At 46.9% G+C, this 57,671-nt stretch carries 56 protein-coding genes, 1 tRNA gene and 4 pseudogenes (1 of these 61 running past the window's edge); 39 read left to right on the plus strand and 22 right to left on the minus strand.

All coding sequences use genetic code 11. The features are described 5' to 3' along the window. Positions 1-56: 56 nt before the first annotated feature. The 3 genes and pseudogenes from fadB (at position 57) to D791_RS15900 (ending at position 3,733) form a co-directional block, all read left to right on the plus strand. On the plus strand, positions 57-2,207 hold the full coding sequence (fadB, locus tag D791_RS15890; protein WP_036513751.1) for a fatty acid oxidation complex subunit alpha FadB: 2,151 nt from the start codon (positions 57-59) through the stop codon (positions 2,205-2,207). Positions 2,208-2,220: 13 nt separating this feature from the next. Next, positions 2,221-3,395 (plus strand): annotated as a pseudogene (fadA, locus tag D791_RS15895) (acetyl-CoA C-acyltransferase FadA). A 113-nt stretch (positions 3,396-3,508) separates the two neighbouring features. Next, positions 3,509-3,733: an addiction module protein gene (locus D791_RS15900; RefSeq protein ID WP_036513753.1), complete on the plus strand. Its 225-nt coding sequence runs from the start codon at positions 3,509-3,511 to the stop codon at positions 3,731-3,733. A 173-nt stretch (positions 3,734-3,906) separates the two neighbouring features. Here D791_RS15900 and D791_RS15905 read toward each other — a convergent pair whose 3' ends face one another. Beyond that, positions 3,907-4,149, minus strand: coding sequence for a DUF1127 domain-containing protein (locus tag D791_RS15905; protein ID WP_036513755.1), 243 nt, complete (start codon positions 4,147-4,149; stop codon positions 3,907-3,909). A 219-nt stretch (positions 4,150-4,368) separates the two neighbouring features. Between D791_RS15905 and D791_RS15910 the strand changes: the two genes are divergently transcribed. Further along, the gene (locus D791_RS15910; protein WP_036513757.1) at positions 4,369-5,361 is read left to right on the plus strand and encodes a LysR substrate-binding domain-containing protein; all 993 of its coding nucleotides are present in this window, start codon (positions 4,369-4,371) and stop codon (positions 5,359-5,361) included. A 37-nt stretch (positions 5,362-5,398) separates the two neighbouring features. Here the strand turns inward: D791_RS15910 and D791_RS15915 are convergent, their stop codons facing one another. Then, a complete protein-coding gene (locus D791_RS15915; protein WP_036513759.1) occupies positions 5,399-7,840 on the minus strand; it encodes an acetamidase/formamidase family protein in 2,442 nt (813 codons plus the stop codon). A gap of 60 nt (positions 7,841-7,900) precedes the next feature. Beyond that, entirely contained in the window at positions 7,901-9,370 is a 1,470-nt protein-coding gene (locus tag D791_RS15920) for an acetamidase/formamidase family protein (RefSeq protein WP_036513761.1), read from the minus strand. A 160-nt stretch (positions 9,371-9,530) separates the two neighbouring features. Between D791_RS15920 and D791_RS15925 the strand changes: the two genes are divergently transcribed. The 5 genes from D791_RS15925 (at position 9,531) to D791_RS19265 (ending at position 11,925) form a co-directional block, all read left to right on the plus strand. Beyond that, complete coding sequence (locus D791_RS15925) at positions 9,531-9,953, plus strand: NUDIX hydrolase (protein ID WP_036513763.1); 423 nt, start codon at positions 9,531-9,533, stop codon at positions 9,951-9,953. A 189-nt stretch (positions 9,954-10,142) separates the two neighbouring features. Continuing rightward, a complete protein-coding gene (locus tag D791_RS15930) occupies positions 10,143-10,628 on the plus strand; it encodes a thioesterase family protein (protein WP_036513766.1) in 486 nt (161 codons plus the stop codon). Positions 10,629-10,658: 30 nt separating this feature from the next. Continuing rightward, a complete protein-coding gene (locus D791_RS15935; protein WP_036513768.1) occupies positions 10,659-11,351 on the plus strand; it encodes an aspartate/glutamate racemase family protein in 693 nt (230 codons plus the stop codon). 83 nt (positions 11,352-11,434) lie between these two features. After that, a complete protein-coding gene (locus D791_RS15940; protein WP_036513771.1) occupies positions 11,435-11,656 on the plus strand; it encodes a helix-turn-helix domain-containing protein in 222 nt (73 codons plus the stop codon). Positions 11,657-11,658: 2 nt separating this feature from the next. Then, positions 11,659-11,925 (plus strand): HipA domain-containing protein, encoded by a 267-nt coding sequence (locus D791_RS19265; RefSeq protein WP_081763917.1) that lies wholly within the window; start codon positions 11,659-11,661, stop codon positions 11,923-11,925. An 86-nt stretch (positions 11,926-12,011) separates the two neighbouring features. On the opposite strand, the gene D791_RS21190 is transcribed toward D791_RS19265, so the two are convergent. Then, complete coding sequence (locus D791_RS21190) at positions 12,012-12,176, minus strand: phage integrase N-terminal SAM-like domain-containing protein (RefSeq protein WP_337588681.1); 165 nt, start codon at positions 12,174-12,176, stop codon at positions 12,012-12,014. A gap of 127 nt (positions 12,177-12,303) precedes the next feature. Between D791_RS21190 and D791_RS19810 the strand changes: the two genes are divergently transcribed. The 3 genes from D791_RS19810 to D791_RS19275 all read left to right on the plus strand — a co-directional run bounded on the left by D791_RS19810 (position 12,304) and on the right by D791_RS19275 (position 13,946). Next, on the plus strand, positions 12,304-12,654 hold the full coding sequence (locus D791_RS19810; protein ID WP_237748686.1) for a phage integrase N-terminal SAM-like domain-containing protein: 351 nt from the start codon (positions 12,304-12,306) through the stop codon (positions 12,652-12,654). 255 nt (positions 12,655-12,909) lie between these two features. Further along, on the plus strand, positions 12,910-13,590 hold the full coding sequence (locus D791_RS19270; protein ID WP_051514619.1) for a GGDEF domain-containing protein: 681 nt from the start codon (positions 12,910-12,912) through the stop codon (positions 13,588-13,590). Next, the gene (locus D791_RS19275; RefSeq protein ID WP_237748687.1) at positions 13,587-13,946 is read left to right on the plus strand and encodes a diguanylate cyclase domain-containing protein; all 360 of its coding nucleotides are present in this window, start codon (positions 13,587-13,589) and stop codon (positions 13,944-13,946) included. The genes D791_RS19270 and D791_RS19275 overlap by 4 nt, the downstream gene beginning before the upstream one ends. Positions 13,947-14,198: 252 nt before the next feature. Here D791_RS19275 and creC read toward each other — a convergent pair whose 3' ends face one another. Next, the gene (gene creC / locus D791_RS15960) at positions 14,199-15,644 is read right to left on the minus strand and encodes a two-component system sensor histidine kinase CreC (RefSeq protein WP_051514621.1); all 1,446 of its coding nucleotides are present in this window, start codon (positions 15,642-15,644) and stop codon (positions 14,199-14,201) included. Next, positions 15,641-16,309, minus strand: a complete 669-nt coding sequence (gene creB, locus D791_RS15965) for a two-component system response regulator CreB (protein ID WP_036513775.1) — start codon at positions 16,307-16,309, stop codon at positions 15,641-15,643. The genes creC and creB overlap by 4 nt, the downstream gene beginning before the upstream one ends. A gap of 228 nt (positions 16,310-16,537) precedes the next feature. Between creB and D791_RS15970 the strand changes: the two genes are divergently transcribed. The 5 genes from D791_RS15970 (at position 16,538) to D791_RS15990 (ending at position 20,621) form a co-directional block, all read left to right on the plus strand. Then, complete coding sequence (locus D791_RS15970; RefSeq protein WP_051514622.1) at positions 16,538-18,592, plus strand: marine proteobacterial sortase target protein; 2,055 nt, start codon at positions 16,538-16,540, stop codon at positions 18,590-18,592. Beyond that, on the plus strand, positions 18,589-19,440 hold the full coding sequence (locus D791_RS20100) for a class GN sortase (RefSeq protein ID WP_157682410.1): 852 nt from the start codon (positions 18,589-18,591) through the stop codon (positions 19,438-19,440). The genes D791_RS15970 and D791_RS20100 overlap by 4 nt, the downstream gene beginning before the upstream one ends. A 48-nt stretch (positions 19,441-19,488) precedes the next feature. Further along, entirely contained in the window at positions 19,489-19,878 is a 390-nt protein-coding gene (locus tag D791_RS15980; protein ID WP_036513778.1) for a tautomerase family protein, read from the plus strand. A 232-nt stretch (positions 19,879-20,110) separates the two neighbouring features. Beyond that, positions 20,111-20,365, plus strand: a complete 255-nt coding sequence (locus tag D791_RS15985) for a type II toxin-antitoxin system Phd/YefM family antitoxin (RefSeq protein WP_036513780.1) — start codon at positions 20,111-20,113, stop codon at positions 20,363-20,365. Beyond that, positions 20,358-20,621 carry a Txe/YoeB family addiction module toxin gene (locus tag D791_RS15990; RefSeq protein WP_036513782.1) on the plus strand — a complete coding sequence of 88 codons (264 nt, stop codon included), beginning with the start codon at positions 20,358-20,360 and terminating at the stop codon, positions 20,619-20,621. The genes D791_RS15985 and D791_RS15990 overlap by 8 nt, the downstream gene beginning before the upstream one ends. A 107-nt stretch (positions 20,622-20,728) precedes the next feature. Here D791_RS15990 and D791_RS15995 read toward each other — a convergent pair whose 3' ends face one another. The 3 genes from D791_RS15995 to katG form a co-directional block, all read right to left on the minus strand. Then, on the minus strand, positions 20,729-21,760 hold the full coding sequence (locus D791_RS15995; protein WP_036513784.1) for a methionine synthase: 1,032 nt from the start codon (positions 21,758-21,760) through the stop codon (positions 20,729-20,731). Between the two features lie 27 nt (positions 21,761-21,787). Further along, positions 21,788-22,762, minus strand: a complete 975-nt coding sequence (locus D791_RS16000; protein ID WP_036513787.1) for a DUF1852 domain-containing protein — start codon at positions 22,760-22,762, stop codon at positions 21,788-21,790. Positions 22,763-23,200: 438 nt separating this feature from the next. Further along, positions 23,201-25,411 (minus strand): catalase/peroxidase HPI, encoded by a 2,211-nt coding sequence (katG, locus tag D791_RS16005; RefSeq protein WP_081763920.1) that lies wholly within the window; start codon positions 25,409-25,411, stop codon positions 23,201-23,203. 312 nt (positions 25,412-25,723) lie between these two features. On the opposite strand from katG, the gene D791_RS16010 reads away from it, so the two are divergent. Then, complete coding sequence (locus D791_RS16010; RefSeq protein WP_051514623.1) at positions 25,724-26,500, plus strand: thermonuclease family protein; 777 nt, start codon at positions 25,724-25,726, stop codon at positions 26,498-26,500. 46 nt (positions 26,501-26,546) lie between these two features. On the opposite strand, the gene D791_RS16015 is transcribed toward D791_RS16010, so the two are convergent. Next, positions 26,547-26,879, minus strand: a complete 333-nt coding sequence (locus D791_RS16015; RefSeq protein WP_036513790.1) for a hypothetical protein — start codon at positions 26,877-26,879, stop codon at positions 26,547-26,549. A gap of 11 nt (positions 26,880-26,890) precedes the next feature. Beyond that, positions 26,891-28,228: an NAD(P)/FAD-dependent oxidoreductase gene (locus D791_RS16020; RefSeq protein ID WP_036513792.1), complete on the minus strand. Its 1,338-nt coding sequence runs from the start codon at positions 28,226-28,228 to the stop codon at positions 26,891-26,893. Positions 28,229-28,472: 244 nt separating this feature from the next. Between D791_RS16020 and D791_RS16025 the strand changes: the two genes are divergently transcribed. Beyond that, entirely contained in the window at positions 28,473-30,077 is a 1,605-nt protein-coding gene (locus D791_RS16025; RefSeq protein WP_036513796.1) for a response regulator, read from the plus strand. Between the two features lie 12 nt (positions 30,078-30,089). Here the strand turns inward: D791_RS16025 and D791_RS16030 are convergent. The 4 genes from D791_RS16030 to flgA all read right to left on the minus strand — a co-directional run bounded on the left by D791_RS16030 (position 30,090) and on the right by flgA (position 31,856). Then, positions 30,090-30,165, minus strand: a tRNA-Arg gene (locus D791_RS16030). A gap of 68 nt (positions 30,166-30,233) precedes the next feature. After that, entirely contained in the window at positions 30,234-30,719 is a 486-nt protein-coding gene (locus D791_RS19280) for a flagella synthesis protein FlgN (protein ID WP_051514624.1), read from the minus strand. A gap of 5 nt (positions 30,720-30,724) precedes the next feature. Beyond that, positions 30,725-31,036 (minus strand): flagellar biosynthesis anti-sigma factor FlgM, encoded by a 312-nt coding sequence (gene flgM, locus D791_RS19285; protein WP_051514625.1) that lies wholly within the window; start codon positions 31,034-31,036, stop codon positions 30,725-30,727. Between the two features lie 124 nt (positions 31,037-31,160). After that, on the minus strand, positions 31,161-31,856 hold the full coding sequence (flgA, locus tag D791_RS16045; protein ID WP_051514626.1) for a flagellar basal body P-ring formation chaperone FlgA: 696 nt from the start codon (positions 31,854-31,856) through the stop codon (positions 31,161-31,163). A 65-nt stretch (positions 31,857-31,921) separates the two neighbouring features. On the opposite strand from flgA, the gene D791_RS16050 reads away from it, so the two are divergent. The 15 genes and pseudogenes from D791_RS16050 to D791_RS16120 all read left to right on the plus strand — a co-directional run bounded on the left by D791_RS16050 (position 31,922) and on the right by D791_RS16120 (position 47,991). After that, positions 31,922-32,860: a chemotaxis protein CheV gene (locus D791_RS16050; RefSeq protein WP_036513799.1), complete on the plus strand. Its 939-nt coding sequence runs from the start codon at positions 31,922-31,924 to the stop codon at positions 32,858-32,860. Between the two features lie 17 nt (positions 32,861-32,877). Continuing rightward, positions 32,878-33,717, plus strand: a complete 840-nt coding sequence (locus D791_RS16055; protein ID WP_081763923.1) for a CheR family methyltransferase — start codon at positions 32,878-32,880, stop codon at positions 33,715-33,717. Between the two features lie 184 nt (positions 33,718-33,901). Beyond that, on the plus strand, positions 33,902-34,300 hold the full coding sequence (gene flgB / locus D791_RS16060) for a flagellar basal body rod protein FlgB (protein ID WP_036513909.1): 399 nt from the start codon (positions 33,902-33,904) through the stop codon (positions 34,298-34,300). A gap of 2 nt (positions 34,301-34,302) precedes the next feature. After that, complete coding sequence (flgC, locus tag D791_RS16065; RefSeq protein ID WP_036513803.1) at positions 34,303-34,740, plus strand: flagellar basal body rod protein FlgC; 438 nt, start codon at positions 34,303-34,305, stop codon at positions 34,738-34,740. A gap of 18 nt (positions 34,741-34,758) precedes the next feature. Further along, positions 34,759-35,427, plus strand: coding sequence for a flagellar hook assembly protein FlgD (locus tag D791_RS16070; protein WP_036513806.1), 669 nt, complete (start codon positions 34,759-34,761; stop codon positions 35,425-35,427). Positions 35,428-35,442: 15 nt separating this feature from the next. Next, positions 35,443-37,488, plus strand: a complete 2,046-nt coding sequence (locus D791_RS16075; RefSeq protein ID WP_036513809.1) for a flagellar hook-basal body complex protein — start codon at positions 35,443-35,445, stop codon at positions 37,486-37,488. A 167-nt stretch (positions 37,489-37,655) separates the two neighbouring features. Next, the gene (flgF, locus tag D791_RS16080) at positions 37,656-38,399 is read left to right on the plus strand and encodes a flagellar basal-body rod protein FlgF (RefSeq protein WP_036513811.1); all 744 of its coding nucleotides are present in this window, start codon (positions 37,656-37,658) and stop codon (positions 38,397-38,399) included. 18 nt (positions 38,400-38,417) lie between these two features. Then, positions 38,418-39,203 (plus strand): flagellar basal-body rod protein FlgG, encoded by a 786-nt coding sequence (gene flgG, locus D791_RS16085; RefSeq protein ID WP_036513814.1) that lies wholly within the window; start codon positions 38,418-38,420, stop codon positions 39,201-39,203. A 194-nt stretch (positions 39,204-39,397) separates the two neighbouring features. Next, a pseudogene (locus D791_RS16090) lies at positions 39,398-39,909 on the plus strand (flagellar basal body L-ring protein FlgH). Positions 39,910-39,931: 22 nt separating this feature from the next. Beyond that, positions 39,932-41,017: a flagellar basal body P-ring protein FlgI gene (locus D791_RS16095; RefSeq protein ID WP_272944865.1), complete on the plus strand. Its 1,086-nt coding sequence runs from the start codon at positions 39,932-39,934 to the stop codon at positions 41,015-41,017. Between the two features lies 1 nt (position 41,018). Beyond that, positions 41,019-42,089: a flagellar assembly peptidoglycan hydrolase FlgJ gene (gene flgJ / locus D791_RS16100; RefSeq protein WP_036513819.1), complete on the plus strand. Its 1,071-nt coding sequence runs from the start codon at positions 41,019-41,021 to the stop codon at positions 42,087-42,089. 59 nt (positions 42,090-42,148) lie between these two features. After that, positions 42,149-44,155 (plus strand): flagellar hook-associated protein FlgK, encoded by a 2,007-nt coding sequence (flgK, locus tag D791_RS16105; protein ID WP_036513821.1) that lies wholly within the window; start codon positions 42,149-42,151, stop codon positions 44,153-44,155. A gap of 12 nt (positions 44,156-44,167) precedes the next feature. Beyond that, positions 44,168-45,430: a flagellar hook-associated protein FlgL gene (gene flgL / locus D791_RS16110; RefSeq protein WP_036513824.1), complete on the plus strand. Its 1,263-nt coding sequence runs from the start codon at positions 44,168-44,170 to the stop codon at positions 45,428-45,430. Positions 45,431-45,637: 207 nt separating this feature from the next. After that, positions 45,638-46,555 (plus strand): PDC sensor domain-containing protein, encoded by a 918-nt coding sequence (locus D791_RS16115; protein ID WP_157682411.1) that lies wholly within the window; start codon positions 45,638-45,640, stop codon positions 46,553-46,555. Beyond that, positions 46,552-47,991, plus strand: a complete 1,440-nt coding sequence (locus D791_RS16120) for a putative bifunctional diguanylate cyclase/phosphodiesterase (protein WP_051514627.1) — start codon at positions 46,552-46,554, stop codon at positions 47,989-47,991. Before D791_RS16115 ends, D791_RS16120 begins: the two co-directional genes overlap by 4 nt. A gap of 128 nt (positions 47,992-48,119) precedes the next feature. On the opposite strand, the gene D791_RS20105 is transcribed toward D791_RS16120, so the two are convergent. Both D791_RS20105 and D791_RS16125 read right to left on the minus strand, forming a co-directional pair. After that, complete coding sequence (locus D791_RS20105; RefSeq protein WP_157682412.1) at positions 48,120-48,398, minus strand: hypothetical protein; 279 nt, start codon at positions 48,396-48,398, stop codon at positions 48,120-48,122. Between the two features lie 59 nt (positions 48,399-48,457). Further along, positions 48,458-48,940 (minus strand): hemerythrin domain-containing protein, encoded by a 483-nt coding sequence (locus D791_RS16125; protein WP_036513830.1) that lies wholly within the window; start codon positions 48,938-48,940, stop codon positions 48,458-48,460. Between the two features lie 173 nt (positions 48,941-49,113). Here D791_RS16125 and ubiU point away from each other — a divergent pair. Both ubiU and D791_RS16135 read left to right on the plus strand, forming a co-directional pair. Then, a pseudogene (gene ubiU / locus D791_RS16130) lies at positions 49,114-50,099 on the plus strand (ubiquinone anaerobic biosynthesis protein UbiU). Positions 50,100-50,128: 29 nt separating this feature from the next. Further along, the gene (locus tag D791_RS16135) at positions 50,129-51,034 is read left to right on the plus strand and encodes a U32 family peptidase (RefSeq protein ID WP_036513833.1); all 906 of its coding nucleotides are present in this window, start codon (positions 50,129-50,131) and stop codon (positions 51,032-51,034) included. On the opposite strand, the gene ubiT is transcribed toward D791_RS16135, so the two are convergent. Further along, entirely contained in the window at positions 51,031-51,240 is a 210-nt protein-coding gene (ubiT, locus tag D791_RS20110) for a ubiquinone anaerobic biosynthesis accessory factor UbiT (protein WP_051514628.1), read from the minus strand. The genes D791_RS16135 and ubiT overlap by 4 nt on opposite strands. Before the next feature lie 14 nt (positions 51,241-51,254). Further along, positions 51,255-51,536, minus strand: a complete 282-nt coding sequence (locus D791_RS20115) for a hypothetical protein (protein ID WP_051514629.1) — start codon at positions 51,534-51,536, stop codon at positions 51,255-51,257. Positions 51,537-51,686: 150 nt separating this feature from the next. On the opposite strand from D791_RS20115, the pseudogene D791_RS16145 reads away from it, so the two are divergent. From D791_RS16145 to D791_RS16155, 3 genes and pseudogenes are all read left to right on the plus strand, one after another. Continuing rightward, a pseudogene (locus tag D791_RS16145) lies at positions 51,687-53,439 on the plus strand (ribonucleoside triphosphate reductase). A 1-nt stretch (position 53,440) separates the two neighbouring features. Continuing rightward, positions 53,441-53,626 (plus strand): anaerobic ribonucleoside-triphosphate reductase, encoded by a 186-nt coding sequence (nrdD, locus tag D791_RS21580; RefSeq protein WP_036513836.1) that lies wholly within the window; start codon positions 53,441-53,443, stop codon positions 53,624-53,626. Between the two features lie 33 nt (positions 53,627-53,659). Continuing rightward, positions 53,660-54,370: an anaerobic ribonucleoside-triphosphate reductase activating protein gene (locus D791_RS16155; RefSeq protein ID WP_036513839.1), complete on the plus strand. Its 711-nt coding sequence runs from the start codon at positions 53,660-53,662 to the stop codon at positions 54,368-54,370. 45 nt (positions 54,371-54,415) lie between these two features. Here the strand turns inward: D791_RS16155 and D791_RS16160 are convergent, their stop codons facing one another. The 3 genes from D791_RS16160 to D791_RS16170 form a co-directional block, all read right to left on the minus strand. Next, a complete protein-coding gene (locus D791_RS16160) occupies positions 54,416-55,912 on the minus strand; it encodes an MFS transporter (RefSeq protein WP_036513841.1) in 1,497 nt (498 codons plus the stop codon). Between the two features lie 49 nt (positions 55,913-55,961). Beyond that, complete coding sequence (locus tag D791_RS16165) at positions 55,962-56,420, minus strand: universal stress protein (protein WP_036513844.1); 459 nt, start codon at positions 56,418-56,420, stop codon at positions 55,962-55,964. A gap of 63 nt (positions 56,421-56,483) precedes the next feature. Beyond that, on the minus strand, positions 56,484-57,671 hold the 3' portion of the coding sequence (locus D791_RS16170; protein ID WP_036513847.1) for an MFS transporter. The gene runs 426 nt beyond the window's last position; the window shows 1,188 of its 1,614 coding nt (coding positions 427-1,614); the start codon falls outside the window, past its right edge; the stop codon is at positions 56,484-56,486.

A 57,671-nucleotide genomic window follows, 5' to 3' on the forward strand; every position in this document is an offset into this window, starting at 1 on the left:
CCGTTCCCGAGTTAGAAGCAAGTCTTTAAACAGATCTCAAAGACAGGAGAGTGCGAATGATTTTTCAAGGTAAAGCAATACGCGCAAGTGAGATTGAAGGTGGCTTTGTTGAGGTCACATTTGACTTGCAAGGTGACAGTGTTAATAAACTCAACCAAATGACCCTAGCTGAGCTACGTGACGTCGTCACCCAGCTATCACAGATGACTGACGTGAAAGGGGCGTTGTTCAGCAGTGCAAAAGACTGCTTTATTGTCGGGGCCGATATTACTGAATTCAGCCAAATGTTTGATCAAAGTGAAGAGGCCATTGTTGAGCATTTGCTGTCTTTACATGAAATCTTCAACACGATTGAGGACTTGCCATTCCCAACGGTGACGGCAATCAATGGTGTTGCGTTTGGTGGTGGTTTTGAACTGTGTTTATCCACCGATTTCCGTGTGATGGGGCAGGCAGCGAAAGTAGGTCTACCGGAAGTTAAGCTTGGTATTTACCCAGGTTGGGGTGGAACCGTGCGCCTTCCACGCTTGATTGGTGTCGATAACGCCAATGAGTGGATTTGTGGTGGGTCTGATAAGCGTGCCGATGCCGCCTTAAAAGACGGTGCCGTTGATGCCGTCGTTGCTCAAGATGCTGTGCGTGAGGCTGCATTGGATCTTTTGGCTAAAGCAGCCGAAGGCGTGTTTGACTATCAAGCGCGTCGTACTGAAAAAACCACCGCGATCAAGCTCAATGCAATTGAGCAAATGATGGCGTTTGAGTCTGCGAAGGGCTTTATTGGTGGCAAAGCAGGTCCGCATTATCCCGCTCCTTTAGCGGCATTAGGCGCGATTCAGAAAAGTGCCAATATGACCCGCGATAAGGCCATTCAAGTCGAAGCGAAAGGCTTTGCGAAACTGGCAACCAATAGTGTCACACGTGCATTGGTCGGTTTGTTCTTAAAAGATCAGTACATCAAAAAGGTCAGTAAGCAATACGAAAAAGATGCCGCACCTGTAAAAAAAACCGCGGTGCTGGGTGCAGGAATTATGGGCGGGGGCGTTGCGTATCAGTCGGCCTCTAAAGGTGTTCCGATCCTGATGAAGGATATTAATGACAAGGCCTTGCAGCTTGGACTGGATGAAGCGACGAAGCTTCTGAATGGACAGATTAAGCGTGGCAAAATGGATGCCCAGCAAATGGCGAAGGTGTTGACTCAAATTACACCGACGCTGAGCTATGGTGACTTTGATCGTGTTGATCTGGTTGTCGAGGCAGTGGTCGAAAATGCCAAGGTTAAAGCCAGTGTTTTAGCCGATGTTGAAAAAGCAGTATCACCCGACACCATTCTGACGTCTAATACTTCAACCATCTCAATCACTGAATTGGCCAAATCCTTAGAGCGTCCTGAAAACTTCTGTGGGATGCACTTTTTTAATCCGGTGCACAGAATGCCGTTGGTCGAAGTCATTCGTGGCGAGAAATCCTCTGAAGTCGCCATCGCACGGACAGTGGCCTATGCCAAAGCCATGGGTAAGACACCGATTGTCGTCAATGACTGCCCAGGCTTTTTGGTGAATCGTGTCTTGTTCCCGTATTTTGCAGGCTTTAGTTTACTCCTTCGTGATGGCGCAGATTTTGTGCAGGTCGACAAGGTCATGGAACGTTTCGGCTGGCCAATGGGACCTGCCTATTTACTTGATGTTGTAGGCATCGACACAGGGCATCATGCCGACAGTGTGATGGCTCAAGGCTTCCCAGACCGTATGGGGCACGAAGGTGAAAATGCGATCGATCGTCTTTACCAACTGCAACGTTTTGGTCAAAAGAACAACAAAGGCTTTTACCGTTACGAGCTAGACCGTCGTGGTAAGCAAGTGAAAGTGCTGGATGATGAAGTGCCTGCATTATTGGAGGGTGTGGTTGGAGCCTCACGCGAATTTAGTGAAGACGAGATCATTGCCCGTATGATGATCCCCTTGTGCATCGAGACGGTTCGTTGCTTGGAAGATGGGATCGTCGCGACCCCAGCAGAAGCCGATATGGGCTTAATATATGGAATAGGTTTCCCTCCATTCCGTGGTGGTGCTTTGCATTACTTGGATGAAATGGGTTTGCAGGCCTTCGTAGACATGGCCGCTCCCTATGCAGATCTCGGTGCGTTGTATCAACCGACCGAGAAAATGAAGCAGATGGCCGCTAACGGCGAAACCTATTTTGGCAAGTAATGGAGGAAGGATCATGAATTTAAAACCCAATGATGCAGTAATTGTGGATGCGGTTCGTACGCCAATGGGACGCTCCAGAGGCGGCTCCTTCCGTAATGTGCGTGCAGAGTCTTTATCTGCAGCCGTTATGCAGGGCATTTTGGCACGAAACCCAGGTCTGAACCCTGCGGATATCGACGATATTATCTGGGGCTGTGTTAACCAAACCCTAGAGCAAGGTTTTAACATCGGCCGTAATGCGGCGGTGATTGCGGGTATTCCCCACACGGTTGCCGCTCAAACCGTTAACCGTCTATGCGGCTCGTCCATGGCGGCCATGCACACGGCTGCGGCTTCTATCATGGCTGGTGTCGGTGATGTCTATTTAGTGGGTGGTGTTGAGCACATGGGGCATGTCGACATGACCCACGGTGTCGATATCAACCCAGAAGCGTCAAAGCATGTGGCAAAAGCAGCAATGCTGATGGGCGTGACGGCTGAAATGCTCGGTAAAATGAACGGCATTTCTCGCCAGATGCAAGACGAGATGGGCGCTCGCTCGCACCGTTTAGCCTATGAAGCACGTTTGCAGGGGCGTTTCGATAAAGAAATTATCCCCGTTGAAGGCACGATGAAAAAGGTTTTAAGTCCTTACTGACTTATGACGAAGTTATTCGTCCAGAAACCACAGTCGAAACACTGGGTCAACTGAAGCCTGTGTTTGTACCCAAGGTCGGCACAGTGACTGCAGGAACCTCGTCTGCTTACTCAGATGGTGCGTCTGCTATGTTAATGATGTCGGCTGCGAAAGCCGAGGCACTGGGTTTGACACCAAGAGCGCGGATCGTCAGCCTTGCGGTTGCTGGCTGTGATCCTTCAATCATGGGCTTTGGTCCAGTACCTGCAACTCAAAAAGCTTTGAAAACGGCTGGTTTAACAATTGATGATATTGATTATGTCGAACTGAACGAGGCATTTGCTGCGCAAGGCTTGGCCGTACTCAAAAATCTTAAGCTGTTGGATAAGATGGATGATAAAGTAAACCTGAATGGCGGTGCGATTGCCTTAGGCCATCCGCTCGGATGTTCAGGTACGCGCATCAGTACAACGCTATTGAATGTACTGGAAGCAAAACAAGGTCAGTTTGGATTAGCAACCATGTGTATCGGCATGGGGCAGGGCATCTCAACGATCATCGAGCGTATTTAACTATTCGTTTTGAATAGGGTTAAGTAAAAAGAGAGGCGTAGCCTCTCTTTTTTTGTCTAGTGAATCTGGCAAAGTTCGGCTAAATACACCTGACCACAAGCAGAGGTGGAGACATGAACTCAAAGCAATTAATAGATGAAGCAGTGTCACTTCCGGTTGAAGAAAGTGCCTTGGTTGTGGGTTCACTGTTGCGTAATCTAAATCATCCAGAATCTGAGATAGACAAACAATGGTCAATGGAAGCGAAACGGCGTCTTTCTGAACTCAGATCTGGTTATGTTACAGTAATTCTAGGAAATGAAGTATTTAACAAAGTTTGGAGCAAGTTTAAGGAATGAACTTTTCATTATCTGTTAGTCTTGTGCGTGACAGGCTTACAGCAAACTGCTCAAGGGCATTTCCTTCGGTCGTTTGCTGAGACTTTACCATTAGCTCCTTAAGGGGGTGCTTGTAGCAATAAAGAAGGTAAATAGACTCGGACAGCAGAAGCACCCTCATTTACAGTTCATAATCACTTCCATAGCGGTTTGTTGACTTCCTGCTCTACGTCGGCGGCGGTTAGTCCTATGTCTTCCAGTTGCGTTTTATCTAACTGTCTGAGTTTACGTCTGGTACGTGAGTTACGGATGATTTTTTTGAAGATCGCTTTCCATGGTTTTTCGTTTAGATTTTCTAATGTTGATTTGCAGCTGTTGTGTGTATCCAAGTGGCTGCTTTTGATGATGCTCATTTCGTCTGATGTGCATGCTTTCATGGTGTTTCTCCTTTTGTTAGTTTGCTTGATTACGGAGTAAAATCCCTTAATGGCTATAGTGTATTTGGAGGAGTCAGTGCTTTTATCGTTAAGGGATCTAGACCTGACCGCCTTTAGTGATCGTCTTCTTTAGATACATGATCAGCTATTCAATGCTGTGCGACAAACGAGAAATAATGGCTTATAGTTAAGAAAATCTTATTTATAAAGAGGCCGTCTATGTCTTCTGGTCGTGCTTTACCACCGCTTAAATCCTTACAAGCGTTTCGTTATGCAGCCCAGACGTTTAGCTTTAAAAGGGCGGCGGAGTCTCTTTTTGTCACGCAGGCGGCGGTGAGTCAGCAGATTAAAACCTTGGAGCAGGCCTTGGGGGTGGACTTGTTTGAACGGCACACCCGCCAAGTGGTACTGACTGCAGAAGGGCAGTATTTATTTGAGTATGTTGAGAAGGCGTTCGGCTTGTTGGAAGAAGGGGTCAAAGGGATCATGGAAGACCCAAGTCCCAATACCTTGGTAATCAGTACGGTACCGTCGTTTTCCAACCGTTGGCTGGTGTCGCGTTTGGGTGGTTTTCAAGCTCAGGAGCCGGAGATTAATCTTCGGTTGAGCCCAAGCATTGATTTATCAACTTTTGCAGACAGTGATTTGGACTTATGTATTCGTTTAGGTCGAGGCGAGTATGCGGGGCTGACTTCGCAGTTGTTATTCAGAGAGTATTTGGTATTGGTGTGTCATCCATCAATGATTCACATTGACGAGCCAATTAGGGCGCAGTTACTCAATATTCCAATCATTACCGATACAGGGCCGGATGTTCAACATGTGTGGCCTGTGTTGCAGCGATTTTTAGATCTTTACGATATGCCGATGAAGTCGCATTTGCATGTGGAGGATTCGACCTCTTTGATGGAGGCGTTGTTGTCCCGCCAAGGGTTGGCGATGATGCGTTATAGTTTGGTGTATGAACAAATTGAAAAAGGGCAGCTTATTTGCCCGCTGCCCATTTATATGAAGTCCCAGTATGACTTTTACCTTGTCGCACCTGCCCCTCATTTTAAGTATCAAAAGGTGATGGCGTTCAAGCGTTGGATTGAAGATGAAGTGAAGGTCATAGATTCGTCGTGGATGACATATTTAAAGACGCATCCCGATATGGAAGAGGTTAGGCAAGCGAGCGCTGATTGTGCTCGCGCTGTTGTTAAAGGGTGTTAATTTTAACAATTTATCGCCATCGCCATCGCGCTTGCTCCTAACGCTTATAGTCCGGAAAAATCGCTTTTCGGATAATTGCATGAACTCCCAAATTGCCATCGACTACTTGCGTAATGCCAAAGTCGACAGCGACGGAAATCAGTGATATGGCTTCATCTTCACTGAGTTTGTGTTCTTTCATCAAGTAATGACGCGCTTTTCTAAAGGCGTCGCGCATGGCCGCTTCCAGCGATGAATTTTTATATACCTGTGTTTGAGCATTAGGTCCCAGCTCTGCCTGATAATCGGAAAAGCTCATGCCTTGCAATACCCATTCATCCGGTGTTTCCAGAAACGGGTGGCTAAGGTCCTCCATAAAACTGCCGCTTAGGTTTTGCTTTTTATGCAGTACTAACTGAAAAATACCGGTTAACGAGCATTCGATTGCGGTGCCGCAGAGTTCTGAATCACCTTGTGATGCGTGAGGATCACCAACTGAAAACAACGCACCTGGAACAGCGACAGGTAGGAAAAGTTGAGTGCCTTTTCCAGCACGCCAGTTATCCATATTGCCGCCAAAATAGCTGGGTGGAATGGAATCGACTATACCGGATTCACGCGGGGCAACGGCCATAACACCAAAATGGGGTCTGACCGGAATCGTTGCGTTTTCGAGAATACCAAACTGTTTATTAATGCTGGTATGGTCAACGGGCACGCCTGGGTAATCGATTGTCGGGTGTTCTATGCCATAGGGGTCGGTCTGGGGTGTCCACCGAAAATTATAAATTGCCTTAGCGTGAGGTGGATGGCTGTGCTGGTGGACTTCGTACAGGGTCACGACTTCACGTTTTTTGGGTGTAGTCAGTAGGTCGTCGTATTGAAAACCCCACCAAGTAGCGGCATTACTGCCAAAATGTTTTCCTAAGTATAATGGGTTACAGCTGAGGCGAGGTTGAATGTCTAAGATGCGAACCTCTAGGACATCACCGGGTTCTGCATCTGTCACATAGATGGGGCCCGTGCAAATGTGCACGCCAAACCCTTCTCCAGCCCCTCGTCCAAAGATTGATGCATCCATTGGGCCAGCTCCACGTCGATCAACGTTCTTTTTCGTGCGTGTCCAGTGAAAAACACTCTGAGCACCAGGGTCGCCATCAATCATCCGGTCACTGTCATCGGTGGCATGTTGGGACAAGGTTTCAATGGTGACAATATCACCGGATCGGATGTTGAGAACCGGTTTTATTTCATTACTGAAATAGCCCCAGTGAACCGTTTTATCTGATGCGGGCAGGTAGTATTGCCGAGGTGTATGTGTATTGGATTGAGTAGGGGGCGTGTTCTCCATAACGGGAAGACGTTTGGGTGCCAGTTTTAGAGAAAGCACATAGCGTGCATGATCATCCAGAACCTCCTGAAAAGGCTTACGCTGCTGCATAATGGCATTGTCCAGTGGAATATTTTGAGGCTGGGCGTATGCGGATCGAGTTGAAGGTTTGGTTTGCGGACAGCCACGTTGTAGTTGGACCTGAAGATCCTGAGGTGGAGCTGCACGATAATTTTTCGGTGACATGCCCATGATCTGTGAAAAGGTGCGGCTAAAGTTTGCAGCATCATTAAACCCCCATCGGTAGCACAACTGTGCAATGCTGAATTGCGCCAATGTTGGGTTAGCCAAGTCAATGCAGCAATGCTGTATCCGTCTGCTTTTCAGGTATTCACTGAAGGTGGTACCACTGTTTTTGAACAGCTTTTGTAAATACCTGACAGACAAACCTTCTTGTGCTGCGATTTGTTCAATATTCAGTTCTGGGTCATCCAAGTAAGAATCAACTGATCGACATACTCTACGTAAATGTGCCAATTGCACATCGGTGGTATCATCCAATGCATCTGAGTGTTTATGTGATAGACAGGCGACGAGTAGTTCGGCCAGTGTTGTTTCAAGGGCGGGTAATTCGTTGCGATCCAGATGAGCCAATTGATCTGTCAAGGATTGCAGCATATTTAGGCATAACGTACCTATACCTTGTTGTGTACTGATCCGATTTGCTTCTTGCCGTCCTGTGCGGACTAATCTGAGCAGAAAGCTGGAGGACTCCAGCTTGATTAGCATCGTTCTAAAATGGGTTTGCAGTGTTAGGTGCCAAGGTTGGTTAGGATCAAGCAGCATAATATCGCCTGAACGTAACTGAACTTTTTGGTCGGCATCTAGCACCTGTGCAGTGCCATCGAGCAGTGCAAGCACTAATACGGTGCTTGATGAAGGAGGAGCCGATTGGCTTGCAAGGGCTGTTAGGGTTTGCGGTGCTGCCGTAAGATGCACAAATACCGAGTTGCGTGCCGACACTGACAGGGCTATATAGCCACTGTCATGGGTTGTGTCTGGGCGTGTAGCATCGCTAGATAAGCCGAGCCTGGCGAGTATGTCATTCCAGGCCCATTGGCGTAGCTCTGCTGGTATGGCACTGGCAGAAAAACGTTTTAGGTCAGTCACAGCAATCTTTCGATCCTTAATGAGTGAGTTTTTTATCTCGCAACTGTTGTGCCAGAAGGGTCAGCTTCTGCCGCGTGCCGGAAACATCGACTTTTTCAGTATCGCATGTACGCCCCAGTTGCCATCAACCACTTGGGTAATACCAAAGTCGACGGCCACTGACATCAGTGAGATAGCTTCATCTTCGTCGAGCTGCTGAGTCGTCATTAAAAAGTGACGCATCTTTCTATAGGCATCCCGCAGGGCCTTATCAACCGATGACTTACTGTAGATGTCTTCTTGGGCATTAGGTCCAAGCTCGGCTAGATAATTAGCATAGCTAAATCCGTGCAACACCCAGTCATCTTGAGTTTCCAGTAAGGGGTAGTTTAGCTCTGCCAGAGCGGTTCCTAGCAAATCTGCTTTTTTATGCAAGATAAACTGAAAAGTACCGGTTAATGAGCACTCAATAGCCGTGCCGCAGAGTTCCGAGTCACCCTGAGAGGCATGAGGGTCACCCACGGAGAACATGGCACCTTCCACGGCCACGGGGAAATAGAGCTTTGCCCCCTTACCGATGCGCCAGTTATCGATATTACCACCGGTATAACTTGGCGGAATGGAGTTCACTATATCGGCTTCTGCCGGTGCGACGCCAATCGTGCCAAAGTGTGGTCGGATAGGAATGCGAATATCACGTAGAATATTGTCTCGTTTGCTGATCGTGCGGTGATCCACGGGTACACCGGGATAGTCGATGGTGGGATGAACCACTCCAAATGGATCGGTTTGCGGTGTCCACCGGTAGTTATATACAGCTTTGGCCCAATTGCGTTCCCCTCTGGCATCGACCTCATAAATGGTGACGACTTCACGCTTTTTCGGCTCGGTCAGCATATCGCCATAGTGAAATCCCCACCAAGCTGCTGCATTACTGCCAAAGCTTTTGCCTTTGAAATCAGGGTTGCCGCTGGGTCTTGGGGCCACATCCGCGATACGGACTTCAAGAATATCGCCTGGCTGAGCGCCCTGGATACGAACAGGCCCTGTGCAAATATGCACACCTGCCCCACCGCCAGCCCCAATTGCGGCATCCATAGGACCTGCTCCGCGCCGATCAACCCCTTTGCGCTGGGCATCCCAGTGAAAAATGCTTTCGGCGCCAGGGTCACCTTTTACCATGCGTTCGGCATCATCATTGGCATGATGGGTCAGCGTCTCTATGGTAACAAAATCGCCGGATTCAATTTCCACTACGGGTTTGGCAATCTTGCTAAAGTAGCCCCAAAGAACCGTTTCGGGTGTGGCGGGTATGTAGTAATGCATCGGCCCCGGCGCGTCAGCGTCCACAGTGTTCGATGATGTGCCTGTAGACGCATAGCTCATCGGAGACATGCTTACGCCCATTGCTCCAAGCGATACAGCGCCGCCACCAACAAAGGCATTCCGTATAAATGAACGCCTTGCCGTATCAAACTCTTCGGTAACATCTTTCTTGCTTTCAGCGCTGATGCCGTGAGTACAACTGGAAGTGCAAATGTGTTCTGTCATGATATTTCCCCTAGAGTCTAGAATAATGACACGTGAACTCGTCGATACCGGGCTTGTTCGGCATCGGGTCTCATTATGTTCCAGAAGCTGGATTTTCCTCTTGTCGGCTGGCGCACTAATTCTTGTCGAAGAGGTTAAGCAGATACATCTATTCTAAAAAATGAAAAACATAAGAGCTAAATCTGTATGCGTATTTCGCAGCCAAGGGAAGGTATTGCTTGCCGAAAGCTTTGACCCTGCAAAGAACGAGAGGTATCTATCGCCTATCGGGGGTGGCATTGACTTTGGTGAAAAATCCAGGGATGCGGCTATCCGAGAAGTCAAAGAGGAGCTAGGTGAGGAAGTCGATCAATTAAAACTGCTTGGCGTTATTGAAAACCTCTTTATGTTTAATGGTCAGGAAGGCCATGAAATCGTTTTTATATATGAGGCAAGATTTAAGGACAGTGATATTTATCAAAAACATGTCTTGCCCGGGATTGAGACAAGTGGCCACAGGTTTGAAGCTCGCTGGTATGACTTAAAGCACATCAAGAGTCGTGAGACACCGGTTTACCCACAAGGCATCATTGAAATGCTGTAATGAAACCTGGGCGCTGGCCAGCAAGATAGCAGCAAAACCCTGCGCATCGGAAAAGAGGCCTTCTATAGGCAACTGGAGGTAGGCTCTGGAGTCTGTTTGGCGACAGACATAACTGCTGGTGGCGAATTGTATTCCACTCCGGGTTATGATTCGATCTATGAATACAGATTTTTTTGAGGATTCTGAAACATGTCTGAGCAGCTTCTCTTACTGGGTGAGGGCAAAGTACTGCCCGAGTGGATCGATTATAACCAGCATATGAATGTGGCGTATTATGTACTGGCATTTGATCACGCCACTGATGCGCTGCTGGCACATTTGGGGATGGATGCAGAGTATCCGGCACGAGAGGGTGGATCATCCTTTGCGCTCGAGATGCATGTCACCTATGACCGTGAGTTGCAGTGCGACGAGCCCTATCTGATCTATACGCAACTGCTGGATGCTGACAGCAAGCGCCTGCACTTTTTCCATCAGATGATCCACGCCACTGACGGCTGGCTGGCCGCCACGAATGAGGTGATCACGATGCATGTCGGCATGGCAGAGCGTCGAGCAGCACCTTTCCCGCCAGGGGTTCAGCAGCAGGTTGATCAGCTGTTTGCAGCACACCAGAATCTACCACGACCGGACAAGGCGGGCAGAGTGATTGGTATCCGGCGTAAAGCTGACTGACTCTGCTTATATAAAAAACATGGAGAGACAATGAAAACGATCGGTTTATTGGGCGGCATGAGCTGGGAATCTACCGTCAGTTACTATCAGGCAATCAACCAGGGCGTCAAACAGGCGCTGGGTGGCCTGCACTCAGCCAAGGTGGTGCTTCACAGCGTCGATTTTGCTGAGATCGAAGCACTGCAGCATCGTGGTGAGTGGGATGAAACCGGACGAATTCTGAGTGAAGCAGCGCGCTCGGTTGAGGCAGGAGGCGCTGACTTTCTGCTGATCTGTACCAACACGATGCACAAGGTTGCCGATCAGATCCAGGCGGCTATCGATATCCCGATACTGCATATTGCCGATGCCACCGCCGAAGTGCTCAGGCAGGATGGGATTCAGCGGGTTGGGCTACTGGGCACACGCTTCACGATGGAACAGCCCTTTTACCGCTCCCGACTGGAAGATCATTTCGGTATCGAGGTGCTGGTTCCGGATGAGTCTGAACGTGATGATGTGCATCGCATCATCTACTCCGAATTGTGTCTGGGCAAGATCGAGTCCAGCTCGCGCTCACGTTATCTCGAGATTATCGCCTCACTTCAGCAGCGCGGTGCGCAGGCCGTCATCCTCGGCTGTACTGAAATTGCATTGCTGGTCAGCCCATCGGATACAACAACCCCCCTGTATGACACCACCGCGATTCATGCGGCCCGGGCAGTCAGAGAGGCGCTGTCTTAAGTTTAAGCGCGCATTTGCATCATGCCAAAATGAATACTGTAGTTTCCTTTAAGCGCTATAAGGAACACTATGGTATTCATTCTATGAAAAGTCTGTTATCCCCGGCTGAATTTGCATTGCAGCAGTTAGGCGAACATCTGCTGATTGCACGCAAGAGCTGTCGCTGGACGCAGGCAGAGGTTCAGGCGCGCACAGGATTATCACGCGTCACCATCCGCAGAATGGAACAGGATCTGGTCGCATTGAACTTTGATCTGCCACGCAGAATCCGGCAGAGCCGAAAAGAGTATGATAATGACTTCTGAGCATGTTCCGCAGGATGGTTTTTAATATCCTGGTGGGCAATTCGGATCATCACCTGTGCAATCATGGGCTGCTGAAAAACATATCAGATCACCATTACCGCCTTACACCTGCCTATGATGTCGTGCCTCAGACAGGTCAGTTTCATCTTCAAGCGATAGGGGTGGGGCAGAAGGGGCGCGAAAGCTCACTTGAAAATGCGCTCTCTGCCTCTCATATGCACTTATCCCAAGCCCATTTGCACATTGCGCCCACAAGAAAGATAGGGTAATTTCGATCAGACAACTGAGAAGTACCGACTTGCTGTGATGGAGCACCGGCCGGGCGGTAGCGTGTCTGGCGTTCAGTTAAATCCCTTTATCTCTCCTGGCCCCCATGTTGCGAGGATGGCGTTTGCCATGAAACATGGATGAAGCGCTTGATCCAGAAAGTATAGGTTTTTTCAGTGCGCAGGCTGTAGCCTCGCACGCGGATTTCGGCACGCAGTGATTCGATGAAGGGGCTTCCTGCCTTTGACCACACTTAAATCTCCTCTCACAGTCAGGAGGTTTAAGCCATGACACCCTTACGTCAACAAGTGATCAACTACATGGCCATGCGCGGGCTTTCCGACAAGACCTGCTAGGCCTATCTGTATCAACTGACCGAACTGGCGCGATACTTTCATCGCTCTCCAGACCGGCTCTCGGAGAGTGATGTGCAGGAATACCTGCTGCACGTCATTCGTGATCGTCACTGGTCCCGTGCCAGTTGTCCGCAGGCCGTGTTTGCGGTGCGTTTCCTGTTCAGCAAGGTATTGGGCAAACCGCTCAGCCCGCTGCATGTGCCCTACCCGAAACAGGAGCAGAAGATCCCGGATCTGCTGTACCCGGATGAGGTGCATGCCATTATCCGGCAGTGCACCCACCTCAAGCAGCAGTCGGCCATTGCGCTCTCCTACGCGACCGGGATGCGTATCGGGGAGATCTGTCGGCTGCGGATTAAGGTGGGATGGGAGTAACACGATGTTAGCCAATAATTTTTTGCCACGGGCGCTGTGAGGGTCTAAGCTTTCGTCTGTAAACTGGATAAGTTTGGTCTTCCTTTTTTTGGACTTCGACCGCCAAAAGTGAGAGGTGCTGTGGCATGACTACATACTCCGCCGGACTGGCTGATCTCATCCACATTACAGGCACTTTTATATATACTGCTTTTTATACTTTTCTTTTGGGCCAGCAAGGTACCAAGAACCAACCCCGGTTCTGGTTGGTGAGCCTTGGCTGTACTCTCCGCAGCAACAGCTCGACTGTCGATAGTGGCATTCACGCTGTTTAATGTTTCGTACTCCAGTTCAGTATTGTATGTAGTTCTCGTATTAATTGAAAAGTTGGCACTGGTCGTAGGTGTGTCTAAATTTTTTAGTGTCCCATTGGTTCGTTACTGGGTAGTTGGTGTGAGCACTGTGGCAGTGCTATGGGCCATGGCTCAGCCACTGCTGGTATCTATTCCTTCGCTACATACTTTGGGTATTTGCTTTTTTAATGCGTTAGCTCTCGCCGTTGTATGGGGTATGGTTGTCCGCAGTAAATTAAGCCTACATCCGGCCATTCGCTTTGCTATTCTGACCGCTACCGCATTGCTACTGCTGCATTGGCTGGCTTATGTTCCAGTTTCTCGACTGTTGTATCCCCCATGGCATGTGTACGCATTTGCTTTTGGTACAATCTTGTTGGTGCTGCAATATTTGGCCCTGCTTGCCGCGGTTTTTAGCTTGTTCCACCAGCGTTTGTTGGAGTCGGAGGCCGAGGCGCTCGATTTGGCTTATCGAGATCCGTTGACAGGGCTCAATAATAAACGCTATATGGATGTAATCTTCGATAAGGTACTGTTGCTGGCCAGTCGGCTCATCAGTCTCTGGCGGTTTGCTATATTGACCTTGATAAGTTTAAACCGATAAATGACACAGCAGGACACAAAGTAGGCGATGGGGTGCTTAAAGAAGTTGCCCAGCGGCTGCAAGGGTGTGTGCGCAATACAGACATATGCGTTCGTATCGGTGGGGATGAATTCGTCGTTATCACCACTCAGCTGGAACAAGAAAACCAGGCTGTTGATGTGGCCGAAAAAATGCTTAGGCAATTCAATACACCCATTACAGTGGGAAATCACAGCTTCGATCTCGGTATTAGCATAGGAATTAGTCTTTATCCAAAACATGGTCGTGAATTGGGAACGCTACTGGAGAAAGCCGATTCTGCAATGTACGAAATCAAGCAACAGGGCAGGAACGGCTACCGAATCTACAGTGCTTGAACGATCTGGAACAAGTACGCCTGTCGCTGCCTTCTTCGGCTCTATGCCCATCTTGCTACAGCTACATAACCATCCGCTCTTCACGCGATCTATTTGTGAAACTTACAGGCGGATAATGTGCAGGAAAAACCCTTACATTCATTCCCACTGCAAGCCTAGTAGAAGACTCAGGAGATGGTTCCTGCGGTCAGATATGAGATCACTGAAGAGGGTAAATCTTATTACCAGGGCAATGAGAACATGTGTATTTCATCACTCAACTGGCAGTGTCAGTGAAAACACAGTGGCTGGTGGTTCCGTTTCACGGTGGTAATTCAGCTTTCCGTTATGCAATTGCATGATTTCATGAACAAAACTCAGACCCAGCCCACTGCCTTTGCTGCCATCTGTCCGGGGCAGACAGAAAAAGCGCTGGGTCAGTTTTTCTTCGGCAAAAGGCGGCACCCCAGGCCCGGAATCTTTTACGCTGATGTAAACAGAACCATCGCTTTGTATGGCGCCGATCAGTACAGCTGACTCAGGCGGTGAGAACTCTATGGCGTTCCGGATCAGGTTGCTCAGTGCATCCTGCAGCAGTGTACTGTCGCCGGTGATGGACAGGGAAGGGTCACAGCTGTATTCAAGGCTGACTCTGTGCTGGCTGGCATAGTCTTCAAGGCTCCGGCAGACTGCTGTGATCAGCTCTTTCAGTACGACTTTGTCGTGTCGTTCCAGGCTGCTCTGATATTCAATGGCGGCCAGTTTCAGCAAGCGCTCGATCAGCTCCTGCATCCTTGAACCTTGCTCAATAATATTATTGAGAAACTGATTGCGCCGTGCATCGGACATGGGTTCCTGTAACAGCTCTGCTGCACCACGGATGCCAGCGATCGGGGCTTTCAGTTCGTGCGTCAGGCTCTGCACATAATCTGTCACATAGGATTTGCCATCCAGTGCGGCTTTCATGTTTTCAAGCGCTTTACCTACACGCCCAACTTCATTATGACCAAGCGCAGGCAGAGCGGGGCGTTCGCCTCTGGAAACCCCTTTGGCATACTGTTCAAGGCGGAGCAGGGGCCGTGTAATCCAGAGGGTGATCACCAGACCGGTCAACAGCGTTGCCAGTGCAGCGACCAGTGAAATCCAGAGCAGGTTGGTGCTCAGTTGGCTGATAAAGCGGTTGATGTTGTGGGTGGGCTTTCCGGTGGACACCACACCGATAATATCACCGCGATACAGCACCGGGCTTGCGGCATAGAGCCGTTTGGTATCACTCTGGCCGGGTACATCGTCGCTGCTGCGGGCACCATAATGACCGCGCAGAGTCAGATAGACATCGCGCCACTGGGAATAGTCGCGGCCAGTATCGGTGTAATGAGAATCAAAAATTACGGTGCCTCTGACATCGGTGATATACATTCTCAGATCAACTTCGGTTTTAAGCAGATCATAAATCTGTGCGTTTAGCGGCCTGCCGGCCAGCCCTGCAAAGAGCCGTTCAGCCAGATGTGTGTCGATCACGGTGTCACCGCTTTCGCTGAAGCTGACGCCTTCGTTGGCGATCAGAGTGGCCATCATTTCTGATATATCGACCAGAATCTCCTCCTGAGCTTCCTGATAACGGGGCTCCAGCTCATCGAGTACCCAGTAAACCACACTGCCAAGGCCTGTCAGCACTGAAAACAGAAACACCAGAATCAGGCGTAATCTCAGGCTCATGCGTCCGCCTCAAAGCTGTAGCCAAGACCACGGCGGGTTTTGAGCGGGTCACAGTTTTCGCTGATGTCACGGATTTTGCGCCTGAGGGTTTTGATGTGTGTATCGACAGTGCGGTCGAAGCTGCGTTCAGGCTCTTCCCACACCTGTTGCATTAACTGCTCACGGGAATAGATTCTGCCGGGATGGCTCATCAGTAACAGTAGCAGGCGGTATTCATAGCGGCTCAGATCCAGCAAGACACCATTCAGCGTGATTCTGGCGCCATCTGCATCGTGACTGAAACCGGCAGGGGTGATACTTGCCGCTTCCGGAGGCTGGCGCAGGCGGGCACGGATACGGGCCGTGAGCACCCGGGGACTGAAGGGTTTGGTGATGTAATCATCAGCGCCCAGTTCAAGACCCAGCACCTGGTCGATCTCTTCATGGCGGGAGGTCAGAAACACCACCGGCACCGAGGATGTCTGTCTGATGACCCGACAGACATCAAATCCACTCATATCGGGAAGGCCGATATCCAGCAGAACCAGCTCTATATTACCCTCGCTGAGTGCATCCAGAGCCTGCTGTCCGGTGGTGACCCAGATGTTATCCATGCGCTCGGTTTCCAGCGCATAGCGTATGGTGTCAGCAATAGAGGGCTCATCCTCAACAATCAGTACCGCCATGGTGTTCCCTCTGTCAAAACGCCGGTCCATAAGTGGTGCATATGCTCACATTATCTCTGGCAGATCAGCTAGTGTAAAGCTGTAGACCCTACCACTAGGGTGCGTGCCACCTGTACCTGAGTTTAATCTGGTGTTCTTGTTTCACAGAAAAACAGGACTTCACACTCACTTCATATTTTCCTCAAACAGAAAGCAGATACTCGTCTCATCTTAATGAGGAGAAGAGACATGCGTATATTTTCACACAAAGGAACGCGCCCACTGATTCTGGCCTGTCTGATACTAGGATGTGCACAGAATGTGGTTGCTGATGCTGTTACTCAGGGTACTCTGGTATCCCGTGATGAGCAGGGGAAAAAGCAGGATATGCCGCTGGTCAGCACCCGTGTGGCCATGGAGATTACAGGCTCTGTGCTGCGCGCTCAGGTGACCCAGGTATTCCATAACCCCACAGATAACTGGACAGAGGCACTGTATCTGTTCCCTCTGCCAGGTGAGGCAGCCGTCGATCACCTGAAAATGCAGATAGGAGACCGCATTATCGAGGGTGATATTCAGGAAAAAGAGCAGGCCCGGGCAACCTATGAGCAGGCAAAATCTCAGGGACAGAACGCCGCACTCACCGAGCAGGACCGTCCCAACCTGTTTCACACATCAGTTGCCAATATTCCGCCGGGTGGCGAGGTCACCATCAGTATTGAGTACCAGCAGACTCTGGTCTGGAAAGATGGCCAGTTCAGCGCCGGTTTCCCGTTGGCGATTACCCCACGTTATAATCCGCTACAGCCCGGAGAAGTGCGCCGTGTGGTTGAAGGACAGGCAAGCCTGAGCAGCGGCTGGCAGGTACTGCCGGATGAGCGTAAAACAGTGATGGCCTCAACTGGTCATGACGAAACCGCATTCAGCCATACTCCGGGGCCTGTTGAGATCAGCCTTAATCTGCAACCTGGATTCAGACTCAGCTCCCTGGACAGCCCTTCACATCAGATCAGCCAGCAACAGACAGAAGAGGGTCGCTACATCATCAGCCTGCTGGTGGATGAACCGGATGAGTACCGTGATTTTGTTTTGAACTGGACACCGGTGGAAAGTGACGAGCCCTCGGCTGCGTTTTTCTCTGAGCAGCATGGGGATGAACACTATGGTCTGCTGATGCTGATGCCGCCTCAGGATCTGCACACAGCACGCTACAGCCGGGAAGTGATCTTTGTGATTGATACATCAGGTTCCATGGCGGGTACCTCAATTGTAGCCGCACGCCGAGCGCTGCAGGCCGGTATAGATGGGCTGGCATCTGATGACACGTTTAATGTGATTCAGTTTAACTCTTCAACCGATACGCTCTTTAACCAGCCGGTTATAGCCGATACTCGGCGCCGTCAGCAGGCCGCCAGCTATATCAACTCACTGCAGGCAGGCGGTGGTACCGAAATGGCACCTGCGCTGACTGCTGCACTGACAGGTATACGTAGCCATGATGACACTCCCAGATTGCGCCAGATCGTGTTTATCACCGATGGTAGTGTGTCCAACGAACAGCAACTGTTTGATCTGATCCGCAGCCGTCTCAATAACACCCGCCTGTTCACCGTGGGTATCGGAAGCGCACCCAACAGTTACTTTATGGAAGAGGCTGCAGTCGCCGGGCGAGGCACCTTTACGTATATTGCGTCTCCGTCTGAATCTGAAAGCGCCATGCAAACGCTGTTCAACAAGCTGGAAAAACCGGCAATGACCGATATCCGGATCGAAGGCGAGGGGATTCAAGACCTGATGCCATCGGTAATTCCTGACCTTTACTCGGGTGAGCCGCTGGCTGTTTCGATGAAGCTGGCAAACGGCACAGGCGAAGTCCGTATCAGTGGCCGTACCGGTGATACTGCATGGCAGGAAACACTGACACTGGCACCGGCGGATAATACCCGGGGTATCATGACAGACTGGGCCCAGCGTGCGGTGCAGGACTGGCGCCGTGGGTATCTTAGAGGTGTCAGTGGAGAACAGATCCGTTCTGAAATCATTGCGCTGGGTCTTAAGTATCACCTGGTTACGCCATACACCAGCCTGGTTGCCGTTGATAAAACACCTGTCCGTCCTGAACAGGAAGAGAGCGAAACGCTGGTGGTGCCTGCAGCCAAACCCCACGGCCTTGATCTGGGCATGGCTCAGGGCGCTACCGGGTATCAGCTGACCCTCGCCGGAGGACTTGCGGCACTGCTGGCAGCACTTTCCCTCATGATTGTGGAGCGTCGCAGAAAGTCCGGTTCAAGGTGGTGTGCATGACCCTCAGCATCCGTAACTTCATACTGGCAGCCCTTGTGGCTGCTGGTATGATCCTCACCTCAACGGCCCTGTGGATTCCTGCAAAAGCTCGGCTGGCGCAATGGCTGCTGGCCGATGCCTGGGCTGAAAGTCTGGACAGCGGCACAGCAGTAAAACCCTGGCCCTGGGCTGACCACTGGCCGGTTGCGCGTCTGAGCGTGCCTAATATGGATATAGATCAGATTGTACTGGCTGGAGACAGCGGAAGCTCGCTGGCTTTTGGCCCCGGTGAAAATATGCAGGCACAGGCGATGACCCATGCCGCACGGATTATCACTGGGCACAGAGATACCCACTTCAGCTTCTTGAGGAATATACAACCAGGTCAGACGTTGATGCTCAGCGACCATAACGGAACTGTGATATACCAGGTTGATCAGATTCAGGTGGTGGATTCGGCCGTTACCCGGCTGATGCCCACCGCCTTTCCAAATGGACTGATACTGGTGACCTGTTATCCCTTTGATGCGCTCACCGCAGGGGGAACCCTGCGGCTGGTGGTGATGGCCTCTGCTGTTGAGCCTGTGAAGCCTCTGCACCCTGGGTATAATGTTCACATGGCCATATCACGACCCACAGCAACACGCGCACTTGATGGTCTGGCGGCGAAGGGCTTTATTCAGCGCATAAGTTCCGAACAGGATGGTCGAGAGCAAACCGTTCAGCCGACAGCGGCGGCGGTCGAAATTCATGCGGCTCTTAATGAAGCTAGTGGAGTCGTGACGACAAGAATTAAGCACACCATCGGAGAAGAAGTTTTTGCTGATACGGTGAACAACGTTCGTGGTGTGCGCTCCGCCTTAAAGTGAGTGTTTTTATATCTATATAGTTGCAAAGCTAACTAATGGAAACCAACTATGCCCATTCTCAACGTCAAAGTAAGTGCAAAAAAATCTCCGGAAATGACAAAGTCCATTTCCGGCCTCTTAATGGATCTCACAACCCGCATCCTCAAGAAAAAGCCGGAGGTAACGTCAATCGCAATCGATTACGTTGATCCGGACGACTGGATCATTGGTGGAGTATCTCTAGCAGAACTTGGCAAACAAAGTGTCTACTTTGATATCAAAATCACAGATGAGACAAACACCAAAGCTGAGAAGGTCGAGTATATCCATGCCGCATTTGACGGGTTCAGCAAATTGCTCGGAGATCTGCATGAAGTGAGCTATGTTTACGTTCAAGATGTCCGGGCTACCGCATACGGCTACGCAGGCAAGACCCAAGAGTACCGATACCATTTTTAAAAATCGGTACTACTGAGACGAACCTGAGGGCTCTACCGCGTCAGCCATGGTCCCCTCAGGTTACAATCTGAACCATTAAAGGAAAACTTAGCTGGCTTTTGGTCGCGGCTTCGTTACGTCAACATCACCAGTGCGCTTAGGCTTTAGCTACCACAATGGATATGTCCGTTATATTGTACATGTTAGGCTTTGAGGTTATACTTGTCCGGTAAAATGTACATGTGGAGGTTCTATGAGAATTGTGTCTTTTACTGAAGCAAGAAATAGTCTGAAAGCGGTGCTAGACTCTGTCGTTAATGACGCAGATACAGCTGTGATTACCCGCCGTGATTCGGAAGATGCTGTTGTTATGTCGCTAGATTACTACAACAGTCTAATGGAAACAGTGCACCTGCTGCGCTCCCCAGCAAATGCTGAGCATTTGAATCGCTCAATTGCACAATTTAAAGCCGGTAAAGTAACGAGCAGAGATTTGATAGATGAGTAGTCGTCTACTGTCATGGACTGACGAATCCTGGACGGATTACCTGTATTGGCAAACCCAGGACAAAAAAACGCTTAAACGAATAAATAAGCTGTTAAACGACGTTAGACGATCACCTTTTGAAGGTATTGGTAAACCTGAACCATTAAAGGAAAACTTGGCTGGTTTTTGGTCGCGGCGTATAGATGATACGAATCGATTAGTCTACGCCGTGGATGATACTGCGATTACGATCATTTCGTGTCGTTATCACTATTAGATTCGTTGCGCTCTCAGGACAGCTAATCGGGTAACCGGGAACACCCTTCACACACCGATAATTGCGCAGAGGGCTACCGGCTTAAAGTAACCCTCAGCGTGTGGATCTTATCTGGTCAGCAGTTCATCACGCACAATTTGTGCCCCTGCCGCCAAAGCATTGAGCTTGCCTGTGGCCACCTGGCGGGATAGGGGGGCCATGCCGCAGTTCGTGCAAGGATACAGCTTGTCGGCGTCAACAAACTGCAGGGCCTTTCTCAGTGTTTCTGCAACTTCTTCAGGGGTTTCGATGGTGTCGGTGGCCACGTCGATAGCGCCGACCATCACTTTTTTACCCCGGATCAGTTCCAGTAGCTCAATGGGCACGCGTGAGTTGTGACATTCGAGCGAGATAATATCGATATTGGATTGTTGCAGTTTCGGGAAGATTTCTTCGTATTGCCGCCACTCCGATCCCAGGGTTTTTTTCCAGTCTGTATTGGCTTTGATGCCATAGCCGTAGCAGATATGGACGGCCGTTTCGCATTTCAGTCCTTCGATGGCTCTCTCCAGACAGGCAATGCCCCAGTCATTCACATCATCAAAGAACACATTAAAGGCGGGTTCATCAAACTGGATGATATCCACACCCGCTGCCTCTAGCTCTTTCGCTTCCTGATTGAGTATTTTGGCAAACTCCCAGGCGAGCTTTTCACGGCTTTTGTAGTGGTCGTCATACAGGGTGTCGATCATGGTCATGGGGCCAGGCAATGCCCATTTGATGGGTTGCGTGGTTTGCTGACGTAAAAATTTGGCATCTTCCACAAACACGGGCTTTTGTCGCGAAACCGGGCCCACGATGGTGGGTACGCTGGCATCATAGCGGTTGCGGATTCGGACCGTCTGACGGTTTTCGAAATCAACGCCGCTCAGGTGTTCAATAAAGGTTGTCACAAAGTGTTGGCGGGTTTGTTCGCCGTCACTGACAATATCAACACCTGCTTGCAGTTGCTCTTGCAACGACAGACGTAACGCATCCTGTTTGCCATCAATGAGTTCTTCACCCTGTAATTTCCAGGGTGACCAAAGTGTTTCAGGTTGCGCCAGCCAAGAGGGTTTCGGTAAGCTGCCTGCTGTTGAAGTTGGTAAGAGTGTTTTCATTATAAGTACTTTTATCTGAGTGATTAATTAAGCGTAGTTAGCTGACCATTGATCCAGAATTGCCCGATAGGGTTTGATAAAGTGCTCTTCAGCAAACTTCCCTTGTGCGATAGCTAAGGTGCTGCGCTCTTCCCGGTCATACACGATGTGTGTGATTGAGTGATCCGGGTTTTTTAAGTTCGGTTGATAGTATTTTCCGGCAACAGCATTGGCATTATAAATTTCGGGTCGGTAAATCTTCTGAAAGGTTTCCATGGTGCTGATGGTGCTGATCAGCTCCAAATTGGTGTAATCGTTCAGCAGATCACCAACGAAATAGAAAGCAAAAGGTGCCACGCTGTTGGGAGGCATAAAGTAGCGAACATTCAGTCCCATTTTTTTGAAATACAGCTCGGTCAATGAGGACTCATTGGGCAGGTATTCCACCCCCAGTACCGGATGCTGGTTTTCTGTACGGTGATAGGTCTTGTTATCTGAAACGCTCAAACAGATAACGGGTGGCTTTTTGAAGTGTTGCTTGTATGTCTCTGACGCAACGAAGGTTTGGAAAAGCTTGCCATGCAGATCACCAAAGTTCTCTGGGATGCTGAAGCGTTCTTGCTGTTTGTTATGATCAAGCAACAAGACACTAAAGTCATAATCTCGCACATAGGAGGAAAAGTTGTTGCCAACAATGCCTTCGATACGTTCGTTGGTGGCATGATCAATAATGTTGGTTTTCAACACTTCAATTGAAGGGAAACGGCCACCTTTTCCTTGAATCTCGATGTCCACTGAAATGATTTCCAGCTCGACAGCGTAACGATCTCCTTTGGGATTATCCCAGTGCGCTAACGCATTAAAACGATTATCAATCATCTTTAAAGCATTGCGCAAATTCTGTTGGCGGCACTCACCCCTTGCTAGGTTAGCAAAGTTGGTGGTGATACGTGTACTGTCTGACGGCTGATAATTCTCGTCAAAACGAATACGCTTAATACTAAAAGTGAAATCTGTATTCATCGTCGTCGGGTATCCCATGTACGCATTTTCTGAGATCAAACCTGAATGTGCTGTTTGCCTTGAATACAAGTACGCGTCACATTTCAGGTTTTCCTATCCGGGGTTCTCAATCCAGTGGCCTAGAAAATAGGCCGCTAAACACTATCGAAACACCTTGGCCTTGAAGCATGTGTACTTTATACGCACAACCTTTCATGAATAAAAATGATATTATTTCATTATTTTATGATGTTAATTCATGGTTTGATGGTTTGAGCGTTGGATAGAGAGAGGTGGATGCTGTTGTCGGCCATAGGCTGCATGTAGCAGAGAAGGATACGGATGGGGATAAAGGTGTCGACGGATAAAGCACGGTTGCTCATGGCTAAAAATATAAGAGGGATGAGGTGTTAGCCTCATCCCTCTCGATTGATCACATGTCAGCTTGACGGCAGTGCATTATGCAAGATCAAAGCGATCCGCATTCATGACCTTATTCCAAGCCTTCACAAAGTCCTTAACGAATTTATCCTTGGCATCATTTTGAGCATAGGCCTCTGTTAAGGCGCGCAGTTGCGAGTTAGAGCCAAAGACTAAGTCGACACGTGTTGCTGTCCATTTCACGTTGCCGGTTTGTCTGTCTAGACCTTCGAAGAGATCTTTGTCTTCAGACGTTGGACGCCACACGGTTTCCATATCAACCAGATTCAGGAAGAAGTCGTTCGTTAATTGACCCGGAGTGTGGGTCAAGACACCGTCTGTCTTTCCTGCATAGTTGGCTCCCAGTACACGCAGTCCACCGATAAGGACGGTCATTTCGGGTGCACTTAACCCAAGTAGTTGAGCCTTGTCGATTAACATTTCTTCGTCAGAGACCACAAATTTAGCTTTCGCATAGTTGCGGAAACCGTCGGCTTCGGGTTCTAAGGGCGCGAAGGACTCAGCATCGGTTTGTTCCGCCGTTGCATCGGTACGTCCAGGTGCGAAAGGCACCCCAATATTATGCCCTGCATCACGGGCGGCCTGCTCAATCGCTGCTGCACCGCCTAAAACAATTAAGTCCGCTAGAGAAACCTGCTTGTTTGTTGTCTGTGCAGCATTAAAGTCTGCCTGAATACCTTCCAAAACAGACAGAACCTTGGCCAGTTGCTCAGGTTGATTGGACTCCCAATCTTTTTGTGGGGCTAAACGAATGCGGGCACCGTTTGCACCACCACGCTTATCGGAATCGCGGTAAGTCGAAGCGGATGACCAAGCGGTATAGACCAGTTCTGATACACTTAAACCGGATGCCAAAATGCTGGTTTTGAGCGTTGCGATGTCTTCAGCGTTGATCATTTCGTAATCCGCTGCGGGCACAGGGTCCTGCCAGATAAGGTCTTCGGCCGGTACTTCAGGACCTAAGTAGCGTGCTTTAGGACCCATATCTCGGTGGGTTAATTTGAACCAAGCACGTGCAAAGGCATCGGCAAACTCATCCGGATTTTTATGGAAGTGCTCTGAAATCTTACGGTATTCAGGATCTTCGCGCATGGCCATATCGGCGGTTGTCATCATGATGCCAACCGGAATTGAGGCATCTTCTGCATCGGGGGCATGGTCTTTTTCAGCCAGATCAATAGGGACCCATTGTTGAGCGCCTGCAGGGCTTTTAACCAGCTTCCACTCATAACCAAATAGAACGTCAAAGTAGCCCATGTCCCATTGGGTTGGGTTGGGTGTCCAAGCACCTTCTAAACCACTGGTAATGGTGTCACGGCCTTTCCCGCTTCCAAAGCTGCTTTTCCAACCCAGTCCCATTTCCTCAAGATCAGCGGCTTCGGGTTCAGGACCAACATGCGACGCATCACCGGCGCCGTGCGTTTTACCAAAGGTGTGCCCTCCAGCGGTTAACGCAACGGTTTCGTAATCATTCATGGCCATGCGGGCAAAGGTTTCACGTATGTCTTTTGCCGAGGCCAATGGATCAGGGTTACCATCTGGGCCTTCGGGGTTAACATAGATTAAGCCCATTTGCACAGCCGCCAAGGGGTTTTCCAATTCACGATTACCACTGTAGCGTTTGTTGCCTAACCAGGTGTCTTCAGCACCCCAGTAGATATCTTCTTCTGGTGCCCAAATGTCCTTACGACCGCCGCCAAAACCAAAGGTTTTAAAGCCCATGGATTCAAGAGCGACATTACCGGCTAAAATAAACAAGTCTGCCCAAGACAATTTGTTGCCGTATTTTTGTTTAACGGGCCACAATAAACGGCGAGCTTTGTCGAGGTTGGCATTATCGGGCCAGCTGTTAAGAGGGGCGAAGCGTTGATTGCCCGTTGAGGCACCACCGCGACCGTCTGCCGTCCGATAGGTGCCTGCCGCATGCCATGCCATACGTATCATGAAAGGGCCATAGTGGCCATAATCAGCGGGCCACCAATCTTTTGAGTCGGTCATTACATCCGTTAAGTCTTGTTTCACGGCTGCGAGATCAAGTGACTTGAAGGCCTCGGCGTAATTAAAATCCTCACCCATTGGGTCAGCTTTCGCGCTGTGTTGATGCAAAATGCTTAAGTTGAGTTGATTTGGCCACCAGTCATTATTGCCAGTGCCTTTGCTACCCATAGTTGTGCGGCTACCGTGCATGACGGGGCATTTGCCTGCGGTATCCATAGTCTTGCTGCTCATGTGTTTCTCCACTCATTCATTCATACGCGAGCTCTAATTCAATTGTTAGAAAGCCCACGAAGGGTTGGTGTCGATTCGTGTCATGACAGAGATGATGTTTAATGTTTATTTAAAAAAAGCTTCATCCACTGTTCGCTGTTAACCTTAGTTCAAATACGGTCAATTCTCTATCGATTCGCTATTGTATTTCCTTAAGGCTCTAATAGGCTTAGTTAATTACTTGGTTGATATCAATTGCTTTTTGCTGGAGACTTCTCAAAATCAATGCCAATTTCGTATACCACTCTTCAAAGGAATAAAGCGGAGGTGAAAATGTTAAAACCCATGCTCTGGTTGGGCTTTTTTTCGTTCGTGCTCAGTCATCCAGTGCTTGCGGAGCCGTGTCCTCCCAGTGCCCCCACTCAATCGGCTCAGGTGCGTTATGTGATTGATGCGGATACTCTTGTGCTGAACAATGGTGAGCGTGTGCGTCTGTTAGGGATAGATGCCCCAGAGTTGGGGCGCGATGGGCAGCCGGATGAACCCTATGCGCGCGAAGGAAAAAAATGGTTAGAGGGTTTGTTACGCGAGCATGATCATCGCGTACTCCTCCAATATGGCCAAGAAAGAAAAGACCGTTATGGTCGCTCGTTGGCGTATCTGTTCTTACCGGATGGCACCAATCTGCAGAGAGCATTGCTATCCGACGGGTGGGTGATGCAAGTGCATGTTGCACCTAATCTTGAGTTTGCTGAGTGTTTAGCGCAGTTTGAGCGACAAGCAGAGCAGCAGGCAAAGCGAATATGGAGCCAGAACGAATACTCTCCGGGCCTGTTGAGCACCGAGATTCCGGATTCAGCAAGAGGGGCTGCCGTTGTTCATGGTCAGGTGGTACGTGTTGGGCAGTCCGCTGAGTTTGTTTGGATTAATTTAGAAGGAGGGGTGGCTTTGCAGATTAGACGCTCAGACTTGCCACGATTTGATAGTCTGTCGTTTGATCAAATTGAAGGAAAAACCTTGCGTGTTCGAGGTTGGTTGATTCGAGAGAATGCGCGTCACCATCAAATACGCATTCGAGTCGAACATCCCTTGGCCATCCAGCTTATTTAGCTAACACAGGATCAACCCTACAGAAGAGTTGATCCTGTGTTTTTAGTTAACGGCAGCTGCGAAGATGGCACAAAGGTCTAAGGACCATAAGCGCGTAAACAGTTACCCCTAAACTGCCTCCAATTAGGGCAAGCCAGTCGAAGGAGGTTGCGACGTAGCCAAATTGGGAGTTAAAAATTCTAGGCATGAAAATAAAGGCCAAAATTCCAATGATTGGGCCTAAAATCCATGCAAAACGCCCTTGAGTGGAAAAACAGCGATAGCCCTTTATACGACCTGCAATCTGTGCAGCAACGAGCACAGCGAGGGCGAGAAGAATAAGCCATAGGTAAGGTTTAATCGCAAACCAAACAACGGTTAAAATACCAGCTAATGTCATCGTAATGCTCCTTAAACCTTACCAACCAGCATTGCGTTATACGCAGGCTGCAGCATTCTGTCTTTCATAATCCAGACAGCCCAAGATTCTTCTTTAGGGTCAATAAAGGAGAAGGACGGCAAGAGTTCGCCACCCCAACCAAACTCAACCAGCATGGCTTTGCCAACGGCGGTGATCATTGGGCAAGAGGTGTATCCATTATGCTTGGCTAACAAGGGTTGGCCTTGAATATGAGCTAGGATGTTGGGTTCTAGAACCGAGGCCTGCATTTTGACACTGGCCGCTGTTTTGTTGAACGGCATGCCCATGACATCACCAATCCCAAATACATTGCTGTATCGAGTGTGTTGCAATGTCTCCCGGTCAACTTCCATCCAGTTTCCAGCAAAAGGACCTTCTTTAAAAATCAATTCGCTCTCGCGCACCGATTTTGGAGCGGCCATGTGCGGAACTACGTGCAGGAAGTCATAATCTTGCGTGATTTCGCTGCCATCTTGCAGGGTAAAGGTTGCTTCTTTACGATCCGCATCAATAGCGGTTAAACGATGAAAGTCGTGCCGAGTTAAGCCTTGTTCAGTCCAGCGTTGTTTTACAAAATCATTGTAGTAGTCGACGCTGAACACTCGATCAGTGGGGGTGAAAAAGTGCATGTCAAAACGATCACGAACCCCTGCATCTTCAAGACGCGACAGCGTCGTGAAGGTCATTTTTAGAGGCGCGCCCGCGCATTTTATGGGGGTGGGGGACAGAGTGAAAACACCCTTTCCGCTGCCTTTGGCAATAAAACGCTCGATTTCTTCGTTGGTTTTTGCCGCCGCATCAATACCCGCGTATACACTGCCGATACCTTTTCCTTGGCCAATTAAATTTACATCCATTCCTTCAATGCGTTCATACTGCAGCTCAACGCCCGTCGCCACAATTAAGTAATCGTAGGTCAGTGTTTGTCCATCATTGAGTGTGACTCGGTTATTATCAGGGTCATATTCGGTTACCATTGCCCGAATCCAATTGACTCCAGAAGGAATCCATTCGGCTGTTTTGCTGAGGGTCTTGGATTTGTCCCAGACTCCCGACGCAACCAGCGTCCAGCCAGGTTGATAATGATGTTCTTGGCGGGCATCAATTAAGGTGATTTTGGCACCTTGTAAACTTCTCGATAGACGGTTGGCCATGGCCAAACCACCTGCACCTGCACCGCTAATCACCACGTGTGCGGATGTTCGAATTGCGTTTGCGCTTGCATTCCCTGCAAGGCTCAGGAGGGGGGCCGCAACCGTTGCGCCTAGACCCAGCTTAAGAAGATCTCGACGACGTTCATTGGCTGGCGGTGTTTTTTTATTGGACATACAGAAAGCTCCGAAGTCGTTCTTGAGGGAATGCGTGCTGTTTAAATCAAAACCGCGATTGTATACCCTAATTTTATTCCTTATTAGGCTAATGTAAATATAACTAATGTATAAATGTTTATATCATTTTGGAATATGAGTTGGTTTTTATCTCGCTGTTCAGAATGGGTTTTCCGCTAGCCTTACCTAAGGATAAGTCGCTATACTCTTGTTTATATTCTGTAGTCGTTAAGGCATACGCAGCGTGAATCCGCGAAAAATATCATATTCCGACAAGCGCGTTCTGCTGATCGAGAGCAGTGGCAATATGCGCTCGACTATTTCACAAATGCTACGGCAGCTAGGCGTCGTGAATATTCAAGCGATGACCATCAATGAACAAATACTCGACACCGTGCGTGACGAGGCGTTTGATATTGTCCTGTTAGGCCATAATGCGAGTGACAAAACAACGGGAATTCAGTTGTTAGAAGAAGCGCGTTTTAGAGGGTACATGCGTCCGACATGTGGTTGGATCTTTATGACCAGTGATTCATCACAAGCCGTTGTTCTTCATGCCATTGAAAGCAATCCCGATTATCTGATTACTAAGCCATTTACAGTTGATGAACTTAAATACCGTATTGATGCGTTAATTGCGCGTAAACAAGTCTTACGATCCATCGATGTTGCAATAGAGGCGGGTGATCATCAAGCGGCACTTGTGCATTGTGATGATGTTCCTGTGTATGAGCCTTGCTATGAAATTGCACAGCGGATTAAAGCAACCTTGTTGATTGATCTAGGGCGGGCCGATGAAGCACTGGATATCCTGCAACAGCATTTTTGGGATATGTCGGATAAAGATACAGGACTCTGTTTGGCAAAAGCCTTTATCAGCCTAAATCGCCTAGATGAAGCGTTGAGTTTGCTGAATGATCTGATTGAGGCGCATCCGCTTTTAGTACCCGCTTATGATCTTCTGGCAAACGTTCATGAACGGAAAGGGGATTTGGTTTTAGCAAGAGAAACGCTGGAAGTGGCTACGTCTAAATCACCATTGGGTATTCCCAGACAAATGGAGTTAGGTCGTGTTGCAACCTATACCCATGAGTTAAAGATAGCCGATACAGCCTATCGGCGCTCCATTTCGTTAGGGCGTAAAAGTTGTTATCGATCTCCTGATCCTTACTTGTACCTTGCCAATATTCGTCGTTTAGAGATGCTTTCAGCTGACCCTAAAGATAAGATTGAGCTCGAAAATAAAATGATGACCTTGCTGAATCTTGCCGAGTATTCATTTCCAAAAGACGTTGCATTTAAGGCACGATCTGCCTTGTTAAAAGCGAAATGGTGTGAGGATAATCAAAATAATGAGCAGGCTGCCGAGTTTATGCAGCAGGCTGAACGCATTAACAGAACCTTGGTTAGCCCATTGAATTTACAACGAGAAATGTTAATTGTTAGCGGTGATGCTGTTCCTATATTGGAAGAAAAAGTGGATCACACGGTGCTGCCAGATAAGGTGAATTTCGATCCGGTGATGAGTGACAAGGTTAATCGGCTGGCCAGTAAGCATTATATGGCAGGTAAATACGGTCAGGCACTGCGTTATCTGAATTTAGCAATCGACTACAACCCAACCAATGCAACAGTAATGTTAAATCTGGCTCAACTCTACTTAGAGGTAGCCCGCGACAATGAAGTAAATCGTGAGTCACGACTGAAGATGGTAAAGCGGTTTTTAAAGTTAACTCAGAAGTCTGCATTGACGGAGGAGGAGAAGGTAAGGCAGCGTCAGTTGATTTACTACTTTACTAAGCCGTTAACCAGTTTGCCTAAAGGTTCGTTGCATGCATTGTTAAAGTAGAGACACACGATGTGGTCTCCCCACAGGGACTCGAACCCCGATCTGGCCCTTAGGAGGGGCCCGTTCTATCCAGTTGAACTATAGGGAGATTTCTAAGTATTCTATCGAATTTGCTGATGTAAAACTAGAGTTAAGGCGTGGAAGTTATGGGCTAAGTTAAGCTTTCCCAATACGCCGTTGAGCCGAGTAGTTGCCTTTGCTGCCTTGTTGGTCATAGAGCGAATTCGTCGTATGCTGGCCCTGCAATAAATTAAGCAGTTGTTCTACATTTGCTTTGTTGCGCGATACAACTTGTTCGTTGCGTTCATTGGCAAGTCGGATTTCACGAAGAAGCTCGGTCAGCTGTGTCCAGTTGCCGATTAAGGCGCTACGCTCAGGGGAGGGCAGGGTGCTGCACAACTGCTTAAATCCATCTTCAGACGGAGTAAAGCCGAGCAAAGTGAGCGATTGATTGCGCTCTAAAATACTGCTTTCAATCTCGCGTAACACTTGGTGTTTACGCTGAGTCATGTCATTGAGTGCGTCTAGATCTCTTGAAACGATAATAGAAAGCTCCTCCTCCAATAACTGGTGGAGTTTTTCAAACAACTCAACCCCTTCGCTGACCTGTTGGATGAAACGCTGTGAAGATGCGCTCGTCATAAAGGTCAAGCAAAGAGTTTGTCAAACTGCAGAAGTTTATCTGCAAGTTTTTCGTTATTAATTGAGTAGCTGCCATCGGCAATGGCGGCTTTAAGTTCAGCAACTCGAGCGGCATTAACGTCAGGGGCGCCTTCCGCTGCTTTACCTGCAGATTGAATCGCTTGAGCTGCATCGCTTAAGCGAACGGTATCCTTCGGCGGTGCCTGTGTGCCTCCTGCAGACGATTTTGATTGAGTCGATGGTGAGTTCGCATCACCGGGTTTGTTTCGACTCGCAGATGTCTGGTTAGAGGATAGGCTGTTGAATTCGATAGCCATCCTAAATTACCTCGTAAACTGTGTATAGCAAGGGTATCGACTCGTTTGTGAAAATCTTTAGTAAAAAAATAGGTTTTTTGTCAAAAAAAGCAAAAAACAGGTTTCGCACACTATTATAGTTCGATTACTGAACCCTAACCACTCCAGGTGCAATAATTATGGCTCTGACTTCATTGCCGGATTGGCTGTTTTGTACGCGAATTTGTTGTTGCTGTCGGCCATCCTCTAACGCAATACCAGGCATCCGAATGGTCAGAGAGCCTCTTTGTGCCTCAATCATCACTTGGTCGCCTCTAGAAACGAGCATGGCGACCTCTAACATACGCGCGTTGATGACTTGGTCGCTGCCAATTTGACGCCTGACGTGTTTCCCGATGACATCTTGCTCTCGTGTAAAATAATCCTGGCCGATGCGTGAGATATCTTGTTCAACCAGTTTAATATCGCTGGCGCTAATCCGGCTGTTACGCACCAGAGGCTTAGCGCTGACAACGACAGTCATCATTTGTCGTACCTGCGCTGTGACGAACAGGCTCCAGAAAGGCTGGTGGCACGTGGCTTTAGCCGTCACCCTTTGGCCACTGTTGAAGGGGATTTGGATTTCGAGTGGATATTCGCATGCAGCGAGAGTAAGGTTTTGATTGACGGGATTTACGCTGACGTCTAACCTGCTTTCAGGGAGACGTGTGCTAAACTCATGAATGATCGCCTCTTCAACCTGTTTTTGAATAGATTCGGGCAATTCAATCGCGAGGCTAGAGGTCGATTTTAAAAAAATAAGCAAAAACAGTAAAACTAATGGTAAATTATGTGAATTCACGTGTATGTTCAGCCTTAACAGGTGGATGTCACTTATGTATGAACGGTCTTGGGGTTTGATGAATCATGTCATCTATATTAGATAGTGTAAACCTACGTACGCAGATGGTTGGGCAGAACCGACTTGAATTGTTGCTTTTTGGCCTCGAGACCAGTCAGCGTTATGGCATTAACGTGTTTAAAGTGCGTGAAGTATTGCAGTGTCCTGAACTAACAGAGGTTCCTAGAAAGACAAGTGTAATCAAGGGAATGGCCCATATTCGAGGTGAAACGATCCCTGTTTTAGACTTGTCGGAGGCGATTGGTCGGTCTCCAGTGCCCGCAGAAGATGAACGTCGTTGTTTTTTAATCGTGGCTGAGTACAACAAACGCACTTTGGCCTTTCTTGTGAGAAAAGTGGATCGGATTCTGAACACCAATTGGGATCAGATCATGGCACCGCCTGCAGAAATCGGCTCAGACAACTATTTGACGGCTGTGTTTGAGTTTGAGAAAAAGCTCATCGAGATCATTGATGTTGAACAAATCCTAGCCGATATTTACCCTGCATCCACGGATGTCAGCGATGACATCGCTACCGAAAAAGTTAAAAAAGCCGCACATGAGTTGCATGTCTTGATCTGCGATGACTCTCAAGTTGCCCGTAATCAAATGCAGCGCAGCCTTGAAAATCTGGGTGTGAAGGTGACCTCTGCAAAGAATGGTCGCGAAGCTTGGTTGATGCTAAAAGACATGGCTGGCAAAGGTGTTGATGTTGAACAGTATTATTTGATGCTGATCTCGGATATCGAAATGCCTGAGATGGATGGATATACCTTAACATCAATGATTCGCAACGATACGCGTATGCAGCGAATGCACATTATTCTGCATACATCCTTAAGCGGTGGTTTTAACGTATCAATGGTTAAAAAAGTTGGAGCTGATGGCTTCTTAGCTAAGTTTAATCCTGACGAACTTGCTTCTGTTGTGGTTAAACGTATTGAAGCGGTCAGTAAGCGCTGATTAAGTAAGGGGGCTATGTGAGAACAGGGTTCACGATCACATCTGATGAGTTCAAAAACTTTAGCCAGTTTCTTGAGAAAAGCTGTGGAATTTTATTAGCCGAGCACAAGCAATATCTTGTACAGAGCCGCCTAAGCAAAATTATGCAAAAGGAAGGCTTTGCGACATTAAGCGAGCTGGTGAATCGGCTTAACTCGATGGGAGGCAATCTCCTTAAAGAGCAAGTCATTGACGCGATGACAACCAACGAAACCTTATGGTTTAGAGATATTCATCCATATGAAATACTCAAAGATAAACTATTGCCCGAAATCGCCAGTGGTCAGCCAATGCAAAAGCTGCGGATTTGGTCTGCAGCCTGTTCAAGCGGTCAAGAGCCCTATTCAATCAGTATGGTGATCGAAGAGTTTAGACAGTCTCGTGCGGGGGCTTTTTCGGCAGGCCAAGAAATTGTCGCCACAGATATCTCTTCAGTGATTTTAGATCAGGCGAAGCGTGGTGAGTATGAGATGCTGGCGCTTGGCCGTGGGTTGTCGCAGGATCGCTTGAATCGTTTTTTTAGAAAAAACCCCGAAGGGAGTTGGACGATTAAACCGGAGATTAAAGCGCGCGTTAAGTTTCAAAGCCTTAATCTGCTAGGACAGTACTCTTCGTTAGGTCAATTTGACATTATATTCTGTCGGAACGTTCTGATTTATTTTTCATCGGATGTTAAAACTGAAATTTTGAGAAAAATGCATAAGCAGCTCAAGCCTGGAGGGTATCTTATTTTAGGTGCTTCTGAGTCGCTCTCTGGCTTGCCTGATTTATACCGCATGATTCATTGCCGCCCCGGCATTATTTACCAGAGCATTTAACTTGCCGCCTAAGTGGCAGACTCTTGCCGCTTTCACCTTGCTAATAATGATGGATAGACCTCTATCATTATTAGATTCAAATAAAATCAATAGTTTACAATGAGTGGCACGTAGATTGCTTTATTTGTAGTAAAGCGTATCTAGGTGTTCGCTTCTCACGTTTTAAATGGGTAAGGTCAAGGCTATGTCAATTAATTTCAAATCAGCTCTCGGAATACATGCCGATGCTCTGACTTTCAGAGCACATCGTGCCGAGGTGTTGGCGAATAATATTGCGAATTCTGATACGCCTAACTTTAAAGCGCGAGATGTCGATTTCAAGCAGGTGCTTGAGAGCAAGATGACGCACAGTCCATTGCATTTACAGAAAACGCAGGGTGGGCATATCGACGGATTAGTGAATCCCGATTTTGCTGCAGATTTAATGTACCGTATACCCTTTCAGCCTGCGGTTGATGGCAACACAGTCGAAGTGCAGGAAGAGATTAGTCGTTTTACTGATAACTCGTTACGTTATCAGGCGAGCTTTGAGTTTTTGAATGGCAAGTTCAGTGGGCTTAAAAAAGCCATAAAGGGTGAATAAGTATGTCTTTGTCGAATGTATTTGGGATTGCGGGTTCTGCTATGAGTGCTCAAACCATACGTTTGAACACCACCGCCAGTAATATGGCAAACGCTGAGAGCGTTAGCTCTAGCGAAGGTGAAACCTATAGAGCGCGCAAACCCGTATTCGCACTAAAGGCGCCAGACGTAAGTCAGTTAGGTGAAACGCCCACTGGGTTAGCGCCCGGTCAAGGCGTACAAGTATTGGATATTATTGAAAGTCAAACGCCTTTACGTATGGCGTATGAGCCGAATCATCCTTTATCAAATGAACAGGGTTACGTTTTTTATCCAAACGTCAATGTGATTGAAGAAATGGCCGATATGATTTCAGCATCACGATCATTTCAGATCAATGCAGATGTACTGAATACGACGAAGCAGATGCTGCAGAAAACCATGACCTTAGGTCAAAGCTAAGTCTCAGAGGGTTGAGAGATGAGCACTATTAACACGAGCAACATATTTGATCAGATAAACCGCGATAACAAAGCGGCGGAGATCAAAAAGTCTGATGGCACTGATGATAATCAAATGTTTATGAAGCTTTTGATTGCACAGTTGCAGAATCAGGATCCGACCAACCCATCTGATACATCTGATTTTATGCAGCAGATATCCAGCATGACCATGGTTGAGACGATGACCGGTATGGCTAAGACATTTGAAACGATGAGCAATAGCTTGCTTAGCAGCCAGAGTGCACTTCAAGCGTCTTCTATGGTGGGTCAACGGGTATTTATTAATACGGATATTGCTCAGTTAACTCAGGCTGGAGGAGCGCTACCCGGAACGGTAAGTCTTGTGACCCCAACAACTAGCTTGCGTGTCTCAATTTTTGATCAAGGCGGCAATTTGGTTGACCAAGTGAATATGGGATCGGCATCGTCGGGTGAACGAAGCTTTGTTTGGAATGCGAGCGAAGACGTGCCTGCAGGAAGCTACCAAATTATAGCAGAAGCCTTTGATGGCGATGAATATGTGCAAGTTGACACTTGGATGCCGTTTACAGTGAACAGCGTATCCTTGGGTCAAAATGGAATCGGAATGAAGGTCAATACCGCCATTGGCGCGATTAACTTTAGTGACGTCAAACAGTTAGGTTAAAGTGAGGTAAAAGTCATGTCATTCAATACAGCCGTTACAGGTCTCAAGGCCGCCTCCACAATGCTGGACGTTACCGGTAACAACATCGCAAACGTGGCGACCACGGGCTTCAAATCTTCTCGTACTCAGTTTGCGGACTTATATGCAACTTCAGTTGTTGGGGCGGGATCAAGCAATACACCGGGTTCCGGTGTTACTGTGTCTGGAATTTCTCAGGATTTTAGCGCAGGTACGATAGAGTTTACGAACAATAATCTTGATTTGGCCATTAATGGTTCTGGTTTTTTCCAATTGGATGATGGTCGAGGCTCTGTTACTTACACGCGCGCTGGTGCATTTGAGTTAAATAAAGAGGGTCTGATAGTATCGCCCAGTGGCAAGTTTTTACAAGGTTATGGGTTGGATGCGCAGGGTAACCAGTTACCTATTGGCAATCTTGCCGTGAAAGAGAAAGAAAGTCTGCCAAAAGCAACCGACAATATTAATCTTGCTGTTAACATTGATGCGCGAGCAGATGCAACCACTCTGACGCCAACTTACAGTAAAGATGATCCAAGTTCATTTACCTATTCAACGACGGTTAGAACCTTCGATAGTTTAGGTAATCCTCAAACGTTAAAGTATAACTTTGCAGAGCAGCGCCCTGTTCGTGAGTTGTTTGTATTTGATTTGGCTGTTGCAACTGATTTTCCTAGAATAGCCGGTGTTCAGTTGACAGCGGTTGATTTTGATACTGAAGGTAGATTAATTGATAACCTAGCGGTGACGCCACCTCAGTTGAGTGGTTTTAATGCAATTAGCCAAGCTGATCCACGAATTGATTTGACGACTGTTCGTCGTGAGTTATCGCCGCCACCGGCAAGTACTCCAACGGGTAGAGTGACCTTTGAGTTTAAATCTTGGGCCTCCGATACTGGACAGGTTCTTGTGCAGAATCCAGATCAGACGTCAGCGACTAAATTTAATACACTTGTGGCAGATCGGTTTAGAGAAGCGAATGAGACTCGAACTTACGATATAACAGTTGATGGCAATAAAACCACAGCAATCGGTACAACCGGGAATATTTTGTTAGCAGGTGTGACTATTCCAATTGCTGCCTCCAATACAGCAGAGCAAATTGCTCAGGCGATTAAAAATCGTGAAGCACAAATTTTAGATCGCAATCCCGAGATTGAGTCAGTTGAAATCAATACACTTGGGGCTGTGCCAACCGTGACGCTTAAGTTTAAAGCGGATGTCGGCAATTTGGATAATGCTTCACCTGTCTATAAACCGCGTTTAACATTGACCGATCCGCCTGCAGGTGCTGGTTTACAGTTTGGCGATAACCTTATTACAACTGCAGTAACCGACAGTCAAATAGAAACCAGCAACATCGTTGAGGGTGATAACGACTATCGTGGCTACTACCGTATGTATGCGTATCTTAATAATGTCGAATTATTGGATATAGGTAAACCCCAAGTTCCGGGTGCTGGTGTCGATACAGAACCAGGCCAAATTCTGATTAAGTTCAATCCCTCTAACGGTTTGCTGACCGAAGTCAATGGTGAGCAATTCCCGGCTGGAGGGCGTGCACCGAGTATTCAAATCAAAGGTGCTGATCCTGCTTCTGAAACGACGGTCATTGATATGCGTCTAGATAACACGACCCAATTTGCTTCGGCGTCTATCGTGAAATCGCAGCAGCAAAATGGCTATGCGAAGGGTGACTTAATTGGTGTGACATTTGCCCCTACCGGTGAAATGATTGCGTCTTTCAGTAATGGTCAAGAGCAGCGTTTAGGTATTGTTGCTTTCGCCACCTTTGAGAACCAAGACGGGCTCCAACCAGTCGGTAATACAGAGTGGATTGCATCCTTGCAGTCAGGTAATCCGATTCTGAACGCCCCCGGAACGGGCTTGAACGGAACCTTGCGCTCGGCGGCGTTGGAGCAATCGAATGTGGATTTGTCCACTGAGCTTGTGAACTTGATCCAGGCGCAGCGTAACTTCCAAGCAAGCTCTAAAACGTTAGAAACGGTTAATAACATTACTCAGAATATTTTGAACATCTAATAATCTATCTGGGTTCAAGAAAAAAGCCTCTACCTCTATCGGTGGAGGCTTTTTTTTTGCTGAAACTTAGTCTGCGTGTCTTCTGTGGCACGACCCTTGCTTATACATGCTTAGAGAATACAAAAGCGGCAAGACTTAACCGCTTGTCAGCTGAATAGGAGTAGACGATGGATAAGGTGCTGTTTTTGGCCATGACGGGGGCGCGAGAAAACATGAACGCGCAACAGATTCGGTCTAATAACCTTGCAAACGTTACCACGACTGGGTTTAAGCAAGATTTTGAGCAAGCCCGATCAATGCGTGTGTTTGGCGATGGCCACACGTCACGTGTCTATGCGATGGCCGAAACACCCGGCACCAACCGGGAATCAGGAACCTTGCAGCAAACAGGACGTGCACTCGATATTGCCATTATGGGTGAGGGATGGTTAGCCGTCCAAGGGCCGGATGGTAATGAAGCTTACACCCGCGCGGGTGCTCTGCAGATCAATGCCGCCAATCAATTAGTGACGGGCAATGGTTTGCCGATTATTGGTAATGGCGGTATTCCAATTTTCATTCCTGATTACCAAAGCATCGATATTGCCAATGATGGCTCAATTACCATCCGGCCACTTGGCGATAATGCAGCCGAGTTGGCTTTGGTCGATGTAATTAAAATGGTCCGTTTAGATCCTGCCAATTCGTTTAAAGGGCCAGATGGCTTGATGAGAACCGATGATCGTGTCCCGATCGCACCAGCTCTGGATTTGCAAATGCGCTCTGGCTATCTCGAGACCAGTAATGTGAATGCCATCGAAGAAATGACGTCCATCATCAGTTTATCTCGACAGTACGAAATTCAAATTAAGATGATGAAAACTGCAGAAGAAAACTCAAGCGCTTCGGCTCGCTTGCTGCAAATGAGCTAATTTTAGGAGTATACAGTTATGCACGGCGCGCTTCATGTAGCTAAAACCGGTTTGAGTGCACAAGACACCAACCTTCGCGTGATTTCGAATAACTTAGCGAACGTCAGTACGGTGGGCTTTAAAAAAGATCGCGCCGTTTTTGAGGATTTGCTTTATCAAGTCCGCCGTCAGCCAGGGGCTCAGAATGCCAATGATGCCCAGCTTCCTTCTGGATTGCAGCTAGGCCATGGTGTGCGGACAGTTAGTACGCAAAAAATGTTCGAAACGGGTGATTTGCAGATTACCGATCGTACCTTTGACTTGGCCATCAATGGTCGTGGATTTTTCCAAGTCGTCCAGCCCAATGGTGACATTGCCTACACCCGCAATGGTCAATTCCATTTAAATGCTGACAATCAGGTGGTCACGGCTGAAGGCTATGCGCTTGAACCTGCGATTGAGCTTCCCGGTGAAGTGGTCAGTTTCAGTGTAGGCGTTGATGGTCAGGTAACCGTAGTTGTTGCTGGAGACATTGCAGCACAAAACATTGGCCAGATTACACTCGCCGACTTCGTGAACCCGGAAGGGCTGTTGGCGGTGGGTCAAAACCTGTTCCAAGAAACGGCGGCCAGTGGCCCTGCGAACGTTCTGGTGGCCGGAGAGGATGGCGCAGGCATTATTAAACAAGGCATGCTTGAAGGTTCAAACGTCAATGCGGTTGAGGAGTTGGTCAATATGATTACCACTCAACGTGCCTATGAGATTAACTCAAAAGTAATTTCGACGGCAGATCAGATGCTATCGTTTGCAACTCAGCAGCTTTAAGGTTGAGTGACTTGAGGAGGGCGATAATGAAACATTTAACACGATTGGGTTTGGTCGTATCAGCCGCTTGGATGATGTCTGGCTGCGTGACAAAAGCTCCAAAGCCAGATAATCCATTCTACGCACCCATTCCCATGGCGTCATTGGAAACGCCAAAGCCGATCAATGGTGCGATTTACAATCCTTCTACAAGCATGAACCTGTATGGTGATGGTCGGGCTCATAGAGTCGGCGATATTTTGACCATCGATTTAACTGAGCGGACTCAGTCGTCTAAAAGCTCCAGTACGTCCTTGGATAAAAGTACAAATGTGAACGTAGCGGCCCCCACTATAATGGGGGAACCTTTGTCGGTATTTGGTCGTCCCTTGTCGGCGGGAATTGGTGGAAGCAGTGCGTTTGATGGTGACTCCTCCTCAGACATGAGTAACCGCCTCAGCGGCAATATTACGGTGTCTGTGCAAGAAATTTACCTAATGGGGTAATGTTGGTTCGAGGTGAGAAATGGTTAACCCTGAATCAAGGCGATGAATACATTCGTGTTAGTGGTTTGGTCCGGCCGCAAGACATTAAACCCGATAATACAATTGAATCGACTCGCTTAGCCGATGCACGCATTACCTACAGTGGCACGGGAGCGACGGCGGATGTTAATGTGATGGGTTGGCTTTCACGCTTTTTCATTAGTGCATTAATGCCTTTCTAAGGAGACGATGATGCGATTCATAATGATGCTGTGCTTGGTATTAAGCTTAAGTATTCAGGCAGCGATGGCGAATACCGCGCGTTTAAAAGATTTGGTATCCGTCTCCGGTGTGAGAAATAACCAATTGGTGGGCTATGGTCTTGTCGTCGGGTTAGACGGTACTGGAGATAAAACGAATTTCACCTCGCAAACCTTCCGTAATATGCTCAATAACTTTGGTGTTGCAATTCCGCCAAATATCAACCCTAACTCAAAAAATATAGCTGCTGTGGCGATTCATGCGGACTTGCCTCCTTTTGCAAAGCCCGGTCAGACCATTGATATCACCGTCTCTACCATTGGTGATGCCAAGAGCTTAAGGGGTGGATCCTTGTTAATGGCGCCTCTTAAAGGAGCCGATGGGCAAGTCTATGCAATTGCTCAGGGTAACCTAATTGTCGCAGGATTTGGCGCAGAAGGTCGAGACGGTTCACGTTTATCAGTGAATGTACCAAGCGTTGGTCGCATACCCAATGGAGCATCCGTTGAGCGTGAAGTGGCCAGTGGTTTTGGTCAGGGAGACAGTTTAACCCTCAATTTGCACAGTCCAGATTTTACAACGGCGCGTCGTGTCGCCGAGCAGATTAATGGATTATTAGGGCCTGATGTTGCCGCTGCGTTAGATTCAGCCTCTATCAGAGTCCGTGCACCACGAGATGCTTCGCAGCGTGTAACCTTCTTGTCGGTTCTTGAAAATTTACCGATTGAAACTGCACAAGAAACCGCTAAAGTGATTATTAACTCACGTACAGGTACAATTGTAATCGGTCAACATGTTCGCGTGTCGCCAGTAGCCATTACACATGGCGGTCTCACCGTGACCATTACGGAAGAGTTTGATGTCGATCAGCCAGATCCCTTGGCACGTGGGCGCACTGTTGTGACACCTCGCTCAGGCATTGAAATTGATGAAGGTTCTGGTCGGATGTTTGAGTTTGCACCGGGTGCATCTTTACAGGACATCGTGGAAGCGGTTAATAATGTTGGCGCAGCGCCCGGTGACTTAATGGCAATTCTTGAAGCCCTCAAACAAGCGGGCGCTTTAAGAGCAGAATTAGTGGTTATTTAAAATGGATAGCAGCAAGCCTCTTCAAGCGCAATCGCCTCAGTTTTACACCGAGCTGAATCAGCTGAATGATTTACGTCGTAAGGCCAACGGAGATAAAGAGGCGGCGCTTAAAGAGGTGGCACAACAGTTCGAGCAAATCTTTTTAAGCATGATGCTGAAAAGTATGCGCGATGCGAATGAAAGCTTTGCTCAAGATAATCCGTTTAATGGCAACAACACGCGTTTTTACCAAGATATGTATGACCAGCAAATGACGCTGGATCTGTCTCAAAATAGCCGTTTAGGCTTGGCGGAAATTATGGTGCGTCAGCTGAGTCAAGTCGGCGATTTGCGCAATCAGAAAGACGATGATGACGAGTCACGTACTCAGATGAAAACCGATACTGAGCGTATGTTAAACACCGCCGTCGATGCGACGGCACGTTTAGCGGCATCGGCCGTCTTGGGTAAAGCCCATACGCAAGCAAGTTCAAGTGCTGCATCTTCTGAATCCGCGAAAAGCGTTAAGGACGTTGACTCAGCCACTGCGAGTAAAGCCTCTAAAACAAATGGGCCAGTTGAAAACCTCCCTGAGCGCTTTAATTCTCCAGATGAGTTCGTTTCAGCACTCTTGCCCTTAGCCGAAAATGTTGCGCAGGAGCTGGGAGTTGATCCAAAAGTACTGCTAGCGCAAGCGGCGTTAGAGACAGGTTGGGGACGGTTCGTGATTGAAGGCAGTCATAATCTATTCAATATTAAAGCAGATCGCCGTTGGGATGGGGATAGGGTGTCAGTCTCGACCCTAGAATATCGCCAAGGCCAAGCACAACGTGAAATGGCGTCGTTTAGGTCCTATGCTAACTATGAAGAAAGCTTTAGGGATTATGTGGATTTTTTAAAAACCAATCCCCGTTATCAACAGGCGTTGCAAAATACCTCTAATCCTTCAGCGTATCTGCGCGAATTGCAGGCAGCGGGGTATGCAACAGATCCTGCATATGCGAAGAAAATTGAACAAATATATACCGGCAGTGTGATGGCAAGAGTCAATATTGATACTCAAGAAGCTGAGTATTGGCCGATATATTTATAAGGGTATGGACGGAAGCAGTACCTCACGTGTTTGAGCTGTAATTCCATCAGGAGTCGAAAATGTCATCTAACTTGTTAAATCTGGGCTTGCAGAGTATCAGAGCCAATCAGTCCGCGCTGTCGGTCATTGGTCAGAACATTGCCAACGTGAATACTCCTGGCTATAACCGTCAAGTGACCAACCAATCCACCCGTGATAATCAAATGGGTGTGCAGGTTACGGATATACAACGAATTACAGATCAGTTTTTAACGCGTCAATTGTGGTCTGATACATCATCAGCCTCTTATGCTCAAACCTTTACACTTCTAGCGGATGAAATCGATAACCGTTTGGCGAGCAGTACCAGCAGTGTATCAACGGCGTTGGACAACTATTTTAAAGCCATGCAAAACGTTGTGGATGACCCGATTTCGTTACCGAACCGTGAAGTTTTCTTGGCCGAAGCCCGTGGTCTAACGCAGCGCTTCAGTGAATTAAGCGCCTCTTTAACTCGCCAGAGCCAGACCATCAACGATCAACTGGTTGTGTACTCTCAGGAAGTGTCTTCCATAGCGGCAAATATTGCGGATATGAATGAAAAGATACGTTTAGCGAATGCTGCAAACCGCCCATCGAATGAGTTGAAAGACCAGCGTGATGAAATGGTTGTGAAATTATCGGAATATTTGGATGTATCTGTTGTTGAGCAAGGACGAGATCAGTACAGCATTTTTATTGGCAATGGCTTACCCTTAGTGGTCGATAACAGTGCTAATGTGTTGACGGCTACACGAGGCGATCCAAGTGCCGATCAATATCAACTCAGTTTATTGATTGCAGGTCGCCCTGCGGACTTATCAAATCAAATTAGCCGAGGCAAGCTAGGTGGATTAACCGAATACCGTGAAAAAATCCTTGAGCCGGCTCAGCAAGAGTTAGGACGGATTGCTATCTTGGTCGCCGGTTCTATGAATGATCAGCACAAGATGGGTATGGATCTTGATGGTCGGCTTGGTGGTAATTTATTTCGAGACATTAACGACGCAGCGTTAACTCAGCAGCGCATTAGTCCAAAACGGACCAATGACAGCACTCTGTCGGCTGGAAGTGTTGTCATAACGGATGCAACCAAGCTTAAAGCCAGTGATTACACCCTAGTTGTGGGCTTGGATGCCGTGGCGACCGTTAAGCGTGAGTCCGATGGACGCGTATTTTCACTCAGTGATATGACCAGTGTTGCCTCTCCTTCCGATGTAACCGAGGGTAGTTATTACATCGATGCCAATTCTGAAACCTTAGTTGTGGCACTGGACGGATTTAGAGTCAGCTTAAATACCACGACGCCCATGCGTCCGGGCGATACCTTCTTGATTCAACCCGTGGCAACAGGCGCCAGTGATATTCGAACCGAATTAACAAGTGGCCGTCAACTGGCTTTGGCTTCGCCGATTCGTGTAGAAGCACCCCAGGACAATACGGGAACAGGCGTAGCATCCGTCGAAATTACAGATATAAATGCGACGAGTTTTTCGGTAAGCAAACGCTTACAACCGCCAGTTGAAGTACGTTTTTCGAATACCGATCCTCTGACGTTCAGTGTGTTTGATATGTCCAATCCAAATAGTCCACAAGCATTGGATTTGGGAAATGGACCCATGGTTGGCCAGACGTTTACTCCCGGTGTGGTGATTGAACTGGATGGTTACAATGTGCGGATCAATAATCAGCCTAAGGCTGGTGATCGTTTTTCATTTGACTACAATACCGACGGTGTTTCGGATAACCGTAATGCATTGTTGATGTCGGGTTTGCAGCAGAAAGGAATGATTAATACACAATCCTTTCAAGATATATATGGAAGCATGGTCTCCAAAGTAGGCACTGAAACCTCAGTCGCTCAGATTAACTTCCGCTCGAGTCGTTCAGTGTTGGAGTCAACGATGAATGCCCGTGCAAGTGTGTCCGGCGTAAACCTGGATGAGGAAGCGGCGAAGTTGATACAGTATCAGCAAGCCTACCAAGCCTCAGCTCAGTTGATTCGTGCTTCTCAGACCCTGTTTGACTCATTGCTAAGCGTTGTGTAATAGGAGCCTATCATGCGTATTGCCACTCAACAACAGTTCTCCAATGCAATTAACAATATGCAGCGCAACCAGCAAACACTGTCGAAGACTCAGGAGCAAATTTCGGCGGCTAAGCGTGTGCTTAAGCCATCTGATGATCCAGTTGCAGCCGCGCAAATTGCAAAGCTTGAGCGTGAGTTGGCTCAGTACGATAAATTTAAAACCAACATTGATGTGACGCGAAGACGGCTTGAGCTTGAAGAGACAATCCTGACCGATATTAATGTTGCGCTGGACCGTATGCGTGAACTCACCATTCAAGCAGGTAACGCTACCTTAAGTGACAGTGATCGAGTCACGATAGCGAAAGAGCTGAGGGAAATGGCCAGTTATTCGGCAAGTTTGATGAACACCAAAGACTCGCAAGGTGAATATTTGTTTTCAGGCAGTAAAGGCCTGACGAAACCCTACGAGCTGATGCCGGATGGTCGTTATCAATTTAATGGCGATGGTGGCCAGCGAATGATACAGGTCTCCAGTGATTTGTTGGTACCCTCGAATGATTCAGGCGAGTTATTATTCGAAGCCGTTGGTCGTCGATTGGTGGTGAATCCTGAAGGCGAGGCCAGAGACATGGTGGCCTCTGTGAGCTTTGATAGTAAGGCGGACGAGGATCGTTTTAGAAGCTTCAGCGCAGGCCTGCGTGATTTACAATTGTCGCTAGAGCTGACAGCGGATGCACCTGCGAATGAATATGCCTATCGCCTTCGCGACAGTGGCGGCAATTTGATTGCCGAAGTGGATAATCTGTCTGATGGCGATTTTCCGGTTGAAATAGAGCTTGAGGGCTTAAAGATTGCGTTGCAGCAGCCAACCCCTGCTTTAAATCTAGCGACCAATCCTCAGGCAGACGTCGTATTGAACATCCGCAGTGAGCAAAAAAGTTTGATTGATGTTGCATTGGATTTTGCGGAAATACTGGAGCGTCCTAAAACACCGGAGAATGCTAAAGAGCTCGAAGAGATGACGGCGAAAACGCTAGCTGATTTTGTGACGGCGGCTGAGCGCAATCTTGAAGTTCGGACCGCATTAGGTGCACGTCAAAATGCATTGGATCGAGTTGAGTCTTCAAATGAAGAGTTTACACTTTTCACCAAAACGACCTTATCAAGTATACAAGACCTTGATTATGCGACTGCGATTACTGAGTTTAAAATGGCCGAAGTAACCTTACAAGCAGCACAAGCCACCTTTGCTCGTGTGCAAAATCTCAGCTTATTTGACTACCTACGTTAACGAAACGTATAGATGAGTCTGATTGATGAGTTTCGTGCCATTGAAAGTCTCGTTAGGATTGTTTGAAAAGGCTGATTTGACAAATGCGCAATCACGGCATATCTTTCGATAGAGCTTTGAATTGATAGCAAAATCGCGCAGGTGTTGAATTTTAAATATGACGTTTGATGGATGAGTCAAACGCCTTTCAGCCGAGGGTCTCCAGCATTGATCAGGTCACTACGAAACCGTCTCTCATTGCTGGTTGGCCTGATTACCTTACCTGGCTATGTTGCAATTACGGCTGACATGTTGGAGAGTCGGCAACAAGCACTCCACTCACTTAAGCAACAAGTTGAGATGACCGCAAAAGATGTTGCAGGACTACAATCTAAGATACTCTCCGACACTGAAACCTACCTGACGTACCTTGTTAAACTCCCCGAATTGCAAGACCCTGTTGAACCTGTTTGCGGTGAGTTTTTATCCAAGATCGTGAAGCTTAACCCCTTGTATGTGAATATTGGTGTTCCGCTAGCCAATGGTGATCTCCTGTGTAACGCACACCCCTTGAATCGCTCGGTCAATGTTTTTGATCGCCCCTATTTCCAAGAAGCACTGACCCATCGAAGGTTCTCAATTGGTACCTACCAGCTTGATCGTGCGGCCAATACCACAAGCATTAACTTTGGTTACCCGGTGATCGATGCAGTCACTGATGAGGTTAGAGCCGTTGCTGTCGCTGTTGTTTCACTGGCATGGTGGACACAGTATCTTGAATCCAGCAATTTGCCAGAGTTGAGTACGGCATTTATCATCGATAGTTTAAACACATTGGTTGCCAATTACCCTGCCGATCCAGACGCATTGGGTCGCTTGATTGCTCAGTCCAATGGCTATAATCAAGCCGAGGTCTTGTTAGGAGACGATGGCATCCGGAGGATGAAGTATACGCTCCCATTACTGCATAATATTGGTCATGAATCGTTTTCGTTGACGATCGGTGTCCCAACAGATGCCGTGCTCAATCGAATCAATCAGCGTTTCTACATTTCATTGCTGTCGTTTTCCTTGGTGATGCTTGGGCTGTTCTGGATTACATCTCAAGTCCTAAAACGTGGGGTTTTACAACCCATCGAGCGTTGACCGCCGCGAGTCGCAAGTTACAGCGTGGTATTTTTGAGCGTGATAGAGCGAATGAAGGTGTCATTGAACTGGTTCAACTGAAGCGGCAGTTCGAACAGATGGCAGAAACACGTCTTGAAGCTGAACGTCAGATTTGGATTCAGGCCAATAATGACTCTCTCACTGCATTACCTAACCGCTATTTACTTAACTATCAGCTTTCTGAAGCCATCGATCGTGCAAAGCAAGGGGGTACACACCTGAATTTGCTGCTGCTGGATCTGGATAACTTCAAGGATATTAATGATACGCTTGGCCATGAAACGGGCGACAAGGTTTTGTGTGAAGTCGCCGGAAGGCTGAAAGGAGTGGTTAAGCCGCCTGATCTTCTGGCTCGGCTAGGGGATGATGAGTTTACACTCGTGCTGACAGGCCATGACTATGCTGTTTCGCTTGACGACTTTTGCCACCAGATATTGAAGCTGCTGGCAGAGCCGATTCACGTCCATGAGCACCGCCTTTTTGTAACCACAAGTATTGGAATTGCCACTTACCCTGCAGACGCAGGTTGTGTTGAAGAACTCCTTAAGTCGGCTGATCAGGCAATGTTTACCGCCAAGCGAGATGGACGCAATCGGCATAGATACTTTGATCCGGCGATGCGAGAAGCCATACTGCATAAGCGTGAGTTGATTGCCGATCTACGTGATGCGATTGAAACCGAGTTGATTGTCTATTATCAGCCCATCTTTGACTGTCAATTGCAGCGTATCACTAAAGCTGAAGCCTTGGTTCGGTGGCTACATCCTGAAAAAGGCCTGATCAGTCCAGCAGAATTTATTCCTCTTGCCGAAGAATGCGGATTGATTATTGCGATTGGCCAACGTGTGTTTGATCAAGTGTGTCAGGATCTACCCGCCTTAAAATGCGCATACGATGATGGGTTTCAAGTCAGTATTAATGTTTCCCCGATACAGTTTGCACATGAGGAAACACAGCTGACGCAGTGGGTTCATCTGCTTAATGCGCATAATCTGTCCTGCAATGATATCATTGTTGAGATTACTGAAGGTGTGATGCTAGATCCAAATTGTGAAACCATCAAAAAACTGATGGTGTTTCGAGATCATGGTATGCATGTGGCACTGGATGATTTTGGAACTGGTTATTCGTCGCTTGCCTATATTTATCAATATGATATTGACTACTTCAAAATTGATCAGTGTTTTATCTCGACCCTCAAAGTCGGCTCAGATACATTGGCGCTTTGCGAAGCGATGGTGCTGATGGCCCACAAGTTGGGTATTCAAGTCATTGCGGAAGGAGTCGAAACAACCGAGCAGGCTGAGCTCATTTCAGAGATAGGCTGTGATTTCATTCAAGGCTATTTGATATCCAAACCACAGCCTTTGTCAGTGCTTGTTTCAGATCGAAAGGGGGTTGCTTGCTCTTCTTGAAAGCTGAAGTAAATAAAGAAAGCACAATCGTGTTAGCTTTGACAGGTATAGGAGAGTGGAGAAAAAATATTACGAGTTTATGAAAAATACAGTGTGTTTGGTGATCTGACTTTGCCAGTCTCTGCAGATTAAACGATTATTCCATTTTTTTTGAGTACGTTATATATTTTTTTGCTTGTCTTGGCTAATCTGCTTACATCACCTAGTTTTATTTCACCTTCACTTCTTAGTACTGACTCCCAATGTAAAACTTCAGTGTCTAAATAATCAATAAGCTTTTTTGAACAGCCATGACAAACTCCCGTGCATAGTACTGAAATAGGAATATCAAAAGGGATAGTTTCCCTAATTTGATGAGTTAGAAGTTGCATGGCTTCATTGCATGATGGTTTTGATGTTTTTTTCATAAAAAAGCTTGTGCAACGCTGACTGGCACGCTACACAAGAAATCCACATGGAGAATATTTTAATAGTTGAATAAAATAGAGTTTTCTAGTGCTATATGTTCAACTAGATCTTTGTATAGTTCTTGAATTCCTTCGTAAAGCTTTAACCAGATTTGGCAGGCATCTTTAGGTAAACTGAGTTCATGCGTTAATAGTAGAAGAGTGTCTAATGATTCATTATGTTGTTCATGCTCGTACATCATCATTCGTATTGTAGCGAGTGCCATATCTTTCCACCCAGACCGAATCATTGGGAAAAGAATATTTTCTTCTTTTAACATATGGCTTATAAGGTCCTGCTCCATACATTTTAGATGTTGCGTTAATCCAGTTGGGCAAAGTGGATGTTTAGCATGTACGACCTCTACTCTTTCCGACAAAGCGATCAGTTGTACTAATTGCAATCTGTGTTTTTCATGATATCTAACTAAGATATGATCAATTAAATTCGAGTCAGGTATTTTCTGCCATTTTTGGATTAACTCAGTTACCAAAGGATGCATGTGACTATCTCGGTTTTAGATTTTATTTATTTTCAATTTGATGGGTCGATTAGTAAATACCTATTACGAGGTACGACCTTAAACTGAGTTTAATAATGATAAAATTGATATTTATCAAATTATAAATTTAAGTGAATGTTATATTAAATCTATTTTAAAATAGAGATCAAAGTATGGATTTAGTCTGTCCAGCAGGTAGTTTGCCTGCATTGAAAAAAGCGGTAGATCAAGGTGCAAATGCAGTCTATTTTGGGTTTAAAAACTCGACAAATGCTCGACAGTTCTCCGGTTTGAACTTTAATTTGGCGAGGGCAAAAGAAGGTGTCCATTATGCACATCAAAGAGGTTGTAAAGTATTTTGTGCAATTAATACCTATCCACAACCCTGTGGGTGGAAGCAATGGACTGAGGCAGTAGATGATGCCGCGAGTCTTAACGTGGATGCTTTTATCTTAGCGGATATAGGTTTGCTAGAATATGCAGCACAACACTACCCGAACGTTGCACGGCATCTATCGGTACAGGGATCTGCCACCTCCTATGAAGCCTTGGCCTTTTATGAGAAAGAGTTTGGAATTCGGAGAGCTGTTTTGCCTAGAGTACTCTCATTATCACAAATTAATGACCTTGCTAAAAATAGCCCAGTTGAGTTGGAAGTATTTGCTTTTGGTAGCCTGTGTATTATGGTGGAAGGTCGTTGCTATTTGTCATCCTATCTAACGGATGAGTCTCCAAATATTAGTGGCGCTTGCTCACCTGCCAAGTCTGTTCGTTGGCAAGAAACGCATAATGGACTGGAGTCTCGCTTAAATGGAGTGTTAATAGATCGTTTTGCTTGCGATGAAAAATCAGGTTACCCAACCTATGTAAGGGGCGTTTTAAAGTGGGTAACTCGACTTACCACGCAATTGAAGAACCTGCCAGCTTGAGTACATTGGATTTGTTACCTAAGCTTGCGGAAATAGGCATTGTGGCCGTTAAAATTGAAGGGCGACAACGCAGTCCTGTATATGTTGAAAAAGTAACCTCTATTTGGCGTCAAGCAATCAATGCATTGCAAGATTCCTCTTGCCCTACATTGGGTTTATCCAATCAACTCTCGGATTTATCTGAAGGTAGTTTAACTACGTTGGGTGCTTATCATCGTAAGTGGAAGTAGTCTTTTTCATTTTTTAAGAGAATCGTTCTATGAAATTATCTATGGGGCCCATTCCCTTTTACTGGTTACCGAGTCGAGTAAAATCTTTTTATAACTCTCTAGCAGCATGGCCAATTGATATTGTCTATCTTGGCGAAACTGTCTGTTCAAGGCGTCGTGATTTAAAACTTGAGGATTGGCTTGAAATAGCGAATATGTTAAGTGAAGCAGGAAAAGAGGTTGTTTTGTCGAGCCAAACATTGATTGAGTCCGAAGGGGATTTAAGGCGGTTAAGAAAGTTAATAGCAGCGGTTAACGTGCAACCAAGTTTCAAAGTTGAAGCAAATGATCAAAGTGCTATTCATCTTTTGGCAGAACTGGAAATGCCTTTTGTAACCGGTCACTCAATCAATATTTATAATGCACAAACATTGAGGTTTTTATACCAGCGTGGTCTTAAACGTTGGTGTTTTCCAGTTGAGCTTTCACGTACAACCTTAGAATCAATGCTTAAGAGTACAGAGGCTTATCAAATGGATATTGAAACAGAAGTTTTGGTTTATGGGCCTATTCCTCTTGCTTGGTCAGCGCGATGCTTTACCGCTCGTTATCATGATTACCCCAAAGACAATTGCCAATTCGTATGTCAAAAATATGAAGAAGGCCTCGTCGTCTCGACGCAGGAGGATCAGCAGGTATTTGTCTTGAATGGTGTGCAAACCTTATCTGGACAGTGTTTAAACCTAGCCGATCAGATGGCTGTTATAGAGGATATGGGGGTAAGTATTGTTCGCTTAAATCCTAGCCACTACGCAATGTTCGAAGTCGTTGAACGTTTTGATCAAATCCGAACAGGAAGAGCTTCAAAATCGGATCCTCTAACGCTGACCAACCTTGATCATTGTAATGGGTATTGGTTTGGTCAGCCAGGTATGAGTTTTTCTGTAGACCCCTAGTGTTTTGAAAAGACGTTGGCCTGCTGAAGCGTAGGTTTTTTGGAGTAAAAGGTACGGACTAGGTTCAATAAAAACGACAATTTGTGCTCTTTCCACTCTAAGCTATCCAAGAGGTTTTTGATGCCAAGCCCTAATTCCGTATCCCCTTCAATGCTTAATTGACGCTGAAAAAATAAACTATCGGGATCTTCCGTTCGTTTAGCCAATTTTACAAAACTCGCTAGGTTCCTGAAATAACAACGTCGCCATCATGATCGACAACCTGTAGTACCTGGTTATGCAGACTGAGTGTCACGCGTAAAGCGATATCCGTCACATAGAGTGTGATGTATCGGCTTTCCAGTATTTGAAATTCATTTTCACATAAGTGTTGGTCAAAAATTGAGTTTAAAGGTATCTCAATCAAAGGGCGCTTGATGAAGAGTGGCATGTTTGCATTGAGTGTATTGAATAGATGCATGGAAGCAGAAACAAAGAGGGGTGAGAAAATGGCACGTTTCATCAGGGTGGACTCCGCTTGATATAAACATTCATTTTAATGGCTTAGTTCTCGCAGTTTCATGACAAATATCAAGATAGTTTTTTCATATATGTCTAAGATATGTCTATATATAGTATTTGCTTTAATAAATAACACAATATATGGTGTTTTATGACGATTGAATTGGAAGGGCGATTGGCTAAAGCTGAAGTGAATGTCCGTAAAACGATGGATGAATACTTACGTCGGGAAGATTGGCGAATCAATGCCAATGCGAATCAAGGTTATTCTCTCGGTGGGATGGTATTGAACGTCGCGGGAAAGGTGATTGCAAATTATTGGCTTGACGAAATTTATACGCCAGACATTGGTGAAGCACATCGTAAGGGTGATTTTCATATCCATGATCTTGATATGCTGTCGGGTTACTGCGCAGGTTGGTCATTAAGGCAACTGCTTTTCGAAGGCTTTAATGGAGTGGCTGGACGTGCAGAAAGCCGTCCTCCAAAACACCTGTCGAGTGCTTTAGGTCAGATGGTGAACTTCTTAGGGACGTTGCAAAATGAGTGGGCCGGTGCTCAAGCATTTAGCTCATTTGATACGTATTTAGCCCCTTACATTCGTGTAGATGATCTCTGTTACGATGATGTTAAGCAATTGCTACAAGAGTTTATCTATAATTTAAATGTTCCCTCTCGTTGGGGAACACAAACCCCGTTCACAAATTTAACGTTTGACTGGGTGTGCCCAGAAGACCTTCAAGATCAAGTACCCGTGATTGCGGGTATTGAGCAACCTTTTACCTACGGCGACCTGCAGGTCGAAATGGATATGCTCAATCGTGCTTATCTAGAGGTAATGCAGGAGGGTGATGCTTGTGGACGAATTTTCACTTTTCCAATACCCACTTATAATATTACGCCAGCTTTTAATTGGGACAGTGAAAATGCAACCCGATTGTTTGAGCTTACGGCTAAGTATGGGCTGCCGTATTTTCAAAACTTCCTAAGCTCCGATTTGCAACCGCATATGGTGAGATCCATGTGTTGCCGTTTGCAATTGGATGTTCGTGAGTTACTTAAACGAGGAAATGGCTTGTTTGGCTCAGCCGAACAAACAGGATCAATTGGTGTGGTCACCATTAATTGTGCAAGGCTAGGTTATCTGTATAAAGGTCGTTGGCCTGACTTACTGCAGGCATTGGATCGTTTATTGGATTTAGCCAAGCAGAGTCTGGAAATTAAACGCCTGGCTGTTCAAGAGTGGATGGATAACGGACTCTATCCTTACACTAAACGTTACCTGGGGTCTTTACGAAATCACTTTTCGACTATAGGCGTGAACGGTATTAATGAAATGTTACGCAATTTTAGTGGAGACACACATTCCTTAGTGGATGCAGAAGGGCGCTCTTTAGCCCTGAGTCTTTTAGACCATATTCGTACAAAAATGCAAGATTTCCAAGCCGAAACAGGGCATCTGTATAACCTTGAGGCGACCCCCGCCGAGTACAACCTATCGCTTTGCTAAGGTCGATAAGAAAAGGTATCCCGATATTCTTCAAGCTGGAACATCAGAAAAACCCTACTATACCAACTCGAGTCAGCTCCCTGTTGGTTACACAGACGATCCATTTGAAGCCTTACTGTTACAGGATGAGCTTCAAAGTAAGTATACGGGTGGCACGGTTTTGCACTTGTATATGCGTGAGCGATTAAGCAGTGCTGATGCATGCAAGCATTTGGTGAAAGCATCTTTGACACGTTTCCGTTTACCCTACTTAACGATCACGCCCACTTTTTCAATTTGCCCGGTACATGGTTACTTAGCGGGTGAGCATGAGTTTTGTCCCAAATGTGATGAAATTCTACTTAATAAAAAGAGACAGCAGCATTCCGCTGTATTCACTAGTAAGGAAAATTAATATGAACACACCCGATATGAAGAGTCCTAAGCATTTATTAGAAGCACAAGAGCGTCAGCCCTGTGAGGTTTGGACGCGAGTGATGGGATACCATCGACCGGTTAGCCATTTTAATCATGGTAAACAGTCTGAACACTATGAAAGAAAGCATTTCATCGAGTATCAAACATTCTCTGCATCTAAGTAGCACTTCTAAGTAATAGGCCTGAGGGTAAGACATATGTATAAACATTTACAAATTGCAGGCTTAACACCCCTGAGTACAGTGGATTACCCTCATTTATTGGCTTCTGTTATCTATACTCAGGGCTGTCCGCTTCGTTGTGGTTATTGCCATAATCCTCATCTGATTCCTGCTAAAAAAACCTTGGAAGAGCTGAGTTGGGAGAGCGTGATGGATTTTTTAAAGCAACGAGTGGGCTTTTTACAAGGAGTTGTTTTTAGTGGAGGAGAGCCGACGTTACAGGGCGATTTGCCTCATGCTGTGTGTGAGGTAAGGCGTTTGGGCTTTAAGTTAGGTTTGCACACATCAGGAGTTTACCCAAAAAAATTGATTCATCTAATGCCGTATTTAGATTGGGTTGGCTTGGATGTAAAAGCTTTGCCAGAGCATTACGATAGAGTGTGTGGTCGAAGGGGGCAAGCCTACAGAGTTGATGAAAGTCTATCGATTCTTCAGTCATCAGGGTGTGCCTACGAGGTTCGGATTACAGCTCATCCTTTAGATTGTGATGAAGAAATGTTGAGACGGCTCATTGAACGTGTATCCAGATTAGGTGTTCAAGTCTGTGTGATTCAAGTGGCCAGAGGAGGACAAACGCTTAATAGAGCTTATAGCCAAATAAAGTCTCCGTTTGATATGAATCTTCTTTATCAGATTGTAGATGAGCTTAAAGTGAACTTTCAAAGCTTATCGATACGTGAAGGGTAGATTGAGCAACAGTCTCAATCTACCCAATTTAATTATCCATTACGCCTATTTACTCGGGTGTAAAGCCGCATTTTGTTCTTCAATTTGTCGGTCTACTGATGAGACATAGTACTCATCATCAAAAGCGCCTTCGGGTTCTTTTAGCCAGATTAAACAGACTAACCAGCTGAGAAACGCACCTGTAGCAATAATATAGAAAAACTGGGTAGGGGTAACAAACGTAAATATTGTTAGATAAACAACCGCGCCAACATTACCATACGCGCCTGCCATCCCGGAAATTTGGCCAGTGAGACGACGCTTTATAGAGGGAATAATTCCAAAGGTTGCACCTTCCGCACCTTGAACAAAAATGGATGTGAAAATGGTAATAGCGATAGCCACAATTAATGGCCAAGATGCGTTTAACATGCCCATTAGAACAAAGCCGATTCCTATGCCAAACATGTAGCAGAGCATTACGAATCGCCTGTTACCCATCCGGTCAGATACCATGCCACCCATGGGGCGAGCAACTAAGTTCACAAAGGCAAAAGAAGCGGCAATCAGTCCGGCAGCTGCGGCGGTTAATCCCCAAGTTTGCTCAAAAAACATGGGCAACATCGATACCACTGCAAGCTCTGCACCAAAGTTTGCAAAATAGGTGGTGTTTAAGGCTGCAACACTATTAAAAGAATACTTATCATCCTCGGGTACACCTTTCTTAAGGATCGGAACGTTTACTCTGAGTATTTGAATAATTTGATAAATAACTATTGCTACAATCACTAGATAAGCAATGATTGCTCCTGTTGCGGATAAGTATCCCATCACTTCGATACGCCAAACGAGAATGGCTAACACGCCGACAAGAGGGATAGTCCATAGAATCAGCTTGATCATATCTCCCCAAGTGCTGACTTCTAGAGCGGCTGATTTCCGTGGCTTTCTGTGTGCTTTTTGGTCCGGTCCATCGGTGATTGCAAACCAGTAGTACACACCATATGCTGCCATCACGACTGCACTTTGTGCAATCGCCCATCGCCAACCATCATCACCACCGTACATAGTCAAGGCAATGGTAGGCAGTGACATAGCTGCAGCCGCCGAGCCAAAATTACCCCAGCCAGCGTAAAAACCTTCGGCAAAGCCAATGTCTTTCGGTTTAAACCATAATGCAGTCATATGAATACCCACCACAAAACTGGCACCGATTGAGCTCAAAATGAGTCGTGATACGAGTAATTGAGTCATGGTATTACCAAATGCAAAGACTAACGCTGGAATAGACATAACGACCATTAGAATTGAAAAAACGCGCCGAGGTCCAAAGCGATCTAATGCCATACCCACTAGAATCCGTGCCGGTATTGTTAAGGCAACATTGCAAATAGCAAAGAGCTTTAGGTCATCAGTGGTTAACCAGTCAACACTTTTAAGCATACTGGATGCTAAAGGGGCCATGTTAAACCAAACATAGAAGGTAATAAAAAATGCAATCCAAGTGAGATGTAAGGCTCGAACCTCTGGATTTTTGAATTTAAAAACTGAGGAAACTTTCATGATTAGAATTCCTTAACCACATGATTTGATATAAAGCATGTGTATAGCCTTATGGACTGGGTAATATGAGTAATGGGCATTCGGCACGTCTCGTTAAAAATGAGCTGACGCTACCAAAAGTCATGTAATCCAGCTCATCTACAAAATAGCTGAGTGATTGAGCGATAAACCCACCGTCGGGTTGGTGGCTGTGTCTTGCGATGACGAGAAGGTCCGGAACACGTTTTTTAGACGCTTTTAAAATCATTTTACGAGGATCGCCCTCGGCTAGAATAACTTCACACTCTAGCCCTTCATTTTTAACAAAACTTGCTCCTTCATTCATTAGGGCTTTTAGTTCGTTATATTCTTCCTGAAATAATTCCTCATTTGCATCTGTTGAGTCCAAAGGGTTCTCTGCAACACCTATTAAAATGATGTGCGGACGAACGCCTCTAAAAAGAGTGAGTACTTGAGCCAATGCCAGTTTTGCATTGCGTGAGCCATCATAGGCAACCATGATTTTCATTTTTTTGCTCCAGTATTGGCGGCAGGTAACAGAAGAGTCTGTTATCTGCCAGCCAATTCAACATTATGGATTTTTTACATAGGCATTTTTGCGTAGATAGAACCACCAATTAACAACGAGGCAGACGGCGTAAAAAACGGCAAAACCATACATTGCCATCTCAGGAGTTCCCGCTTGGATTTGTTCGCCCATGACGCGTGGAGCAATAAAGGCTCCATAGGCTGCAACAGCGGACGTCCAACCTAGGACTGGACCTTTCTGATGTATATCGAAAATAACGCCAATGGTTCGGAAGGTTGAGCCATTGCCAATGCCACTGGCTGCAAACAGCACAACGAATAGGGTTAAGAATAATGCGAAATACGCATTAGGATTAGGCGCATTGTAGGCGAGCATCATCACATAGCCTGTGGCAATTGATGCAAATACCATGATTACAGAAATAACTTGGGTAACGATTGAACCTCCCAATTTATCGGATATCCATCCTCCAATTGGTCGAATTAACGCCCCAACGAAAGGCCCAATCCAAGCCCAAGTTAAGGCACTTGGCGCATCTGGGTTAGGCACTCGAATAACCGATCCATCAATGCCTATTTCGTTAAGGCTACCAAAAATAACGGTAATGGATAGGGGAAGTGCGGCCGAAAATCCAATGAACGAGCCAAAGGTTAAAATGTAGAGAACTGTCATTGACCAAGTGTGCTTATTACCGAAGATAGCGAATTGTTTTTGAATATTCGGTTGGATATCTCCAGGCAGTAAACGTAACATAATAAGGGTTAATACAATGGTAAGGGGTAGAGCGACCCACATATTTAACAGACCAATACCGATCGGCTTTGGCAAAAATAAATACAGACCGATGCCTGCTGCGATAAAACCGACCAAATACAGACCAATAATCTTACCAAACGCATTGAAAGGATTGCCTGGGTTTGGAGTAATCGTCCTTAAGTTATTCATTCCAAACCAACCGAAGAAAGCGAGTGGGATTAAAAAAACTAACCAAATAAAGCCTGCATTTTGTATCCAAGTGGGTGTGCCGGCTTCGATACGACCAATAAGTGTTCCGCTGGCATTTTGTAAGAGGAGAGAGTCTCCCGCAATTGCACCAAAGATGCCAAGAGTCATGACCAATGGAATGAGGATTTGCATGGACGTAACGCCAAAGTTCCCAAGTCCAGCATTCATGCCTAAAGCATAGCCTTGCTGACTTTTTGGATAAAAAGTACTGATATTGCTCATGGA

The sequence above is a fragment of the Nitrincola nitratireducens genome (genome assembly GCF_000585235.1).
GTDB lineage: Bacteria > Pseudomonadota > Gammaproteobacteria > Pseudomonadales > Balneatricaceae > Nitrincola > Nitrincola alkalisediminis.

Bases quoted from the DNA above. Each gene is read 5' to 3' on its own strand.
- D791_RS20115 (WP_051514629.1), bottom strand. From the start codon at position 51,536: ATGAAACGTGCCATTTTCTCACCCCTCTTTGTTTCTGCTTCCATGCAT.
- D791_RS19265 (WP_081763917.1), top strand. From the start codon at position 11,659: ATGTTCCGCAGGATGGTTTTTAATATCCTGGTGGGCAATTCGGATCAT.
- D791_RS15940 (WP_036513771.1), top strand. From the start codon at position 11,435: ATGAAAAGTCTGTTATCCCCGGCTGAATTTGCATTGCAGCAGTTAGGC.
- D791_RS16155 (WP_036513839.1), top strand. From the start codon at position 53,660: ATGTATAAACATTTACAAATTGCAGGCTTAACACCCCTGAGTACAGTG.
- D791_RS16135 (WP_036513833.1), top strand. From the start codon at position 50,129: ATGAAATTATCTATGGGGCCCATTCCCTTTTACTGGTTACCGAGTCGA.
- creC (WP_051514621.1), bottom strand. From the start codon at position 15,644: ATGAGCCTGAGATTACGCCTGATTCTGGTGTTTCTGTTTTCAGTGCTG.
- D791_RS15980 (WP_036513778.1), top strand. From the start codon at position 19,489: ATGCCCATTCTCAACGTCAAAGTAAGTGCAAAAAAATCTCCGGAAATG.
- D791_RS16010 (WP_051514623.1), top strand. From the start codon at position 25,724: ATGTTAAAACCCATGCTCTGGTTGGGCTTTTTTTCGTTCGTGCTCAGT.
- fadB (WP_036513751.1), top strand. From the start codon at position 57: ATGATTTTTCAAGGTAAAGCAATACGCGCAAGTGAGATTGAAGGTGGC.
- flgB (WP_036513909.1), top strand. From the start codon at position 33,902: ATGTCAATTAATTTCAAATCAGCTCTCGGAATACATGCCGATGCTCTG.
- flgJ (WP_036513819.1), top strand. From the start codon at position 41,019: ATGGATAGCAGCAAGCCTCTTCAAGCGCAATCGCCTCAGTTTTACACC.
- D791_RS16125 (WP_036513830.1), bottom strand. From the start codon at position 48,940: ATGCATCCTTTGGTAACTGAGTTAATCCAAAAATGGCAGAAAATACCT.
- D791_RS15995 (WP_036513784.1), bottom strand. From the start codon at position 21,760: ATGAAAACACTCTTACCAACTTCAACAGCAGGCAGCTTACCGAAACCC.
- creB (WP_036513775.1), bottom strand. From the start codon at position 16,309: ATGGCGGTACTGATTGTTGAGGATGAGCCCTCTATTGCTGACACCATA.
- katG (WP_081763920.1), bottom strand. From the start codon at position 25,411: ATGAGCAGCAAGACTATGGATACCGCAGGCAAATGCCCCGTCATGCAC.
- flgL (WP_036513824.1), top strand. From the start codon at position 44,168: ATGCGTATTGCCACTCAACAACAGTTCTCCAATGCAATTAACAATATG.
- D791_RS16015 (WP_036513790.1), bottom strand. From the start codon at position 26,879: ATGACATTAGCTGGTATTTTAACCGTTGTTTGGTTTGCGATTAAACCT.
- D791_RS15935 (WP_036513768.1), top strand. From the start codon at position 10,659: ATGAAAACGATCGGTTTATTGGGCGGCATGAGCTGGGAATCTACCGTC.
- flgF (WP_036513811.1), top strand. From the start codon at position 37,656: ATGGATAAGGTGCTGTTTTTGGCCATGACGGGGGCGCGAGAAAACATG.
- D791_RS16000 (WP_036513787.1), bottom strand. From the start codon at position 22,762: ATGAATACAGATTTCACTTTTAGTATTAAGCGTATTCGTTTTGACGAG.
- D791_RS16165 (WP_036513844.1), bottom strand. From the start codon at position 56,420: ATGAAAATCATGGTTGCCTATGATGGCTCACGCAATGCAAAACTGGCA.
- nrdD (WP_036513836.1), top strand. From the start codon at position 53,441: ATGAACACACCCGATATGAAGAGTCCTAAGCATTTATTAGAAGCACAA.
- D791_RS15970 (WP_051514622.1), top strand. From the start codon at position 16,538: ATGCGTATATTTTCACACAAAGGAACGCGCCCACTGATTCTGGCCTGT.
- D791_RS15900 (WP_036513753.1), top strand. From the start codon at position 3,509: ATGAACTCAAAGCAATTAATAGATGAAGCAGTGTCACTTCCGGTTGAA.
- flgK (WP_036513821.1), top strand. From the start codon at position 42,149: ATGTCATCTAACTTGTTAAATCTGGGCTTGCAGAGTATCAGAGCCAAT.
- D791_RS20100 (WP_157682410.1), top strand. From the start codon at position 18,589: ATGACCCTCAGCATCCGTAACTTCATACTGGCAGCCCTTGTGGCTGCT.
- D791_RS16075 (WP_036513809.1), top strand. From the start codon at position 35,443: ATGTCATTCAATACAGCCGTTACAGGTCTCAAGGCCGCCTCCACAATG.
- D791_RS15985 (WP_036513780.1), top strand. From the start codon at position 20,111: ATGAGAATTGTGTCTTTTACTGAAGCAAGAAATAGTCTGAAAGCGGTG.
- flgG (WP_036513814.1), top strand. From the start codon at position 38,418: ATGCACGGCGCGCTTCATGTAGCTAAAACCGGTTTGAGTGCACAAGAC.
- D791_RS20105 (WP_157682412.1), bottom strand. From the start codon at position 48,398: ATGAAAAAAACATCAAAACCATCATGCAATGAAGCCATGCAACTTCTA.
- D791_RS16020 (WP_036513792.1), bottom strand. From the start codon at position 28,228: ATGTCCAATAAAAAAACACCGCCAGCCAATGAACGTCGTCGAGATCTT.
- D791_RS16050 (WP_036513799.1), top strand. From the start codon at position 31,922: ATGTCATCTATATTAGATAGTGTAAACCTACGTACGCAGATGGTTGGG.
- D791_RS15990 (WP_036513782.1), top strand. From the start codon at position 20,358: ATGAGTAGTCGTCTACTGTCATGGACTGACGAATCCTGGACGGATTAC.
- D791_RS15910 (WP_036513757.1), top strand. From the start codon at position 4,369: ATGTCTTCTGGTCGTGCTTTACCACCGCTTAAATCCTTACAAGCGTTT.
- D791_RS15920 (WP_036513761.1), bottom strand. From the start codon at position 9,370: ATGACAGAACACATTTGCACTTCCAGTTGTACTCACGGCATCAGCGCT.
- flgM (WP_051514625.1), bottom strand. From the start codon at position 31,036: ATGGCTATCGAATTCAACAGCCTATCCTCTAACCAGACATCTGCGAGT.
- D791_RS15905 (WP_036513755.1), bottom strand. From the start codon at position 4,149: ATGAAAGCATGCACATCAGACGAAATGAGCATCATCAAAAGCAGCCAC.
- D791_RS16070 (WP_036513806.1), top strand. From the start codon at position 34,759: ATGAGCACTATTAACACGAGCAACATATTTGATCAGATAAACCGCGAT.
- D791_RS16160 (WP_036513841.1), bottom strand. From the start codon at position 55,912: ATGAAAGTTTCCTCAGTTTTTAAATTCAAAAATCCAGAGGTTCGAGCC.
- D791_RS16095 (WP_272944865.1), top strand. From the start codon at position 39,932: ATGATGCTGTGCTTGGTATTAAGCTTAAGTATTCAGGCAGCGATGGCG.
- flgC (WP_036513803.1), top strand. From the start codon at position 34,303: ATGTCTTTGTCGAATGTATTTGGGATTGCGGGTTCTGCTATGAGTGCT.
- D791_RS15925 (WP_036513763.1), top strand. From the start codon at position 9,531: ATGAAAAACATAAGAGCTAAATCTGTATGCGTATTTCGCAGCCAAGGG.
- D791_RS19280 (WP_051514624.1), bottom strand. From the start codon at position 30,719: ATGACGAGCGCATCTTCACAGCGTTTCATCCAACAGGTCAGCGAAGGG.
- D791_RS15930 (WP_036513766.1), top strand. From the start codon at position 10,143: ATGTCTGAGCAGCTTCTCTTACTGGGTGAGGGCAAAGTACTGCCCGAG.